49 protein-coding genes and 1 pseudogene (1 of these 50 running past the window's edge) are annotated in these 57,671 nt (G+C 69.0%); 29 read left to right on the plus strand and 21 right to left on the minus strand.

The window, feature by feature from the left end; genetic code table 11:
* The first annotated feature begins 612 nt into the window (after positions 1-612).
* Positions 613-1,062: a nucleoside-diphosphate kinase gene (gene ndk / locus CKO31_RS08170; RefSeq protein WP_200235794.1), complete on the plus strand. Its 450-nt coding sequence runs from the start codon at positions 613-615 to the stop codon at positions 1,060-1,062.
* A 93-nt stretch (positions 1,063-1,155) separates the two neighbouring features.
* On the opposite strand, the gene CKO31_RS08175 is transcribed toward ndk, so the two are convergent.
* The 3 genes from CKO31_RS08175 to CKO31_RS08185 all read right to left on the minus strand — a co-directional run bounded on the left by CKO31_RS08175 (position 1,156) and on the right by CKO31_RS08185 (position 5,286).
* Positions 1,156-2,955: a mechanosensitive ion channel family protein gene (locus CKO31_RS08175; protein ID WP_200235796.1), complete on the minus strand. Its 1,800-nt coding sequence runs from the start codon at positions 2,953-2,955 to the stop codon at positions 1,156-1,158.
* Between the two features lie 229 nt (positions 2,956-3,184).
* Entirely contained in the window at positions 3,185-4,438 is a 1,254-nt protein-coding gene (msrA, locus tag CKO31_RS08180; RefSeq protein WP_200235798.1) for a peptide-methionine (S)-S-oxide reductase MsrA, read from the minus strand.
* A gap of 260 nt (positions 4,439-4,698) precedes the next feature.
* Positions 4,699-5,286, minus strand: a complete 588-nt coding sequence (locus tag CKO31_RS08185; RefSeq protein WP_200235800.1) for a MarR family winged helix-turn-helix transcriptional regulator — start codon at positions 5,284-5,286, stop codon at positions 4,699-4,701.
* A 397-nt stretch (positions 5,287-5,683) separates the two neighbouring features.
* Between CKO31_RS08185 and CKO31_RS08190 the strand changes: the two genes are divergently transcribed.
* Both CKO31_RS08190 and CKO31_RS08195 read left to right on the plus strand, forming a co-directional pair.
* Complete coding sequence (locus CKO31_RS08190; RefSeq protein ID WP_200235802.1) at positions 5,684-6,508, plus strand: glycine/sarcosine N-methyltransferase; 825 nt, start codon at positions 5,684-5,686, stop codon at positions 6,506-6,508.
* Between the two features lies 1 nt (position 6,509).
* Positions 6,510-7,376 (plus strand): SAM-dependent methyltransferase, encoded by an 867-nt coding sequence (locus CKO31_RS08195; RefSeq protein WP_200235804.1) that lies wholly within the window; start codon positions 6,510-6,512, stop codon positions 7,374-7,376.
* Between the two features lie 278 nt (positions 7,377-7,654).
* Here CKO31_RS08195 and CKO31_RS08200 read toward each other — a convergent pair whose 3' ends face one another.
* The 9 genes from CKO31_RS08200 to CKO31_RS08240 form a co-directional block, all read right to left on the minus strand.
* Positions 7,655-8,293: a hypothetical protein gene (locus tag CKO31_RS08200; protein ID WP_200235806.1), complete on the minus strand. Its 639-nt coding sequence runs from the start codon at positions 8,291-8,293 to the stop codon at positions 7,655-7,657.
* A gap of 33 nt (positions 8,294-8,326) precedes the next feature.
* Positions 8,327-10,138 (minus strand): BatD family protein, encoded by a 1,812-nt coding sequence (locus tag CKO31_RS08205; RefSeq protein WP_200235808.1) that lies wholly within the window; start codon positions 10,136-10,138, stop codon positions 8,327-8,329.
* A 329-nt stretch (positions 10,139-10,467) separates the two neighbouring features.
* On the minus strand, positions 10,468-12,021 hold the full coding sequence (locus tag CKO31_RS08210; protein ID WP_200235810.1) for a tetratricopeptide repeat protein: 1,554 nt from the start codon (positions 12,019-12,021) through the stop codon (positions 10,468-10,470).
* Positions 12,018-13,103 carry a vWA domain-containing protein gene (locus tag CKO31_RS08215; RefSeq protein ID WP_200235812.1) on the minus strand — a complete coding sequence of 362 codons (1,086 nt, stop codon included), beginning with the start codon at positions 13,101-13,103 and terminating at the stop codon, positions 12,018-12,020. Before CKO31_RS08215 ends, CKO31_RS08210 begins: the two co-directional genes overlap by 4 nt.
* Before the next feature lie 105 nt (positions 13,104-13,208).
* Entirely contained in the window at positions 13,209-14,264 is a 1,056-nt protein-coding gene (locus tag CKO31_RS08220) for a VWA domain-containing protein (protein ID WP_200235938.1), read from the minus strand.
* A 25-nt stretch (positions 14,265-14,289) separates the two neighbouring features.
* On the minus strand, positions 14,290-14,934 hold the full coding sequence (locus tag CKO31_RS08225; RefSeq protein ID WP_200235814.1) for a DUF4381 domain-containing protein: 645 nt from the start codon (positions 14,932-14,934) through the stop codon (positions 14,290-14,292).
* A gap of 279 nt (positions 14,935-15,213) precedes the next feature.
* Positions 15,214-16,131: a DUF58 domain-containing protein gene (locus tag CKO31_RS08230; RefSeq protein ID WP_200235816.1), complete on the minus strand. Its 918-nt coding sequence runs from the start codon at positions 16,129-16,131 to the stop codon at positions 15,214-15,216.
* A 244-nt stretch (positions 16,132-16,375) separates the two neighbouring features.
* Positions 16,376-17,332: an AAA family ATPase gene (locus CKO31_RS08235; RefSeq protein ID WP_200235818.1), complete on the minus strand. Its 957-nt coding sequence runs from the start codon at positions 17,330-17,332 to the stop codon at positions 16,376-16,378.
* Between the two features lie 473 nt (positions 17,333-17,805).
* The gene (locus tag CKO31_RS08240) at positions 17,806-18,141 is read right to left on the minus strand and encodes a hypothetical protein (protein WP_200235820.1); all 336 of its coding nucleotides are present in this window, start codon (positions 18,139-18,141) and stop codon (positions 17,806-17,808) included.
* A 446-nt stretch (positions 18,142-18,587) separates the two neighbouring features.
* Between CKO31_RS08240 and CKO31_RS08245 the strand changes: the two genes are divergently transcribed.
* Positions 18,588-19,616, plus strand: coding sequence for an Acg family FMN-binding oxidoreductase (locus tag CKO31_RS08245; protein WP_200235822.1), 1,029 nt, complete (start codon positions 18,588-18,590; stop codon positions 19,614-19,616).
* 160 nt (positions 19,617-19,776) lie between these two features.
* Here CKO31_RS08245 and CKO31_RS08250 read toward each other — a convergent pair whose 3' ends face one another.
* Positions 19,777-20,976, minus strand: coding sequence for a DUF1570 domain-containing protein (locus CKO31_RS08250; RefSeq protein WP_200235824.1), 1,200 nt, complete (start codon positions 20,974-20,976; stop codon positions 19,777-19,779).
* 284 nt (positions 20,977-21,260) lie between these two features.
* Between CKO31_RS08250 and CKO31_RS08255 the strand changes: the two genes are divergently transcribed.
* On the plus strand, positions 21,261-21,536 hold the full coding sequence (locus CKO31_RS08255; protein WP_200235825.1) for a hypothetical protein: 276 nt from the start codon (positions 21,261-21,263) through the stop codon (positions 21,534-21,536).
* 88 nt (positions 21,537-21,624) lie between these two features.
* Here the strand turns inward: CKO31_RS08255 and CKO31_RS08260 are convergent, their stop codons facing one another.
* Positions 21,625-22,266 carry a BCCT family transporter gene (locus CKO31_RS08260; protein ID WP_200235827.1) on the minus strand — a complete coding sequence of 214 codons (642 nt, stop codon included), beginning with the start codon at positions 22,264-22,266 and terminating at the stop codon, positions 21,625-21,627.
* Positions 22,263-22,526, minus strand: coding sequence for a BCCT family transporter (locus tag CKO31_RS08265; RefSeq protein ID WP_200235829.1), 264 nt, complete (start codon positions 22,524-22,526; stop codon positions 22,263-22,265). The genes CKO31_RS08260 and CKO31_RS08265 overlap by 4 nt, the downstream gene beginning before the upstream one ends.
* Before the next feature lie 381 nt (positions 22,527-22,907).
* On the opposite strand from CKO31_RS08265, the gene CKO31_RS08270 reads away from it, so the two are divergent.
* Both CKO31_RS08270 and CKO31_RS08275 read left to right on the plus strand, forming a co-directional pair.
* Positions 22,908-24,488 (plus strand): peptide chain release factor 3, encoded by a 1,581-nt coding sequence (locus CKO31_RS08270; RefSeq protein ID WP_207147978.1) that lies wholly within the window; start codon positions 22,908-22,910, stop codon positions 24,486-24,488.
* A gap of 237 nt (positions 24,489-24,725) precedes the next feature.
* The gene (locus CKO31_RS08275) at positions 24,726-25,760 is read left to right on the plus strand and encodes a phosphoglycerate mutase (RefSeq protein ID WP_200235831.1); all 1,035 of its coding nucleotides are present in this window, start codon (positions 24,726-24,728) and stop codon (positions 25,758-25,760) included.
* A gap of 345 nt (positions 25,761-26,105) precedes the next feature.
* On the opposite strand, the gene CKO31_RS08280 is transcribed toward CKO31_RS08275, so the two are convergent.
* A complete protein-coding gene (locus tag CKO31_RS08280) occupies positions 26,106-26,663 on the minus strand; it encodes a DUF427 domain-containing protein (protein WP_200235833.1) in 558 nt (185 codons plus the stop codon).
* A gap of 43 nt (positions 26,664-26,706) precedes the next feature.
* Positions 26,707-27,309 (minus strand): DUF938 domain-containing protein, encoded by a 603-nt coding sequence (locus tag CKO31_RS08285; RefSeq protein ID WP_200235835.1) that lies wholly within the window; start codon positions 27,307-27,309, stop codon positions 26,707-26,709.
* A gap of 240 nt (positions 27,310-27,549) precedes the next feature.
* Here CKO31_RS08285 and CKO31_RS08290 point away from each other — a divergent pair, with 240 nt between their 5' ends.
* Positions 27,550-28,941: a hypothetical protein gene (locus tag CKO31_RS08290; RefSeq protein WP_200235836.1), complete on the plus strand. Its 1,392-nt coding sequence runs from the start codon at positions 27,550-27,552 to the stop codon at positions 28,939-28,941.
* A 16-nt stretch (positions 28,942-28,957) separates the two neighbouring features.
* On the plus strand, positions 28,958-29,548 hold the full coding sequence (locus tag CKO31_RS08295) for a hypothetical protein (protein ID WP_200235838.1): 591 nt from the start codon (positions 28,958-28,960) through the stop codon (positions 29,546-29,548).
* Between the two features lie 2 nt (positions 29,549-29,550).
* Here CKO31_RS08295 and CKO31_RS08300 read toward each other — a convergent pair whose 3' ends face one another.
* From CKO31_RS08300 to map, 3 genes are all read right to left on the minus strand, one after another.
* Positions 29,551-30,090, minus strand: a complete 540-nt coding sequence (locus CKO31_RS08300) for a hypothetical protein (RefSeq protein WP_200235840.1) — start codon at positions 30,088-30,090, stop codon at positions 29,551-29,553.
* 249 nt (positions 30,091-30,339) lie between these two features.
* On the minus strand, positions 30,340-33,009 hold the full coding sequence (gene glnD, locus CKO31_RS08305; RefSeq protein ID WP_200235842.1) for a [protein-PII] uridylyltransferase: 2,670 nt from the start codon (positions 33,007-33,009) through the stop codon (positions 30,340-30,342).
* A gap of 239 nt (positions 33,010-33,248) precedes the next feature.
* A complete protein-coding gene (gene map / locus CKO31_RS08310) occupies positions 33,249-34,028 on the minus strand; it encodes a type I methionyl aminopeptidase (RefSeq protein WP_200235844.1) in 780 nt (259 codons plus the stop codon).
* Positions 34,029-34,495: 467 nt separating this feature from the next.
* Here map and rpsB point away from each other — a divergent pair, with 467 nt between their 5' ends.
* The 15 genes from rpsB to rnhB all read left to right on the plus strand — a co-directional run bounded on the left by rpsB (position 34,496) and on the right by rnhB (position 49,498).
* Positions 34,496-35,323, plus strand: a complete 828-nt coding sequence (gene rpsB, locus CKO31_RS08315; protein WP_200235846.1) for a 30S ribosomal protein S2 — start codon at positions 34,496-34,498, stop codon at positions 35,321-35,323.
* A gap of 72 nt (positions 35,324-35,395) precedes the next feature.
* The gene (tsf, locus tag CKO31_RS08320; RefSeq protein WP_200235848.1) at positions 35,396-36,286 is read left to right on the plus strand and encodes a translation elongation factor Ts; all 891 of its coding nucleotides are present in this window, start codon (positions 35,396-35,398) and stop codon (positions 36,284-36,286) included.
* A gap of 238 nt (positions 36,287-36,524) precedes the next feature.
* A complete protein-coding gene (gene pyrH / locus CKO31_RS08325) occupies positions 36,525-37,259 on the plus strand; it encodes a UMP kinase (RefSeq protein WP_200235850.1) in 735 nt (244 codons plus the stop codon).
* Positions 37,256-37,813, plus strand: a complete 558-nt coding sequence (gene frr, locus CKO31_RS08330) for a ribosome recycling factor (RefSeq protein ID WP_200235852.1) — start codon at positions 37,256-37,258, stop codon at positions 37,811-37,813. Before pyrH ends, frr begins: the two co-directional genes overlap by 4 nt.
* Before the next feature lie 51 nt (positions 37,814-37,864).
* Positions 37,865-38,623, plus strand: a complete 759-nt coding sequence (gene uppS, locus CKO31_RS08335) for a polyprenyl diphosphate synthase (RefSeq protein WP_369075124.1) — start codon at positions 37,865-37,867, stop codon at positions 38,621-38,623.
* A 7-nt stretch (positions 38,624-38,630) separates the two neighbouring features.
* The gene (locus CKO31_RS08340; protein ID WP_200235854.1) at positions 38,631-39,455 is read left to right on the plus strand and encodes a phosphatidate cytidylyltransferase; all 825 of its coding nucleotides are present in this window, start codon (positions 38,631-38,633) and stop codon (positions 39,453-39,455) included.
* Positions 39,452-40,639 carry a 1-deoxy-D-xylulose-5-phosphate reductoisomerase gene (gene ispC, locus CKO31_RS08345; protein ID WP_200235855.1) on the plus strand — a complete coding sequence of 396 codons (1,188 nt, stop codon included), beginning with the start codon at positions 39,452-39,454 and terminating at the stop codon, positions 40,637-40,639. The genes CKO31_RS08340 and ispC overlap by 4 nt, the downstream gene beginning before the upstream one ends.
* Positions 40,640-40,642: 3 nt before the next feature.
* Positions 40,643-42,010, plus strand: a complete 1,368-nt coding sequence (gene rseP, locus CKO31_RS08350) for an RIP metalloprotease RseP (protein WP_200235857.1) — start codon at positions 40,643-40,645, stop codon at positions 42,008-42,010.
* Between the two features lie 333 nt (positions 42,011-42,343).
* Positions 42,344-44,605, plus strand: coding sequence for an outer membrane protein assembly factor BamA (bamA, locus tag CKO31_RS08355; protein WP_242475242.1), 2,262 nt, complete (start codon positions 42,344-42,346; stop codon positions 44,603-44,605).
* A gap of 20 nt (positions 44,606-44,625) precedes the next feature.
* The gene (locus CKO31_RS08360) at positions 44,626-45,135 is read left to right on the plus strand and encodes an OmpH/Skp family outer membrane protein (RefSeq protein ID WP_200235859.1); all 510 of its coding nucleotides are present in this window, start codon (positions 44,626-44,628) and stop codon (positions 45,133-45,135) included.
* 35 nt (positions 45,136-45,170) lie between these two features.
* On the plus strand, positions 45,171-46,217 hold the full coding sequence (lpxD, locus tag CKO31_RS08365; protein WP_200235861.1) for a UDP-3-O-(3-hydroxymyristoyl)glucosamine N-acyltransferase: 1,047 nt from the start codon (positions 45,171-45,173) through the stop codon (positions 46,215-46,217).
* Positions 46,218-46,470: 253 nt separating this feature from the next.
* Positions 46,471-46,905, plus strand: coding sequence for a 3-hydroxyacyl-ACP dehydratase FabZ (gene fabZ / locus CKO31_RS08370; protein ID WP_200235863.1), 435 nt, complete (start codon positions 46,471-46,473; stop codon positions 46,903-46,905).
* A 3-nt stretch (positions 46,906-46,908) separates the two neighbouring features.
* Positions 46,909-47,691 carry an acyl-ACP--UDP-N-acetylglucosamine O-acyltransferase gene (gene lpxA, locus CKO31_RS08375; RefSeq protein ID WP_200235865.1) on the plus strand — a complete coding sequence of 261 codons (783 nt, stop codon included), beginning with the start codon at positions 46,909-46,911 and terminating at the stop codon, positions 47,689-47,691.
* Positions 47,688-48,848 carry a lipid-A-disaccharide synthase gene (lpxB, locus tag CKO31_RS08380; protein ID WP_200235867.1) on the plus strand — a complete coding sequence of 387 codons (1,161 nt, stop codon included), beginning with the start codon at positions 47,688-47,690 and terminating at the stop codon, positions 48,846-48,848. Before lpxA ends, lpxB begins: the two co-directional genes overlap by 4 nt.
* Positions 48,845-49,498 carry a ribonuclease HII gene (rnhB, locus tag CKO31_RS26755; protein WP_322789114.1) on the plus strand — a complete coding sequence of 218 codons (654 nt, stop codon included), beginning with the start codon at positions 48,845-48,847 and terminating at the stop codon, positions 49,496-49,498. Before lpxB ends, rnhB begins: the two co-directional genes overlap by 4 nt.
* Before the next feature lie 415 nt (positions 49,499-49,913).
* On the opposite strand, the pseudogene CKO31_RS26760 reads toward rnhB, so the two are convergent.
* Positions 49,914-50,807 (minus strand): annotated as a pseudogene (locus CKO31_RS26760) (YihY/virulence factor BrkB family protein); the annotation flags it as partial.
* Between the two features lie 83 nt (positions 50,808-50,890).
* Here CKO31_RS26760 and CKO31_RS08390 point away from each other — a divergent pair.
* From CKO31_RS08390 to CKO31_RS08410, 5 genes are all read left to right on the plus strand, one after another.
* A complete protein-coding gene (locus CKO31_RS08390) occupies positions 50,891-51,439 on the plus strand; it encodes a peroxiredoxin family protein (protein WP_322789115.1) in 549 nt (182 codons plus the stop codon).
* Positions 51,440-51,544: 105 nt separating this feature from the next.
* Positions 51,545-51,709 (plus strand): hypothetical protein, encoded by a 165-nt coding sequence (locus tag CKO31_RS08395; RefSeq protein ID WP_200235871.1) that lies wholly within the window; start codon positions 51,545-51,547, stop codon positions 51,707-51,709.
* Between the two features lie 237 nt (positions 51,710-51,946).
* A complete protein-coding gene (locus tag CKO31_RS08400; protein ID WP_200235873.1) occupies positions 51,947-53,965 on the plus strand; it encodes an alkaline phosphatase D family protein in 2,019 nt (672 codons plus the stop codon).
* A gap of 96 nt (positions 53,966-54,061) precedes the next feature.
* Entirely contained in the window at positions 54,062-55,408 is a 1,347-nt protein-coding gene (locus tag CKO31_RS08405; RefSeq protein ID WP_200235875.1) for a DUF2252 family protein, read from the plus strand.
* A 314-nt stretch (positions 55,409-55,722) separates the two neighbouring features.
* Positions 55,723-57,671 carry the 5' portion of a tetratricopeptide repeat protein gene (locus CKO31_RS08410; protein WP_200235878.1) on the plus strand. Its footprint extends 634 nt past the window's final position, so the window shows 1,949 of its 2,583 coding nt (coding positions 1-1,949); it begins with the start codon at positions 55,723-55,725; the stop codon falls past the right edge of the window.

Here is a 57,671-nt window from a genome sequence, read left to right on the forward strand (position 1 = left end):
GCGAGCCACGCGAGTGGCGCCGGGTCGAGCCGCCGGTGTGGACGGAGCGGATGTTGGCGGCCCTGGCAACGGGGTCCACGCGACGCCTGCGGGCGTCCCCTGCGCTGGCCCGGAGTCGATCACCCGAAATGCTGCTCCTGCCGGCGAGCCAATCCCGATGAGGAAACAACCGACTGGAGAGCCGTGTGCGGGAGAACTGCACGCACGGTTCGGAGGGAGGGGAGGCGCAAGCCTTCCCTACCCCTATCGGGCGGCAATTGAGCTGTGGGAGCGGCATCCTTGCCGCGACGGATTGGTGCCGGCGCGCTGGAAGACGTCGCGGCCAGAGGCCGCTCCCACGGGCGGCAGTTGAGCTGCGGGAGCGGCATCCCTGCCGCGACGGATTGGTGCCGGCGCGCTGGAAGTCGTCGCGGCCAGAGGCCGCTCCCACGGGCGGCAGTTGAGCTGTGGGAGCGGCATCCTTGCCGCGATGGACGGCTTCCACCGCGACAGCCTGCGCCGGGGCGGCTATCATCCGCGCCGCCCGCGGTCGCATCCGCACCGCACCGCACCGCACCGCATTCGCGTCCCTGCCTGTCCGCCCGACAGGCCCATTCCACACAGGAGCCATTCATGGAACAGACCTTCGTCATGGTGAAGCCCGACGGCGTCCAGCGCGGCCTCGTCGGCGAGATTGTCGCCCGCCTGGAGCGCCGCGGCCTGAAGCTCGTCGGTGCCAAGTTCATGCAAGTCTCGCAGGAGCTCGCCGCCGAGCACTACGCCGAGCTCAAGGACAAGCCCTTCTACCCCGGCCTGATCGACTACATCACCAGCGCCCCGGTGCTGGCCATGGCGTGGGAGGGCAAGAACGCGGTCGGCGCCGTGCGCCAGACCCTCGGCGCCACCAAGCCGTCCGAGGCCGCCCCCGGCAGCATCCGTCACGACTACGGCATGGACGTGGGCCGCAATCTGGCCCACGGCTCCGACTCCCCGGAGAACGGCGCCCGCGAGGTCGCGCTGTGGTTCCAGCCGGAAGAGCTGGTGAGCTGGGAGCGGGCGACGGACGCCTGGATCTTCGAGTAACGCCGGGGGCGCCATTGCCGGCGATGGCCAAGAGCGGTTGCATGCGGCCGGTGCCATCGTCAGGCAGCGCGTCGGCTCGCGCGCGGGTCGGCGTCAGCGCTCTTCGGTAGGCGGCGTGAACAGGCCGAGTCCCCGCGGCCTTGCGGCGCTGCCGCCGGCGCCGAAGCTCTTCGCCACCGCGGCGAGCTCTTCGTCGGCGGGTGGGTCCACGGCGGTTGGTGGATGACCCGGGAGGCGCTCCACTTCGAGGGTCTGCGTCGGGAAGGCGAGCTCCAAGCCGAGCTTGCGCGCGAGTCGCAACACCTCGATGAGCACACGCTGGCGTTCCACCAACTCCACCGACCAGTCCGGCACGTCGAGGAAGAAATACAGCATGACGCTGAGGCTGTGGGGGCCGTAGTCGTTGAGCACGACGTGAAAGTAGTCCTTTCGCGTTGCCGGATTCGCGCGGATGATCGCTTTACAGCCCTCGAGAAAGGCTTCGATCTGCGCCGGCGGCGTGTCGTAGCGCAGGTTGAGCCGGGTATAGACGCGGCGAAATTGGCGCTGCCCCATGTTGTCGATTGCCGCGTTCACGGTGGTGGCGTTGGGGATGGAAAGCAGAGAATCGTAGAAGGTCCGGATGCGGGTACTGCGGAAGCCGATGTCTTCCACGGTGCCTTCGTCGTCGCCGATGCGGATCCAGTCGCCGATGCGAAACGGCCGATCCAGCATGATCGCCAGTGAGCCCAGTAGGTTCGCGATTGTCTCTCGCGCTGCCAGCGCCACCGCCAACCCGCCCACGCCCAAGCCCGTGATCACCGAATAGGCTGGCAGGCCAAGCTTGTCCGCACCGTCGATGATGAGCGCCGCGATCGTGATCAACGCCAGAAGCTTGAAGCCCAGCCGCAGCAGCTGACTGTCGACTCCGCGTGGACGAAGCCGTCGGGAGCGGATAATGACCTCCGGGATCTGCGTCAGCAGCAGGACGGCGACCCAGCCCACTAGCGCGTAGGTCAGAATCACGAACAGTCTTGAGCTCAGCACCAGCATGCCGCCGGTGAAGTTCACGACATCGTCGATGACGGTCTCGACACCGATCGCCACCGCAAGCGCAAACACCAGCGCCAGAATGGTGCCGCGCCGGCTGGGCTGGTCTCCGCTCTGAGACTTGCTGCCGCGGCGCTTGTCGGCGCGGCGGCCCAAGCGGTAGAGGCCAACGCCGAGCAGCAGCCCCAGCAACAGCGCGCCGAGGCCCGCCAACCATTGCCAGAGCGTTTGACCCAGCAGGTCGCGACCGAGCCAGCGCGGCAGGCTCTCTGCCCAGTACAGGCTGAGGCCGGCGCCCGGGGTCATGCTGTAGGCAGCGAAGATTCGGGGTGTCGCTCCGGGGCGGTAGGGCAGGTGTACGACTCGCTCGAAAAAGCCCTGCGCCTGGTCCACCGTGGCCGGTGTGAAAAGCCACTCGCCGGTCCGCGGCCCGCTATCGACCTTCGCGATCACGATCTCCGTGTTCGGCAGCCGCCACTTGACCAGCTCATCATCGTCCACGATTTGCCGGTCCGGGACAGTGGCTAAAGGCGGCACGCCGACTCGGTCGATGATCTCCTTCAGGTAGAGGGCGGCTTCCATGCCGATATCCTCCGCCAGGGTTCGCGGCGCATCACTCAGGTCGAGGGTGCGCACCGCCCGGCGCAGCAGCAGCCGGGTCTCTCGCTCAGGCCACTTGCTCTCCTGCGCCTCGGCATAGGCCCGCTCCATGTTGTCGATGAGACTCTCGAGCGTCGCCCGCGGGCTCGAGGTATCCGGCGGGCGCAGCGGATTCTGCTCCGGCGGGATGGCGGGGAGGGTGCCGGCCCCCGCCAGTGTGCAGTGCAGGCAGAGGGCCAAATAAACGGCGAGCCAGACCAGCATTCGCGTCTTCGGCGCGCGTGCGCTTGGGCGCGTGACGTACAAAATGGTGGGCTGAGCGGCTGCCGGGGCAACGCCGGGCACCTGCATGCAGCGTGTTGTCTTCGGCACCTCTGTCTAGCTCCGCCCCTGCTTCAAGGCCGCGGAGGTTAGTGATCGAGTCGCGCCCGGTCAATGTGCCCGTCGAGCCGCGCCGCGCAGGCCGCGCGCGGCGGCGTGGCGGTTGACGCCGCTAATCCGGCACGAACGCCAGCACATTGCCGTTGATGCAGTAGCGCTTGCCGGTGGGCGCCGGGCCGTCGTTGAAGACATGGCCGAGGTGGATACCGGAGCTGGCGCTGCGGACCTCGATGCGGCGCATGCCGTGGGCATTGTCCTCGTGCAGGGTGATGGCACCCTCCACGGGCTGGAAGAAGCTGGGCCAGCCGGTGCCGCTCTTGAACTTGGCATCGGTGCGAAACAGCGGCGCGCCGGTGATGGGGTCCACGAAAACGCCGGGGCGCGTCTCATCCAGATGGGAGCCGGTAAAGGGGCGCTCGGTGCCCTGTTCGAAGGCGATGCGTCGCTGCTCCGGGGTCAGCAGCCGCTGCCCGAGCCACTTCCAGAACCGTGCTTTGTCGCCCTTGTAGCCGGTGTAGCGCGAGACCTCCCGGCCGTCCTCGAAGAGCACCATGGTGGGCGTCGCGAACAGGGCCTTACCCAACTCCCACCCAGCGGGCGCCTCAGTGGCTTCGGTGGTCGCCACCGGTACCTCGGACGACCAGTCGTCAAGCACTTCGGCACGGAAGCGCTCGCAGAAGGGGCAGTCCTTGGCCTCGAAGACGATGAGCTGGCGCTCGCGGCTCAGGTCGGCCGCGCTCAGCACCGCCGGCTTGGGGCGTTGGGGCTCGCCGGGGTAGGCGACATCGGTGCTGCCGAGCCCGCAATAGCCGTTCGGGTTCTTCACCAGGTAGTCTTGGTGATAGCGCTCGGCACGGTTGTAGTGCTTGAGCGGGGCGATCTCGGTGGTGATGGGCCCATAGCCGGCCGCCGTCAGCGCCTCCTGATAGGCATCGCGGGTGGCGATGGCGACGGCGCGCTGCTCCGAGGCATTGGTGTAGACGGCGCTGCGGTAATTGCTGCCGACGTCGTTGCCTTGGCGGTCGCCCTGGGTGGGGTCGTGGCTCTCCCAAAAGGCGATGAGGACTTCTTTCAGCGACACCTCGCCGGGGTCGAACGTCACCTTCACCACCTCGGCGTGGTTGCGCTGGTCGCTGCGCCCGCGCTGAATGGCGCGCTCCAGGCTCAGCACGTCGCGGTAGCCGACCCGTTTCGCATCGCCGCCGGCATAGCCGGATTCCACGTCGACGACGCCTGGCACTTCGGCCATGCGCTTCTCGGCGCCCCAGAAGCAGCCCATACCGAGAACGATGGACTCCGTCCCGGCCATGGCCGCCAAGGGGGCTGTTAGGAGCAAACCGAGCAACAGGCTCGTGATCTTGTACATGCGGCACCTGTGTATCGTGTTACGGCGAATGTCAGTGAGACCCTGCACAGGCGGAATGGGTTTCCGCGGTAGAGGCAAGACGGTAACGCCAAGATATGGGGACGGTTTTCGCGTGCTTTGTGCCTAACTGCTCTTGTTAGGCTCATTGGCTCGCCGGCGGCCGGCGCGTCGGCTGCGCGGCGTGTGCTGACGACCTTGCGAGGGGCGGTACCGGGGGATGGGCGCGGAGACGGCGCCGATGAGCCCCGTCTAAGGGTGGCTCACAGGGTTCCCGGCTCATCCTCGGCGCCATCGGTGCCCGCAGGGGCTTCCGCTGCTTCTTCGACGGTGCCGGCGGCGAGGACGGGTGCGGCCTCCAGGCGCTCGGCGTCCATCAGCGCGGCGATGCGCTGAAGGGAGGCCAAGAGCAGGGTCTGCTCCCAGTCCGCCAGCTTGGCGAAGCGCGCGGCGAAGGCGTCTTGCAGCAGTGGAGGTGCGCGCTTGAGGGTCTGCGAGGCCTCCGGGGTAGCGCGCACCAGCACCCGCCGGCGGTCTGTTTCGCTGCGGGCGCGAACCACCAGGCCTCGTCGCTCCAGGCGGTTGACGATGTCCGTGATGGTGGCGTGGCTCAGGTTGACGCGCTGGGCGACGCCGCCCACCGGCAGCTCGCCGGCGGCGGCGATCTCCTTCAGCACCAGCGCCTGGGGCGCCGTGAGACCGTGGCTGCGCACCAGTGCACGCGAGTGCAGGTCCACAGCGCGGATGACGCGCCGCAGCGCCACGAGCACTTCGTCGGTGCGGTCGGTGTTGCTTTTGCGCCCGTCACCGCCCGGCGGCGGCTCCTGCTGAGATCGTAATCTTTCGCTCACAAAATAATCCCGGTTGTTGGGTCTACGGCGAAAATCCGCACAAGCATTTGATCAAAATACAAAAACTCTGAAAACATCAGGCTTTTTTGCGGGGCTGATGCCGGTTTTGGGCTTGCACTCATTCGGGTTCTAAGTAGTATGCTAGAGATTCTCAACCCGGCGGCGGCCATGCATTGGATGCGCTGTACGCCGCACACCCCCGGGCATAGCCCGTCTTGCACCGCACGCTGAGCGCACCGAGAAACCGGTGCGATGGACGCCATGCCGCCAGCGGCCGGACGCACTTTCCAGTGTCCCGAGCCAGCGGTGAGCCACGCGGCTCGGCGCCAGCGCCTGCGCCGGCAGCAAAGTCACGACGCCCGGCTACCCGCCAACCGACACCGAGAGGACGAGCCTCATGCAACCGCCACTGCGGACCGAGATCCCCAAACACCAGGACTACGGCGAAGATCCCCTCGCCGTGCGCGAGTCCGAAAAGTATCAGGAAGAGTATGTCGAGTCCTTCGTCGACAAGTGGGACGAGCTCATCGACTGGGACGGCCGCTCCGCCGCCGAAGGCCAGTTCTTCATCCAGCAGCTGCGTGAGCGCGGGGCCAAGAAGGTGCTCGATGTCGCCACCGGTACCGGCTATCACTCCGTGCAGCTGCTCAAGGCCGGCTTCGAGGTCACCAGCGCCGACGGCAGCCCCGTCATGCTGGCCAAGGCCTTCGAGAACGCCCGCCGCCAAGGTCATATCCTGCGTACCATCCATGCCGACTGGCGCTGGCTGAACCGCAGTGTGCACGACCTCTACGACGCCGTGATCTGCCTCGGCAACTCCTTTACGCACCTGCACGACGACAACGACCGCCGCAAGGCGCTCGCCGAGTTCTACGCCACGCTCAAGCACGACGGCGTGCTGATCCTGGACCAGCGCAACTACGACGCGCTGCTGGATCACCAGGTGCAGCCGACGCACAACTTCTACTACTGCGGCGACAACGTCCGCGCCGAGCCGGAGCATGTCGACGACAGCCTGGCGCGGTTCAAGTACAGCTTCAACGACGGCTCCGAGTTCCATCTGAACATGTTCCCGCTGCGCAAGCGCTACATGCAGGGCCTGATGCGCGAGGTGGGCTTCCAGCGCGTTGACACCTACGGCGACTTCCAGGAGACCTACCGCGAGGCGGAGCCGGACTTCTTCATTCACGTTGCCGAGAAGGAATACCGGGAGGTGTCTTGATATGAGTGCCCAGACGAGCCAAGCGCAGGCAGACTACTCAGACGTCGTCCAGACCGCCCGCGATTACTACAACAGCGAGGACGCGGACAACTTCTATTACCACGTCTGGGGCGGTGAGGACATCCATATCGGTCTCTACCAGGGGCCCGAGGATGCCATCAAGGATGCCTCCGAGCGCACGGTGGCCTTCATGGCCGAGCGCATCCAGGACAAGGCGTCCGCGCCCGGTGCGCGGGTGGTGGACCTCGGCGCCGGCTACGGCGGCGCCGCGCGCTGGCTGGCCAAGCAGTACGGCTGCCACGTGCTGGCTCTGAACCTGAGCGAGGCGGAGAACGAGCGCGACCGCCAGATGAACCGGGAGCAGGGCGTCGACAACCTCATCGAAGTGGTCGACGGCAGCTTCGAGCAGGTGCCCGCCGAGAACAGCAGCTTCGACGCCGCCTGGTCCCAGGACGCCATCCTGCATTCCGGTCACCGGGACAAGGTCATGGACGAGGTGGACCGGGTGCTGAAGCCCGGCGGCGAATTCGTCTTCACCGACCCGATGCAGGCGGACGACTGCCCCGAGGGCGTGCTGCAGCCGGTGCTGGACCGCATCCATCTCTCCAGCCTCGGCTCCTTCGCCTTCTACCGCGAGCAGGCCCGGCGCCTGGGCTGGGAAGAGGTCGAGATCGTCGACATGACCGAGCAGCTGGTGAACCACTACGGCCGCGTCGCCGCCGTGCTGCGCGCCGAGCGTGAGTCCCTGACCGGCAAGGTCTCCGACGCCTACATCGACCGCATGCTCCAAGGCCTTCAGCACTGGGTGGACGCCGGCAGCAACGGCTACCTCTCCTGGGGCGTGATGCACTTCCGCAAGCCTGCCTGAGGCTCACCCCCCAACGGAATCCGGCGCCCGCATCAGGGCTGAGCCCAATACGATGCCGGCGCGCCCTTTGCGCGCCCTGTGCGCGCCGCAGTGCGCCACGCAGACGGCGCCGCTTGCTTGCGCAGGCGGCGCCGTTTTTTGTTGGCAGCTTACGTAACACCTGCCGCGTGCTCGGCTGGGCCGCGGTCTATCGGACCAGCACGGGCAGAGGCTGCGCGCGTCGCGGGGTCGGTGGTCGCGCCCGGGAGTCGGCGATTCCCGGGTGTCTGACCCAGGCGTCAGCGTGCGGCTCCCGCGCGCACGGCCTCGATGTCCCAGGCCTTGAGCAGGTCGGCGGCGACGTCCGGTGAGTCGAGGTTGTCGCCTTTCACCTGCATCATGATCCGGCCGTCGAGCATCAGTGTCGCTTCGGCGCTGGCATTGTCCGGCTCCCATTTGAGCATGCCGGTCTCTCGGCCCACGCGCAGGCGCTCGGTGTTCGGCTGGGCCGACATCAGCATGGGATTGTTCAGGAGCGCGGCCATGCCTTGGACCATCGGGTTGTCGATCATCAGCGCGGCCGTGAGCGTTCCTGCTCCGTCTTCCTGGCTGTAGGTACGCTCGAGCATGGTTCCCATCGCCCCGCCGAACATGGCGGCGGCGCCGGCCGCCTCTGACGAGGACGCCGCAGCGTCGGCGGTCCACCCGGCGGGCGGCTCTGGGAAGGTGTCGGCCAAACGCCCGGACATGGCTTTGCGAATGTCGCTGATTGCGAATTCCAGCTCCGTGATCGCCGCGCCGAGCTCGCCGGTTTGGTAGAGCTCCAGTCCCTGGCGAATCTGCTCCTCTACGGAGTCGCCGGCAGCGGGCGCGGACGCGGCGAGCACCAGTAACGAGGCCGTGGCCAGTCCGGCGAGCTTGGGTGAGGTCTGAGGCATGATGGCTCCTGGCAGGTCTGTTTGCGGCGGTGTTTAGCCAGCCGGGCGCGGGTTCAGCGCCGGCAGTCGGGCGCGGTGGACGCGACCGGGCAGCAGGCTGCCCAGGGTGCCGACACCCGGGCGCAGCGCGCGACGGAAGTGTCGCTTCCAGCGCCGGAAGTCGATGTGGCCCTGGTGGTAGAGGGCGCGGTCCAGCTCCTGCATCAGGGCCTCGACGCGCGCCCGGTCGGCGCCCGGTCGCAGCGCCGTGATGCGGTCCGCCATGCGCGGCAGGGGCTCCCGGGCCTCGGCGGCGAGGCGCCGGCAGGCCTGCTGCTGGAAGGCCTGGCACCAGGCCGCCGGGTCCTGCGCTGCGTCGGCGGCCTTGGCGCATTGATAGACGCGCGTACTCGGCGGGGCGAGGGCGGCGACGGCAGCCCGCAGCCGCCGCAGCAGCGGCCTGGGGCTCAGGGCGCGGCCGGCGGCGGCGAGTCCGCGCCCGGTGAGCCCGATGCCCGCTGTCGCCAGGCGCTTCATCCGCGGCCAAACGGGTCCGCGCTCGCCGGCGGGCACGCGCCCACGCAGCCAGACGCCGCCCCAGTAGCCGATGAGCAGCAGCGCCAGGCCGGCCACGGGCAGCCAGTATTTCTGCCAGTCCTCGCCGGCGCGGCTGTCGGCGGCGGCGGAAAAGCCGAAGGGGCCGGACTTGCCGGCGACGTCGAAGACACGGATGGGCACCGATGAGGCCTCGCGGCTGGCGGTCTCGACATTCCACCAGGCTAAGCGCAGCTCCGGCAGCTGCATGCGCCCGCCGGATTGGGGCACCAGTGTATAGACCTCGATGCGCTTGCCCACGAGGTTGCGGCCGCTGTCGGCGAGGCGGGTGTCGGTGACCGTCTGCTCGCGGTAGACGCGGAAATCCTCGGAGCGGAGCATCGCCTCCGGCGAGGGCAGTTGGTCGCCTGCGGCGCCCTCGGCCTCCAGCTCCACCGTGAGCGTCGCCGGGCGGCCGCGGGCCATGGCATCGGCCTCGGTCAGCTCGGCGTCGATGCGCAGGCTGCGCAGCGGCAGCCACGGGCGCACGGACGGCATGGGCGGGCGTACATCCAGCGCGATGGGCTGGCGGGCCACCGCCTCGAAGGGCACGCCGCCGGCCAGGGTGCCGCTGACCTTGAGCGGGCCGATCTCCACGGGGCCGGCGCGCAGCGGGGTCATGGCGAGCACGTACTCGTTGACGATTTCCTGATTGCCGGCGGCGCCGCGGGTGCTGGTGATGGGGCCGTCCAGCTGCTTGAACAGGGCGTCCTCGATGCCGGCGAGGTCCGGCGAGGCGGTGGCGAGGTTGCCGGCGCTCACCACTCGCAGGCGCACCAGCACGTTCTGCTGCACATAGGGCTCGCGCTCGCTCACCTGTACTTCGAGCTGCGGGCGCCCGGGGGTCAGGCCGCCGCGGGGTCCGTACCAGCCGCCGCCCCGCGACGGTTGTGCCGGCTGATAGGACCGCCCTTGATAGGGGCTCGCGGACGGCTGTTGGCTTGGCGGCCGGCCGAAGGCCGGACCCTGCTGATAGGGCATCCCGCCCGGCGGTGCTTGACCCTGGCGCGGTGGGGCGCCTGGCGGGTAGCCCGGCCAGGCAGGCCGCCCATAGGCCGAGCCCGCGCCGGGGCCTTGGGCTTGGCTGCCCGGCTGGCCTTGGGGCTGCCCCGAGGGCTGCATGCCGGGTCGGGGCGGCACGCCGCGGGCGTTGCTCGGCTCCGTGGGGCGGAACTGCCAGGTTTGGTAGGGCGGTTGCGCCACCGCGATGTTTGCGCACACGAGGAGCACGACGACGCCAAGGAACAGCCGCACCCAGCTGGTCTGTGCCAAAGGTGTCTGCCTGCGTTCGGTATCGGCGGTGGGGTCTTGTTCAGCGCTTCGGCCGTATCGAGACAATGGCCCCGGGAGACAGAGCGTCCGTCTTTGCGCCGACGTCCGAGAGACTGGGCAAGAATCTGCCGTAGGTCGGACTGAGGCACGAAGTCCGACGCGGCGTTTACTGTCGCCGCCGGATTGTCGGGCCTCCAGGCGTCGGCCCGACCTACGCCGAAGCACCTGCGAGGGGCCGGTAAGCAATGCTTCCTCGGCCTCGGGAGCCTGGCAGCCAGGGCCGTGCCGATGGTTGCACTGACGAACAGCGCCGACGGTGCGTAGGGCCCCTACCATGGTCGACTCTCCTGCACGCGGCCGTCGGTCTCGCGGATCAGGCGCATGTCCTCCAGGATGAATTGATTGCGCAGCAGCATAGAGGGGTCGCCCTCCACCTGCTCCAGGCGCTGCTCCATGATGGCCATGCCCGGGCCGAGCATCTGTTCGCCGCCGAGGGCCGGGGACTGGCTGCTGTCTGCGTCGGGCCCGAGGCCGGCCCAGGGCTGTTCAGCCAGCTGGTCGAAGCGCTCCACGGCCTGGCGGTCGCCGGTCAGGTCATCCATGTCGGGCGGGCTTGGGTCGTCTGCGCCGTCGCCGCCGGCGCGTGGGCGATCCCGTCCGCGCTCGTCGGCGCCGGTGCCCGCCTCTTCGCTGTCGGGGCGGACCTCGTCACCGGGGCGCTCGGGCTCGGACGGCTCCTCGCCGCCGCCGCTTTCATCGCCCGGCTCGGGCGGCTCTTCGTCGCCGGCGGCGGGCATCAGGCTGTCCTCGTACTCGCCGGCGGCGCGGCCTTCTTCGTCGCCGCCTTCGGTGCCGCCGCGCTCGGCCTCGCCCTCGGTGCGGTCCTGGTCCATGGCGCCGTCGGCGTCATCGCGCAGCTCACGGTCGCCGCCCTCGGCATCGTCGTCTTCGGTCTCGTCGCCGCCGTCTGCAGGGGTCTCCTCGCGCTCGCCGTCCTCGCGGTCGGTGTCCTCGTCGCCGCCGGTCTGGCCTTCGGCTTCGTCGCCCTCGGCGCCGCGGCGCTCGTCGGTCTCTTTGCCAGCGCTGCCGGCCTCGTCCTGCCCCTCGCCGCCGCCGGCGTCGCTGTCGGACTGCTGCTGACCCGCCTGCTGCTCGTCCTGTTGCTCCCCGCCCGCCTGTTGCTGCTCCTGTTGCTCGCCGCCCTGTTGCTGCTGTTCCTGCTGCTCTCCGCCCTCCTGTTCCTGTTCCTGTTCCTGTTCCTGCTCTGGCTCGCCCTGCTGTTCCTGTTGTTCCTCGCCCTGCTGCTGCTCGGAGGCTTGCTGCTCTTGTTGCTGCTCCGATTCCTGTTCCTCGGACTGGCTCTGCTGTTGGTCCTGTTCCTGATCCTGCTGTGGCTCCTGCTCGGATGCCTCTTGCTCCTCTTCCGGCTCCGATTCGGGCTCGGGCTCCGGCTCCTCCGGCTCGGCCTCCTCCTGGAAGGCCTGCTGCTCCAGCTTCGCGAGCAGGGCGCGGGCGAGGGTGAGGTTGAAATGGGCGTCGGCGTGGCCGGGATCTTCGGCGAGGACGTCTTCGTAGGCGTCGATGGCGCCGGTGTAGTCGCCCTGCTTGAAGCGGGCATTGCCGAGGTTGTAGCGCGCGGTGGTGCGCACGGCGTCGCGGTCGGCGTCGGCGAAGGCCACCTCGGCGGCTCGATACTCGCCGGCGCGATACAGGGCCACGCCGCGGCGGTAGGCGTCGTCGAAGCCCTCGGCGGCGGCCGTGTAGTCACCGCTGCGGAAGCGCTCCATGGCGGCCTGCTCGGTGTTGCGGAACAGGCCCGCCTGACTCATGCCGGCACCCAGCAGCGCCAGCGCCAGGAGCAACAGAGCGCTGCGTGCACTCATGCCTTCTTCTCCTGGCGCGGTGCGGCTGCGCTCCGCTGTGGCGTTGCCGGCGCCTGCGCAGGCGGCGGCAATTGGGACCGGGCGCGGCCCTTGAAGCGCGGCAGCAACAGGAGCAGCAGCAGCGCGACGGGCAAGTAGAAGCGCTCGTGCCAGACGCGGGTGCGCTCGTCGGTTGCCTGGGGCGGCAGCTTGCTGCGGGCGGCGGCGTCCAGGATGTCCAGGGTGTCGCTGTCGCGGTAGTCGGCCTCCCGGTAGAGGCCGCCGCCGGCGGCCGCCAGGGCCTGGAGCCGGTCTTCGTCCAGCGCGGAGCGCACCGGCTCGCCGTCGGGGCCCACCAGCGGCGAGCCGCGGGGCCCGGGCACCTCGCCGCCGCCCTCGGTGCCCATGCCGAGCACATGCACGGCGACGCCGGTGTCGGCGAGTGCAGCGACGCGCTCGGTGAGGCCGGTCTCGTCGAAGTCGCCGTCGCTGATCAACAGCAGGGAGCGGGCGCTTTCCGCCGGCAGGGAATCCAGCAGGATCTCCGCGCGGTCCAGCGCCGCGTGCAGGCGGCTGCCCTGGAGGCGGGCCAGGTCCGTAGCCAGCGCCGGCAGTGCCAGCAGGATGGTCCGGCTGTCCTCGGTGACCGGTGCCACCACGTGCGGCGAGGAGGCAAAGGCGACGAGGCCAAGCCGAAGGCGCCGGTTCTGCATGATCAGGTCCTGGATCTCCTGGCGGGCGCGGCCGAGGCGGCTGGGGGCGACGTCGTCGGTCGCCATGGAACGGGAGATATCGAGCAGGATTAACAGGTTGTCGCCGGGCTGAAAGAGGCGGACATCGGTGTAGTCCCACCGCGGGCCGGCCATGGCCGTGAGCAGCAGCAGCCAGAGGGCCGCCCAGGCGAAAAAGCGCCCCCAGCGCTCCGTACCCGCCAGCGCTCGGCTGCCCGCCAGGTGCGGCAGCAGCTGCGGGTCCGCATAGCGATGCACTGGTGCCTTGGCGGCGCGGGCGGCGCTGCGCCAGAGCCACCAGGCGACGGCGGGCAGCACCAGGACCCCCCAGAGCCAGGCGGGCTGGGCAAAATGGAAGCCGGTTTCGTTCATGCTCCTCGTGTCAGCGGATACTGCGTGCTGTCTTGTGCTGCCGGCTAGCGTCTTGCTCGGCTCCGGTCTCGGCTCCGGTCTCGACGCTGGGGCTCGACTCCGGGCTCAGCTGCTGGCCTGGCGGACGATGAAGCGCCGGCGGCCCTCCGGGAACAAGCCGAGCCCCAGCAGCGCCGCCAGCGACAGCCCCAGCGGCCAGCGGTACAGCGGCTCCGGCAGATAGGCCGTGCGGGTCTCGCTCTCGGTCTTTTCCAGCTCGGCGATACGCCGGCTGATCTCCTCCAGCGCGCGGGTGTCGGTAGCGCGGAAGTAGGCGCCGCCGGTGACTTCCGCGAGGCGCTGCAGGGTGTCTTCGTCCATGGTCAGGTCGTCCCAGTATTCGATCTGGCCCTCGTGCAGGATCGGGATGCGCTCCTGGTTGCTGCCGACGCCGATGACATAGATGCGCACGCCGGCCATGCGCGCCAGCTGGGCCGATTCCAAAGGCTGGAAGTTGCCGGCGGTGTTGTCGCCGTCGGCGACCAGGATCATCACCCGTGAGCCCGGCGGGCGGTCGCGCAGCTTCTTCACCCCCAGCGCCACCGCGTCACCCAGGGCCGTGCTGCCGCCGGCGATGCTCGGCACCACGCGCTCCAGCAGCATGTGCACTGCGGCGCGGTCGATGGTGAGCGGCGAGAGCACGTAGGCGCCGCTGCCGAAGATGATGAGCCCGATGCGATCGCCGGCGCGCTCGTCGATGAAACGCCCCATCACGCCCTTGACCACCTGCATGCGGCTCACCTGCTGTCCCTGATCGGTGAAGTCCAGGGCATCCATGGAATGGGAGGCGTCCACGGCGAGCATCAGGTCATAGCCCGGTGCCGAGACTTCGGTGTGCGGCACCAGCCATTGCGGGCGCATCAAAGCCAGCACCAGGCCGATCCACACTAGGTGCAAAAGGGCCCGGTAGAGCCAGCCCGCCAGCTGCCGGCGCGGGCGCCGGGCCTGATAGGCCGTGCGCAGCTGCTCGATGTGCGGATGCAGCAGGGTGATGCGCTCGCCTTCCAGCTGTTCCTCGCGCGGGGTATCCCCCGTTTGCGGCGGGCGCTCACGCCAGAGCAGCGGCAACAGCAGCGGCAGCGGCAGCAGCAGTGCGAGCCAGGGCCATTGGAATTCGAACAGCATCATCGTGCGCCTGGGTCTTGCATCAAGCCGCATCCTCCGCCTGCGCTGGGACCTGACCCGGGACCTGATCGGTTGTCGGCCGGCGCCGCCGCAGTCGCTGGCGAGCCCCGTCGACGGGGCGCCGCAGCCAGCCGGGCAATGGGCGGCGGTGGCGGCGCCGCTCGGGCTTGGGGTCCGGGGCCGCGACCCATTCCATGGCCGCCTCCAACAGGCGGCGGACGGCCTCGCGCTGGGTGTTGGCCGCCGCCGGCTGGGCATAGGGTGCCGTGAGCAGGGCCTGGCCGTCTCGGCGCCAGTCGAAGCCGCGGGGGTCGTTGGCGGTGAGCCAGGCGAGCCAGTCCGCACCGTGGAGGCCGGCGCAGGCGGCCCGGCCGTGGCGGGCCATGGCGATGCGCCGCAGCAGCTCCGAGAGCTCGGCGGCGACGGGCTTCACCGGCTCCTGTGCCAGGCGCCTGCGCAGCGCCCGCAGCCCCTGCGCCGCCTCCCAGCGCCAGGTGCCGAGGCTGATCACCGGCAGCGGCACATAGAGCCGCCAGCGCGGGTCGTAGCGCCAAAGCAGCAGCCCCAGCAGGACAAGCGCGCCCGCGAGCATCCACCAGCCGGGGGCCGGCGGCCACCAGGGATGGCCCATTTGGACGTGGATGTCGCGGAGTTGGGTGGGGTCCATGGGGGTTTAGTGCGCTGTGCGGAGTGCGCGGTGCGGGACCTCGTGCACAGTGCGCGGTGCCGAGCGGCTTGCTCCGAGCGTCCGGCGTGCGGTGCGTTTCGTTGCTTGGTCGATGCGCTTGCCGGGATGGGGTCTACCGCGGCTCGTACGGCAAGGGGAGCCTTTCAGGCGGGCGGCCGGCTCCCCGCACTGCGCACCGCGCACTTCGCACTGCGGGCTTGGGAAGCTTCGCGTCTTGCGCCTTGACGCTCGCATGACTTTGCCGATCCGCTGTGCCATCTACACGCTCCGAGCGCGCGCCCGCTGCTCCAGGCTGTGAATCAGGCTCAAATGAATCTCCTGGTCGGTGCGAATGGGCATCAGGATGACGTTGAGGCGGGTGGCCATGGCCTTGAGGGTGTCGCGGCGCTGCTGCCAGGCGTCGCGATAGGCGCTGGCGGCGGCGTCGTCGTCGGTGTCGATCTCCACCAGGGTGCCGTCGGTGGCGGTGAAGGTGACGCTGCCCATCGCCGGAATCTCCCAGTCCGCCGGGTCGTCCACCGGCAACACCACCACGGAGCTGCGCTGCACCAGGTTGCCGAGCACGCCCTCGAGGTCGCGCACCTCCCGGTTCAGGTCGGCGATGACGAACACCAGCGAGCCCGTCGGTAGCCCGCGGGTGGCCCGGCGCAGGGCGCCGGCGAGGCAGTCGATGGATGCTGCCTGCTCCGCCGCCGGCTGGGTGAGGGTGCGCAGCAGCTGCCAGAGGGCGCGGCGGCCGCGTGCAGGGCGGAAGTGCTGCAGACCCGCCTCGGGGTCGCCGAAGGCCATGCCGCCGACGCGGTCGTTGAGCCGGCTCGCGGCCCAGCCGATGAGCGCCGCCGCCCGCGCCGCCTGCACGGACTTGAAGGTGCCGCGGGTGCCGAAGCCCATGTGCGGCCCGCGGTCCACGCAGAGCACGACGCTGCGCTCGCGCTCTTCGCGGAAGACCTTGAGATGCGGCTCGTTGAAGCGGGCGGTGACCTTCCAGTCCATGTGGCGGATGTCATCGCCCTCGCGGTACTCGCGCACCTCCTCGAAGTTGATGCCGGCGCCGCGGAAGACGGATGCATAGAGCCCGGCGAAGGTGGAATTCACCAGGTGATGCGAAGGCACCCCCAGGGTGTGCGCCTGGTGCCGCAGCTCCAGGAGATCGTCGAGGCGGGGGTAGAGGCTCATCGGGCGGCGACGGCTTGGCTTGACGCGATGACGGGCAGGGCGGGCGAGTGCGCGTCTGAGTGAAGCGTACGAAGTACGAAGTGCGCGGTACGGGGGTGCCCGTTCGCCGGCTTGAGCGAGCCCCCGAGCGCAGCGCGCTTCGGCGCCGCCCTCAGCAAGTGCGGACGTCGGGCCAGCCTTGCGGTTGGTGCATCCGTGGAAAGCAGGCCGCCGTACTCCGTGCGCCGCACTTCGTACTCTCCTCTCAAGGAATCGCCACCAAATTCAACAACCGATTCACGAACTCGTCCGTGGTGATGCCCTCGGCCTCGGCCTCGAAGGTGAGCAGCAGCCGGTGGCGCAGGATCTCCGGCGCCACCAGCTGGATATGATGGGGCGCGACGAACTCGTCGCCGTCCAGCCAGGCGCGGGCGCGGGCGCAGCGGGCCAGGGCGATGCTGGCGCGGGGCGAGGCGCCGAAGCGGCACCAGCGTGCGAGGTCGGCGTCGTAGAGCTTCGGGTGGCGCGTGGCCTGGACCAGGTCGACGATGTAGCTGTGCAGCTTCGGGTCCAGGTAGAGCTCGGCCACGTTGCGGCGCATCTCAAAGAGCTGCTCCTGGCTCAGGGGCTTGGCGGGCTCGGGGTCGGGCTCGGTCTGTTGGCGGCTGTCGAGTGCCAGGATCTCCAGCTCTTCTTCGCGCGTGGGGTAGGTCACCACCGCCTGCATCAGAAAGCGGTCCAGCTGTGCCTCCGGCAGGTGGTAGGTGCCCTCCTGCTCCACCGGGTTCTGCGTTGCCAGCACCATGAAAAGCTTGGGCAGCGGATAGGTGCGCTGGCCGACGGTGATCTGGTGCTCGGCCATGGCCTCAAGCAGCGCCGACTGCACCTTGGCGGGCGCCCGGTTGACCTCGTCGGCCAGCAGCACGTTATGGAACAGCGGCCCGGGGCGGAACTCGAACTCCCCCTGCTCGTGGCGGTAGATGTCCGTGCCGATCAAGTCCGACGGCAGCAGGTCCGGCGTGAACTGAATACGGTGGAAGTCGCCTTCGATGGCCTCCGCCAGGGCCTTCACGGCGGTGGTCTTGGCGAGCCCGGGCATCCCCTCAACCAGAAGGTGGCCGTCGCTCAGCAGGCACACCAGCATGCTGTCGATGAACTTGCGCTGGCCGATGATACGCGAGGCGATGTGCTCGCGAACGAAAGTGAGGTCTGCCGGGGTCATGCTGGGTACTGCTCGCTGGTCCTGGTGGTGAGGGCGTGCGGGCTGGGCTTATTTTGTGGCCGCCTTCGCGCGTATTCGGTCTTTGGCTCGGCTTGGGCGCCGGCGGCCGGCGGCGCCCAGCGGCACCGCATCGCCGAAGCCGGGTCCGGCGGGATGCGCCCGTCAGCGCCGATGTTTGGGACTGTCAATATTCAGCATTCCCAATTCCACCAATGCTGCGGCTTTTGGCGAATCGGCGCAAGCGCATTAAGGCTTTCGTGGATCTGAGGCGGGCTTTTACCAATATTTGAATATGCTGATGTTTAGTGTTGTCTCAGGGGCACGCCGATGATCGGCGTGCCCCGTGCGGGCCGGGCAACCCGGAGACGGCTCAGACCACCATGGTGGTGAGCTCCCCGGTGTCGCCGCGGCCGCACCGAAGAGCTCGATCATGGCTGTATCAGGTGATTTCGACTCGGTGACGCGTGTCGGCGTCAACACCCGTCGTCTTCGTACTCCACCGCGCCGGTGTCGGCATCGCGCTTCACCCCGCCGGATTCGTCCGTTTGTTTCGTGCGGATGAACATCATGCTCTCCACTCGATCGAACTCCTCGTTTAGTGCCCGCTGGACGTCGATATCGGTGAGGCCGTCGTAGATGTAGATTCGCCCGTCGGACTCGGCGGCGAGCTCCGCTTGCGTGGGGTCGAACAGCCGCCGCAGCTCGATGTCGGAGACGTCGGCGGCGCCAGCGTTGCCGAGGCTCGCCGACAGGCTCACCAGGGCGATGGGCAGGAGTCGCTGCGGCTTCGGAAGGTGCAGGCAGGTCATGGCTTGGTCCTCGCTGGAAGGCACTACGCGGCATCCCGAACGCCATGTTCGGGATTTTGGGCCGGTGCCGACCGTGGCCGACCCCGGGCTTGGGGCGGTGCTCGGCGCGAGGTGCCGGATGTCCCCTGGACTTCCGGGTCGCGTGCCGCGCATCGCCATGGTCTCAGGCTAGCCACAAAGCCGAGCGGGTTGCTGTGACTTTCGGACGCACGGCCTGTCAGAAAGGACCGACCGCTTCTGTAAGTTCCTGACATAGGGGGTTTTTCGAACACGGAGCGTCGCTGGCGCCGCCGCGCGCGACCATTGCCGACGCCTTGGGCTCTGCATTAGCCTGCTGCGCACGAGGCGAGGCCAGTGGCTGCGGGTGCGCCGGCATCTGCGCCGTCTGGAGCGGCGCAGGCCCGCGCGCTGGGCGCCGCTTCGCGTGGAGGAAGGCGGGGGAAGTGATGCTGAGCCCTTATGAGACGGCCGTGGCGGCACAGCGGCGGCCTGCCCTGGAGCACGCAGACGGGCCGCTGGATCTGCGCGAGCTGGTGCGGCTGGCCACGCTCGCGGCGTCCAGCCACAACACCCAGCCCTGGCGCTTTCGGCTCGGCGCTGCGGCCATCGCGGTGGTGCCGGACTTCGAGCGCCGCTGCCCGGTGGTGGACCCGGACGACGCGCATCTCTTCCGCAGCCTGGGCTGCGCCGCCGAGAATCTGGTGCAGGCCGCCGCCGCCCAGGGACACGCGGCAACGGTACACTTCGACGCGCCCGAGCAGTGCCTGACCGTGCGCTTCGAGCCGTCGGCGGGCCTCGGGCCAACGCCGCTGTCGCGCGCGCTGGTGCACCGCCAATGTACCCGCCGGCCCTTCGATGGCCGGCCCATCGCCGCAGACGCGGGCGCGCTGCTGGAGCAGGCGGGGACGGTGGGGCGGGCGCGCACGCGGCTCATCGACAGCCCGGCGCTGCGCGATACGATTATTGATTACGTGCGCGCCGGCGATGTGGCGCAGCTGACGGACTCGGCCTTCCGCCGCGAGCTCATCCATTGGCTCAGGCTCAACGACGCCGAGGCGCTCGCCACCGGTGACGGCCTCGCGGCCCGGACCTCCGGCCAGCCCTCTCTGCCCCGCTGGCTGGCGCGCCCGCTGCTGCGCTTCGTGCTGACGGGCCAGGGTCAGGCGGACACGGACACCGCCAACATCCGAAGCTCCCCGCTGCTCGCCGCCGTCCTCGCCGCCGACGACAGTCCTGCCGCCTGGGTGGATGCCGGGCGCGCCTACGAGCGCCTGGCACTCCAGGCGACGGCGCTCGGCATCCGCAGCGCCTTCATCAACCAGCCGGTAGAGGTGCCGTCACTGCGCGAGCCGCTGCGGCGGGCGCTGGGGCTGGCGGGCGAAACGGCACAGCTGCTGCTGCGTTTGGGGCATGGGCCGGTGGCGCCCTACAGCCTGCGTCGGCCGGTGGAGGCGGTGATCGAGGTGGATGCATGACGGCTCCCAGACGCCCAAAGCCGGTCGACGCGCTCGCCCTGGTGCTGACCTAATGGGGCCGTGACCGGCTGCTGCGGCCGCAGCGGGCAGTGACCACGGTGATTCCGTCGCCGCCGGTGGGAGACTCGCCGAAGCCCCTGTTCGACTCGCGTTTCCGGGCTCAAAAATGCAGCGGGCGTGCCTCCCCGGCCAGCCAGCGCCGCCAGTCCCGGTGCATGCCCGCGAGACCGCCGAAATAATCCTGCTCCACAAAGCCCACGTGGTCGAACGGACGGCAGCGATGCGACGCCAGCTGGCGCAGCAGGCCCGTGACGGTTCGCTGCCGGATCGGCTCCTGAAGCAGAAAATGCACCAGGGACCAGGCATAGGGATAGGCGGTGTCGTTGCCCCAGTCGTTCCAGTCCGAGCGATTGCTCGCAAGGAAGGTGCGCAGCCTCGGCAGACGGCCGGCGCGCTCCAGCCGCCGCACCCGGTCGAGCGTGCGCTTCGAGGCGTCGGCGACGGCGAAGCTCTGCTGGAAGCGCATGCGCTCCACCACCTCGGCGAGCCCCTCGTTCAGCCACAGGGGCGTGCGCCCGAGCCAGTTGCCGAGCGCCAGGTGGGCGATCTCGTGGCGGGCCACGGCACGGGTGCGGGCATCGCCCATCCAGCGCACCACGGCGAGGTTGTCCCTGTGGGTGTAGAAGCCGCTGGTGGTATCGAGCCCCGTGGCGCCGGCGAGCCGGGCGAAGCGCGGGCGGCCGTCGACGATGCGCAGGCGCAGGTGCACCGGCTCCACGCCGGTGAGACGGAGGTCGTCGGCAAGGAAATGGAAGACCCCGTCGAGATCGATCTCCAACTGGTGTTGGAAGCCGAGCGGCGGGGTCAGGCCGTCGAAGTCGTACTCCGCCGAGAAGCGGCCGACGCCGGTGTCCCCGGTGAGGTCCAGTACTTGGGCATTTGTGCCTGTCGGCGCGCGGTCCGAGAACACCGGGCGGCCGTTGGCATCCCGGTAGCGGTGCACCCGGGTGGGTGCGCGCGCGCGGCTCGGGTTGCGGGCCGCGCCGGCGGCACAAGGGTCACCGCCGTGGCCGATGGTCGGGCGGGCCCTGGCCGCAGCACTGGTGCGGGGTGTCGGCGGTCGCGGCGTCGCGCCCGGCCCGGGCGCGGCGACGTAGCGCTGAACGGGTGGCAGCGGCTCCAAGAGCACCAGTCGGAAACCTGGCCCCACCAGCGTCAGCCCGGTGAGTGCCGCCTGCTCCAGGGAGTCAGCGACGCCGAAGGCCACCAGCAGCCGCCGGCGCTGGTCGTCGGTGGAGAACTGCCAGGCGGCGATGACCACCAGCAGCACCAGGGCCGTGATCCGCAGCAGGGCCGGCATGGTCCCGTCGCTCCTCCCGTCGCTTGGTTGTGGTCGGGCTCGGGGTATCGGCCGAGCTGTTGCGCTCTATGCTGGATCATCGGCACCGGCAAGCCGCGCGTCAACGGCCGGTACCCCGGACTGCGGGCCTCGTCAATGTGTTGCCCTCGTGTCGTCCCTGTGTCGCCCCTGTGCCGCCCAGGCTTCGCCCAGGCTTCGCCCTGCCGTCGCCCGCCTGCGGCTTTTGGGGTAGGCTCGCGTCGGTGCAGATGACGAAAAAATGACAACACCGGAGGAGGGTTGGCTTGTACATCAAACGACAACGAGGGCACACCTATCTCTATCAGGTGGACTACGGGGAGGAGGCGTCCGTGGCGCGCATCATCGTGCGCAGCGATGCCGCGAGTACCGAAGGGCTCTTCCTGGTGAAGCAGGACGGCTCGCTGGAGCCCGCCGACGACCGACCGGGCTTCGGCAGCAACAGCCTGCGACACGACGGCCTCTGGCCGAGCCCGCCCCGGGAGGCGGTCCGGGACGCCGTGGTCATCGCCCGTCAGAAGGCGCACACCGCCGACGGCTGAGTCCTGCCGGGCTGCGGGGCCGTCGGCGGCGGGCGCGCCGGCCGGGGTCCAGGCCCATGCGCCTGCCCAGGCCGATGGCTGCCGGGGCTCAGCCCCGTTTTTCGCCGGCCAGGTCGCCGGGCTCCGGTGCCGCACCGCGCTGGCCGGGCGCGCCCGGGGAGTGCTGGCTCAGGGCGCGGTGGAAGCTCCAGATCAGCAACAGCAGCAGGACCGCAAACGGCAGGCCCGTGGCGAAGGTGATGATGATCAGCGTCGCCAACACGCCGGAGAGGGTCGCCAGGGTGGCAACGGTGCCGCCGGTGAAGGTCGCCCCCGGCAGGGTGTCGAGGAAGACGAACAGCGACGTGGTCAGGTTCTCTTGGGCTGCGGTGGCGATACCGCCGTCCTTGAACAGCTCGAAGTACATGGCCGCGTCGCCGAAGATCGACAGCCACAGGAAGGTCAGCAGGGTCGGCACCAGCAGCACGCCCGCCACGAACTGGCGGATGGTGCGCCCGCGCGACACCCGCGCGATGAACATGCCGACGAAGGGCGACCAGGCGATCCACCAGCCCCAGTAGAACACGGTCCAGGCGTTCTGCCAGTCGCCGGCGGAATAGGTCTCGTTCCAGAGCGCCAGGTAGAAGAAGTCGTTGAGATAGAGCCCGAGGTTCTCCACGAATCCGTTGAGAATGAACAGCGTCGGGCCGACGGCGACCACGAAGAGCAGCAGCACGGCGGCGCCGATCATGTTGGCCTCCGACCGAAGCGCGAGAAGCCGAGATAGATCACGTAGATCAGAATGACATTGATCGCCAGCACGAAGAACCAGCCGGTGGTGTTGGCGATCCAGGCCTGGACCGCGTTGAACACCTCTTCCATGACATCCAGCCACACGAAGCTGCCGGCGACGAAGGCGAGGATGATGATCGATGAGCCGACGAAGACGAAGGGATTGAGATCGAGGATGGTCTTGCCGTTGATGCGGTAGGACCAATTCTTGACGCTCATGGGTAGTGCTCCTTGTCGGGGATTGTGACGGGATGTCGCCCGTGAAAGCGTTTGCAGCAATGCCGGCACCGCAGGGCACGCGTCGGCGGCATTCACGCCGCCGCCGTGGGAGCGGCGTCCCCGCCGCGACTGGCCCCGATCACGCCGAGGACGGCGCTCCCACAGCGGTGGACGGACTTACGAACTTGATCTCTGGCGTCAGCCGTGCGTCGACCTCTTTGAGCTCTTTCTGGAGCGGTAGCTCGGTCGCGCGCACCTACCCTTGCTGGGCGAGGTCGCAGATCTTCGGGAAGCGTGCAACCGCCGGACTGCCTGGTTGCCGCGGACCCGGACAGCTACAATGTCCGGTTTCCTCGAGGCCTTGCACCACGCCCCATTTTTATGTCTCAACTGCACGACCAGGTCGCGCGACGGCGCACCTTCGCGATCATCTCCCACCCCGACGCCGGCAAGACGACGCTGACGGAGAAGCTCCTGCTGTTCGGCGGCGCCATCCAGATGGCGGGCACCGTCAAGGGCCGCAAGGCGGCGCGGCATGCGACGTCCGACTGGATGGAGCTTGAAAAGCAGCGCGGCATCTCCGTGACCTCGTCCGTCATGCAGTTCCCCTACGGCGAGTCCATCGTCAATCTGCTGGACACCCCCGGCCACGCGGACTTCTCCGAGGACACCTACCGTACGCTGACGGCCGTGGACTCGGCGCTGATGGTCATCGACGCCGCCAAGGGCGTCGAGGAGCGCACCATCAAGCTCATGGACGTGTGCCGGCTGCGCACCACGCCCATCCTCACCTTCGTCAACAAGCTGGACCGCGAGGGGCGGGACGCCGTCGAGATCCTGGACGAGATCGAAGAAGTCCTGAAGATCCGGTGTGCACCGGTGACCTGGCCCATCGGCATGGGCAAGCGCTTCAAGGGCGTCTACGACCTGCGCCACGACTGCACGCACCTGTTCAGCGCCACCCACGGCGGCAGGATCCAGACCGGCGAGGTCATCGAGGGGCTGAATAACCCGCGCATGGACGAGCTGCTGGGCGACCAAGCCGCCGAGTTGCGCGAGGAGCTGGAGCTGGTGCAGGGCGCAAGCCACCCCTTGGACCTGGACGCCTACCGCGCGGGCAAGCAGACGCCGGTGTTCTTCGGCTCCGCCATCAACAACTTCGGCGTCAAGGAGCTGCTGGACGCCTTCGCCGAGTACGCCCCGCCGCCGCGCCCGCGGGAGGCCGGCAGCCGCAGCGTGGACCCGGAGGAGGGCAAGTTCTCGGGCTTCGTGTTCAAGATCCAGGCGAACATGGACCCGGCCCACCGCGACCGTGTCGCCTTCCTGCGCGTGTGCTCCGGCAGCTACAAGCAGGGCATGAAGATGCGCCATGCGCGCATTGGCAAGACTGTCCAGGTGGCCAACGCCATCACCTTCCAGGCGGAAGAGCGCAAGCGCCTGGACGAGGCCTGGCCCGGAGACATCATCGGTCTGCACAACCACGGCACCATCCAGATCGGCGACACCTTCACCGAGGGCGAAGACCTCAAGTACGGCGGCATCCCGTACTTCGCCCCGGAGCTGTTTCGCCGCGTGGTGCTGAAGGACCCGCTCAAGACCAAGGCCCTGCACAAGGGCGTGCTCCAGCTTTGCGAGGAGGGCGCCACCCAGGTGTTCCGCCCGCTTAAGAACAACGACATGATCCTGGGGGCCGTCGGTGTGCTGCAATTCGACGTGGCGGCCTACCGGCTCAAGGACGAATACGGCGTGGAGGCCGTGGTGGAGCCCGTGCAGGTCCAGACCGCCCGCTGGGTCAACTGCGACGACCCCAAGCTCCTGGAGCAGTTCAAGACCAAGGCCCACGACAACCTGGCCCTGGACGGCGACGACCAGCTGGTCTACCTGGCGCCGACGCGGGTGAATCTTCAGCTCACCGAAGAGCGGTGGCCTGATATCCGGTTTTCTGCGACGCGGGAGTTGTGAGGGGGGAGTACGGGGTGCGCAGTGCGTAGTGCGCGGTGCGGGGTGCGTAGTGCGGGGGGTGCCGCCAGGTCGAAAGGCCGTCGAGTATCCAGAGGCGTACTTCGTACTTCGTACTCCGTACTCCTTGAGTAGGCCGCAGAGAGGTCGGAGTGTGTCTCGGCACCGACGCGACCCCGCACTGCGCACCGCGCACTACTCACTTCCCAACCCCGCACTTCCCACTCCCCACGCCAGCCGATGCCCAACACCCTCGACCTGATCATCCCCGGCCTGCTCGGCCCCGTACCGCAACCGCCCGAGCCGCCCCGGACGCCGACGCTGGACCTGCTGCTGGACCGGGCCCGGAAGGACGCGGACAGCGCCTGGGCCGACCTGCCCTCGGTGCTGGTGGCCCGGTTCGGGGCCGAGGTCGCCGCGCCCTATGCGCTGGCCGCCGATGATCCGGATTGGGACCGCCAGGGCTGGTGGCTGCACGCCGATCCGGTGCACCTGCGCCCGGACCGGGACCTGCTGCGGCTCTTCGACGCCCGCCATCTGGGCATCAGCTGCGCCGAGGCGGACGGGCTGGTGGCGGCGCTGAACGCGCATTTCGCCGACGATGGGCTGCAATGGCACGCGCCGGCGGCGGACCGCTGGTACCTGCGCTGCGAGAAGCCGCCGGCGATACAGACCACGCCCTTGGCGCAGGTCGCGGGCCAGCATATCGACCGCTACCTGCCTACGGGCGCCGATGCCTCGCGCTGGGGCGCCTTGATGAGCGAGGCGCAGATGCTGCTGTTCCAACACCCGCTGAGCCAGGCGCGCGAGGCCGCCGGGCGCCCGGCGGTGAACGGGCTGTGGTGCTGGGGCGGCGGGACCTGGCAGCCGCCGGCGACGCCGCCGGACCTGGCCGCGGGCCCCGGGCCCTTGCTGCAGGGCCTCGCCGCGGCGGCGGGCTTGCCTTGTCAGTCGCATCCCGGGGGCGATGCCGCCGAGCTCCTCGCCGGAGCCGGCGCCGGCGGTCGGTTGCTCGTGCTCTGGGATGCCTTGGACGAGGCCCTGGCGGACCGCGACTTGGACGCCTGGGCCGCCGCGGCCCGCGACCTGGAGCAGTGGCTCGCGCCGGTGCCCGGCTTGCTGCGCAACGCCAGCCTGGCCGAGCTCAGAATCTTTTCCTGCGACGGGACCTGCCACGCCCTCCGCGGCCAGGATCTACGCTGGTACCGCCGCCGGCCCCGCTGGCTGCTCGGGCACCGCCGGCCAACGCTGGTGCAGCGCGCGGCGGTAGACTGAGCCGCGGAGACTCCGGCAGCCGCGACCTCTCCCAGCGGCCATCCGCCTCGCCCCCGCCGGCGGTGGCCACATCGTCCATGCCGGACCCTGGTGACGCATGTTCCGGCAGCACGTGCCGTCGTGGGAGCGGCATCCCTGCCGCGACAAGCGCCGGCGTCGTCTTCCATGATCAGCGTCTTGACGACGGCATGCTCGTCGACGCCGAGCAGGGCGGCGAACTCCCCCGTCCCGCCTTGTTGGTAGGCGTAGGGGTGGCCGGTGAAGGCGACGCGCGCCGCCCGCAGCACCCGCACCGCCGGGGTCACCGGCTCCTTTCTGGCCATGCCGCGAAAGGCTCGGGCGGTGTTACCAGTGGCCGGTGCCGGGCTCCCCCTTGAAGGGGCCCACCAGCTCGTCGGTGATCCAGCCCCCGTAGTAGCCGCCCGCTTGGGCGCGCACGGCTTCGCCGTCCACGAAGCAGCGCAGCTGGGACGGGTAGCAGGCGAACCAGCCGGCGATGGGCGCGGCGTCGTCGAAGGCGTCGGGGTAGCGCCACAGGGCGTTGTCGATGCGGCGGCCGCTGCTGTCGGTGACGTGGAAGTATTCGGCTCGGCCCTTCCATTCGCAGAAGGTACGCCGGTCGGAGGGGGTGAGCTGCGCCATGTCCACCGACTCCGGCGGCAGGTAGAAGGTGGGCGGACTGCCGGTCTCCAGCACGCGCATGGCGCAGTGGGTGTCGGCCAGCAGTGTGTCGCCGGCGTAGACGCTCACGTGGCGGCTGTCCGGGACATAGGCCGGCGGGCGCGGATAGTCCCAGACGGATTCCTGGCCCGGGCCCGGGGTGACGGCGAAATCGGGGCGCTGCTGGCCGCGCCAGCGCCAGGCGGCACGGGCGCGATCCAGGTCGTTGCGGTTGCTGCTCATGGGGCGGCTCTCCATCCTCGGGAAGGTGCTCCGGCGAGCGGGCTCAGCGCTTGCGCCAGACGAGGGTGCGGTTGTTGACGGGCATGGCGATGTCGTCTTCCAGCGCGAGGCCGGCGGCCTCGGCGACGGGTATCAGGTCGTCCAGATCGCGCACGCCGGAGAACGGGTCACGGGCGCGCAGCATGCGGTCGAAGTCCGCGTTGCTCTGGCTGGTGTGCCGGCCGCCGTTGCTGAAGGGGCCGTAGAGCGCGAAGGGCGCCCCCGCCGGCAGCAGGGCGCCGACGCCCGCGAGCATGCGCTCCACCTGAGTCCAGGCCATGATGTGTGCCGTATTGGCGCTGTAGACGGCGTCGATGGGCGCCGCCGGGTCCGGCTCGGGCCAGGGGCCGTCCACGTCCAGCTCGATGGCCGGGGGCAGGTTCGGCAGATCGGCCTCGGCGAGCCAGCGCCCGATACCGGGCAGGTGCGCGGCGACGTCGCTGGCCTGCCAGGTGAGGTGCGCCAGCGCCGGCGCGAAGTGCACCGCGTGCTGGCCGGTGCCGGCGCCGATCTCCAGCACATGGCGGCGGTCCGCGAACAGCGGCGTCAGCACCGCCAGGATGGGGGCTTTATTCTCGTCGCAGGCAGGGGAGTAGGGCTTGTCCATGGATCTCGGCGGTCGGGGTCTGGGGAGGCGGGCAGCAGCGGCGCCAGGGCGCGCGGATCGGTGCCGCGGCGCCGCGCACGGCGGCGATGCGCCCGTCGGTCGCGAGGTTGCGCGTGGGCGGCGGTTTTCAATCCCCGGCGGCGGTGCTGAGGCGAACGCGATTCCGCTATCATCGGCAACGCCTGCAACCCGCCGTCGTGCGCTCGGCGCGCCGGCCGCTCCCGTCACGCAGTTGTCGCCATGTCCCGATCCGTCATTGTCCTGTTGCCCGCCGCCGTGCTGCTGCTCGGCGCCTGCGCGCAGCCGCCCGGCGGTGTGGGCAATGAGCGAGCAGCTGCGGGGGCGCCTGCCGCCGCGGATGCAGCACCGACCACGGTGCCGGCGGCCACCGACATGCCTGGCGCGCGGGTGGATCCCGGTAAGCCGCCGCGCTGGCGCCCGGCCGAGGAGCTGGTGAGCGGGCTCCCGGCCGCCGGTGGCGACAACGCCTTCGGGGATGGTGCAGCCAAGCTGCCGGCGGGCGATCCGGCGCTGCGCCGGGCGGTCGCCGGGCGCTGTGGCAGCCGCCCGGCGAGCGTCACCGAGTCCTCACTGCTGCGCTCGCTGGTGGCAGAGCTGCAAACGGGGGGCGTGGCCCCGGCGCTGGCGGCGGACGCGCTCATCATCGGCCGTTGTGGTGATCTCGCCGAGATCGTCTCCGAAGTGGTGGCTCGGTACGGGGCCGAGGCGGCCGTACCCGTCATCGAGCGCGCCGTGGCGCTGAGCGGCGAGGCGACGGCGCTGGTCATCGAGCGGGCCGCCGCCGAGGGCCTGCTGCGCGCCGGCTCCGGGCGCGCGGGCGATGGCGGCGGACCGCCGCCGCTGGCGGGCGCTGGCGACGACTCTGCGATGCTCTATTTCCCGTTGGGCGCCCGCACCCGGACGCCCGCCGAGCGCGATGCCGACGACCTGGGGCAGCTGCTCGGCAGCGCCGATCCGGGCTATGGCATCTACACCTATATCCTCGCCGGCGAGGCCGACGCTGGGGGCGCGGATGAGCACCTGGCCACCTACCGCGAGCTGCTGCGGGTCATCGAGACCTATGTGCTGGCGGCAGGTCCGGACGGCGGCCGCCCCGACCCCGCCGCGCACACCTTTCTGGTGCCGGTGCATGCGCGGCGCAATACCTCCCCGCTGGCGGAGCGCAGCGGTCCCGCGCTGTCCGCTGCCATGCGCCGGACGCTCGCGGACTACCTGCGCCGCGCCGGGGAGTCCGCGCTGGCGGCGCGCCTGGCGACGGCGCCCGGGCCCTTCCTGGTCTCCAGCCTGGAGCCGTGGCTGGTGCCGGGCAAGGCGCCCGGGCAGACGCAGGGCCCGCGCTTGCTCGTGGACCTGAGCCGCGTCGGCCCTGAATACATGTACAGTGTCGTCGACGCCTACGACCGGGAGATTGCGCCGGCGGCCGCCGGCCGGGTGGAGAGCCTGCTGGCGGTGCGCGGGCGGCTCATCGACATGTTCCCGGACCCGAGCATCGACGCGGCGGCAGCAGGACCGGCGGGCGAGTGGCTGTTCGTGCTCGGCGAGCCCGACGCTGGGCAGGCGGCAGTCTGGAGCGCACCCTTGTGGGTGTCGGCCGTCCAACAGGGCCGCTGAGCGGCAGGAGTACGGCATGCTGGGACCGCGTATCGGCGGTGTCTTCAAGTTCCTGATCGGTATCCTGCTGCTGCAGGTGGCCACCGCACTGCTCACCTATACGGCGCTGATGACGGACCTGCAACAGACCGCCTGGCTGTTCGCCGCCCTGGCGGCCACGCTGGGGCTGCTGGTGGCGCTGTGGTTCGACTCCGTCATCGGCAGCGTCAAGGAGCAGGCGGTGGCGCGCCAGCACAAGCGCCACGCCCGCGAGCGCGAGAAGCTGCGCATCCGCGCCGAAAAGGACAAGGCCAAGCTCGCCAAACAGCGCAAGCGCAGCTCCGGCGGCGCCACGCTTAAGACCGGCCTGGCCGTGGGCGGCACCGTGGGGGTCGGCGTGGCGCTGATGTTCGCGCAGCTGATGACTCTGGGTCTGCTCACCATCTCCGCCGCTGGCGGCGCTGCGCTCGGCTATGGCGTGCGCTCTCGGCAGGAGAAGATGATCCGCGCCCGGGAGCAGAAGCAGGCGGAGCGGCTGGTCTACGCCGAGTCGGATTTGCCGGTGCTCACCTCTGCGTCGCCGCCGAAGTCCAGCAACCCGCGCGAGCCAAAACAGCCGGGGCAGTAGGGCTACCAGCCGCGGAAATACCAGCCGTTGTCCCACTCCGGCGGGTCGTCGGCAGACGGCACGCGCTCGGCGTCGTCGACGAAATCCGGCGGCGGCTCGAAGGGGGCCGGGCCCGCTGGCGGTGCGACGCCGGGCGGCGTTGACAGCGGTGAGAGCCAAGGCCCGAAGTTCAGGAACAGCCAGCGCTCTTGGGCGATCATGTCCCGCCTCTCTTGGCGCCGGCGTTGGAACTTTTCTTCCATGGCCTCTTGGCGCGCCGTGCCCACCGGATCCAACGCTCGGCGCCGCGCCTGGTGCTGCGCCCGGCGGCGTTCCTGAAGCGCACGACGCTGGGCGCGCACCGCCTCCAGCCAGCGGGGCACCATATCGTCCGGGGCGGGGCTGCCCTGAGGCGCCGGTTGGCTGTCGCTACCCGTCCGGGCCGCCGTGGCCGTGGCTGGGGGCGCCTGAGCATAGGCGTCGGCCGCGCTCCCCGCCGGCTGCGCTGTGGCGGCGGCTGCGCTCAGTAGCAGCACGGCGGTAAGGGTCCCCGGCATGCTCACAAGCGCGCACCGGGGTGTGGGTGTACCTGTCGCCGCGGGGACCGCGCGGGGGTCCGCACCGACAGCGGCTGACGACATCTTCCGGACATTGCGGGCCATGGCGGCCGTGCGGCTCCATATCAGAGACTGCTGATAGTCGGTTTTAGGACAGACAGCAATCGTCGTCAATGTTCCAGGCCAAGGCCATCCTGGTGAAGAAGGTGGTCGGGAGCCGTGGCGACGCCGCGATTCGCGCCCGCCGGTCGCCCATCAGGACCGCCCGTCGGCGTTACCCTCCAGTTGGTCGTGGATGTGCTGGCGCAGGCAGGTCAGCGTCTGCTCGGAAGTGATGGGCGCGCCGTCCTGGGTGGAGATGAAAAAGACGTCGTCCACCTCGGCACCGACGGTGGCGATCTTGGCGCTTTGCAGGCGGATGTCGCAGGCTTCGAACACGGCGCCGATCTCCGCCAGCAGTCCGGGGCGGTCCAGGGTGGTGAGCCGCATCATGGTGCGCCGGTTACGCGGGTCTTCGGCGAAGCTGACGCGGGTCTCCACCGAAAAGTGCCGGTGCTGCCGCGGCAGGCGGCGATTGACCAATGGGCGCTCGGCGTCCGAGCGCCGCAGCGCCGCCAGCAAAAGCTCGCGGAGCTCGTCGGTGTCGGTGCCCTGATCGATGGGGCGATGGTCGGGGCCAAGTACCTGGAAGGCGTTGACGGCGTAGCCATCGTCGGTGGTGGTGATGCGGGCATCCATGATGTTGAGCGCGCGTTGATCCAAGAGCGCGGTGATGCGTACGAAGAGGTTCTTCTCGTCGCGAGAGAACAGGAACACCTCTGTGCAGCCGCGCGAAGCCAGAGGGCGGATCACCACCAGCGGTAGCTCCGTCGGGTCTGTGGCCAGGATGCGCTGGGTCTGCCAGGCGATCTCTTCCGGCGAGCTCGGCGTGAAAAAGTCCAGGCCGAAGCGGCTCCAGAGGTCGCGGCAGGCGTCCGCGTCGATACCCTCGTAGGCGAGCAGGCGCATGGCCTCGCGCTGCTTCTGCTCGATGAGATCGTCCTGCGCTTGCGGGTTGTCGAGGCCCCGCAGCAGGGCCCGGCGAGTGGCCTGGTAGAGGTCCCGCAGCAGGGCGTTCTTCCAGGAATTCCAGCGCTTGGGGTTGGTGGCCCGGGAATCGGCGATGGTGAGCAGGTAGAGGTAATCCAGGCGATTTGCATCGGTGACCTGCTCGGCGAAGGTCTGGACGACCAGGGGGTCGGAGATGTCTTTGCGCTGGGCGGTCATGGACATGAGCAGGTGATGCTCCACCAGCCAGGCCACCAGGCGGCTGTCGTACTCGCTGAGATAGTGCAGCTGGCAGAAGTCCCAGGCCTCGCGCGCGCCGAGCACGGAGTGGTCGCCGCCGCGGCCCTTGGCGATGTCGTGGAAGAGCCCGGCGAGGTACAAGAGCTCCAGCTTCGGGATGCGCTGGGCGATGGCGGAGCACAGCGGGAACTCGCCGTTGTGCTCCGGGATGGTGAAGCGGCGCAGATTGCGCAACAGCCGCAGCGTGTGCTCGTCCACGGTGTAGACGTGGAAGAGGTCGTATTGCATGCGCCCGACGATGTTCGCGAAGGCCGGGACGTAAGCGGCCAGCACGCCGTAGCTGTTCATGCGCCGCAGCGCCGCGGTCACCCCCTGGGGCTGGCGCAGGATCTCCATGAACAGGCTGCGGGCGCGCACGTCCTCGCGAAAGTCGTCGTCGATGCGATGGCGATGCTCGCGGATGAGCCGGATGGTGCTGGCGCGCACACCCTGAAGGTCGGGGTGCTGCTGGAGCACGAGGAAGATCTCCAATAGCGCAAAGGGCGAGCGCGCGAACACCTGCGGGTGGGTCACCTCCAGGTAGCCGCTGCGCACCTGGAAGCGTTTGTTGATGGGCTCCGGCGGGCCGATCTGATCATGCAGTAGGATGGCTTCCTGGAACAGCTGCATGAGCATTTCGTTGAGCCTGTTCAGCTCCATCACGGCGCGGTAGTACTGCTGCATGAACTGCTCCACCGCCAGGTTGTCACCCAAATCCGTGAAGCCGAGCTCATCGGCGAGCGTGCGCTGGTAGTCGAACAGCAGGCGGTCTTCGCGCCGCCCGGTGAGGCGGTGCAGCGCGAAGCGGATGCGCCAGAGCAGGGCCTGGCCTTCGCGCAGGGCCAAGTACTCGCTCTCCGTGAGGAAGCCCTCATCCACCAGCTGGTGCAGACTCTCGGCACCGAAATGGCGCTTGGCCACCCAGGCGATCATCTGGATGTCGCGCAGGCCGCCCGGGTTTTCCTTGATGTTCGGCTCCAGGTTGTAGGCGGTGTCGCCGTACTTGTGGCGGCGTTTGCGCTGCTCCGCGCGCTTGGCGGCAAAGAAGGCCTCGCTCGGCCAGATACTGTCGGGGCCGACGGCGTGGCGCATGCGCTCGAACAGCACGGCGTCGCCGTCGATGAGTCGGGCCTCCAAGAGGTTGGTCACCACCGTGATGTCGTCGGCGGCCTCAAAGCGGCAGTCGTCCACCGTGCGCACCGAGTGGCCGATCTCCAGGCCGATATCCCAAAGGAAGATCACCAGACTGCCGATCACTTCGGCGAGGCGCTCGGCGGCGTCATCCCCCACCAAAATCAGCAGGTCGATGTCGGAGCTCGGGTGCAGCTCGCTGCGGCCGTAGCCACCGACGGCCACCACGGCCGCGGCCTCGGACTCCGGTAGGAAGCGCTGCCACGCGGCGGCGACGAGGCGGTCGATCTCGCGGCTCCAGCGCCCGACCAGCTCGGCGACGGGCTCGCCCCGCTCGTAGCGAGCGAACAGCGCCGCGCGCGCCTCGGCCAGCTCGCTTTTGTAGGCGGCGATGACATTGGCCTCGCCGGCGGCACCGGCCGGGGCCTGCGCGGCGGCTTGTGGAAGGCTCGTATGCACCTGGGCCATGACGTCGGCTCCGGGGAATTCGTTGCGGTTTGCACCAGCATGCGCCGCGTGCGTGCCGCCGTCGAGTGCGGCCGCCCCTGCTCGCTCGTGCCCTGGCTGGTGTGCGGTTGGCGCGGCGGATGGCGTGGCCTGCACCGGCGTCCTGCGCCGGACACTGATGCCGGGTCCCTATGTCGGGGCCGCGCTGCTGGACGCCCGGCGCTGGGCGCCCGTCTCTGGAGCTGCGGTGCGGGCTGTTTTCAGGCCGCGGCCGCGGCGCGCTCCTCGTCGCGCAGAGTGAGGATCTCGTAGCCTTCCGGCGTCACCAGGATGCTGTGCTCCCATTGCGCCGAGAGACTGCGGTCCTTGGTGACAACGGTCCAGCCGTCTTGCAGCAGCTTTACTTGGCGCTTACCGGCGTTGACCATGGGCTCGATGGTGAAGCACATGCCGGGCTGTAGCGTCAGGCCGTCCGCCGGGCTGCCGTAATGGAGCACCTGGGGGTCTTCATGGAACTCGCGGCCGATGCCATGCCCACAGTACTCGCGCACCACGGAGTAATTGTGGCCTTCGACGAAGGTCTGGATGGCGTGGCCGATGTCGCCGAGCGTCGCGCCCGGGCGCACCGCTGCGATGCCGGTGTACATGGCCTGCTGGGTGATGCTCACCAAGCGCCTCGCCAGCACCGACGGCTCGCCGACGAAGAACATCTTGCTGGTGTCGCCGTGGTAGCCGTCCTTGATGACCGTGATGTCGATGTTGACGATGTCGCCCTTCTTGAGCCGCTTGTTACCGGGGATGCCGTGGCAGACCTGGTTGTTGACCGAGGTGCAGATAGAGCGCGGGAAGCCGCGGTAGTTGAGCGGCGCCGGCACGGCCCCTTGGACGTCGACGATGTATTCGTGGCAGATGTGGTCGAGCTCGCCGGTGGTGACGCCCGGCACGACATGCTCGCCGATCATCTCCAGCACCGCCGCCGCCAGCCGGCCGGCGACGCGCATCTTCTCGATCTCGGCGTCGGTTTTGATGCTGACCGCCATGTTGTTCCGAGAGGCATCCACAATTCGTTTCCATTTGCAGCGCCAGCGCTGCTACCTAAAGTTGATTTGAGCCAAGGGTCAGGCGGAGGTGGGATCGCCGCAGCAATCAACCAAGCCGGCCATTGGTTTGCCGAGCGCTGGTTTGCTCGAAAAAGGCCCTGCATGGTATAAAACTGGGCGGAGCTGGGCAAACAGCCTGTATCCCGCTTCCGTCGTGGCGGCGGCACCTCGCCGCGTGGCCTTCATCCTAAGGCGACGCAGGCTCTCTTCGGAGCTTGGCAGGTAGCTGGCGCCACCTGATCGATCCCCAATCGGTCCCGAACGGCAAAGCCGCTGGGCCGCAACCCCTGCGGTTGCGCCGCGGCTGCCGCAATGCCACACACGTGCCGACACATGGTGCTGGGTGCCCGCATACCGGGTTGCAGCATGGGGCGCGTGGAGGTCCAACCCAAACAGAGGCACAACTCATGAGCGACGTTTCCATGCGGCAGATGCTGCAGGCCGGTGTCCACTTCGGCCATCAGACGCGTTACTGGAACCCGAAGATGGCCGCGTACATTTTTGGGCAGCGCAACAAGATCCACATCGTCAACCTGGAAAAGACCCTGCCCCTCTACCAGGAGGCGATGAGCTATGTCGGCAAGCTCGCGGCCAATGGCGGGCGCATCCTGTTCGTCGGCACCAAGCGTGCCGCGCAGGAGGCTATCCGGGAGCATGCCAGCCGCTGCGGCATGCCTTTCGTCAACCACCGCTGGCTCGGCGGCATGCTGACCAACTTCAAGACCGTGCGCCAGTCCATCCAACGGCTCAAGGATCTGGAGGCCATGTTCGAAGACGGCAGCATCGAGCGTTTTGCCAAGAAGGAGGCGCTGACGCTGAGCCGCGAGCGCGACAAGCTCGAGCGCAGCCTAGGCGGCATCAAGAACATGGACGGTCTGCCGGATGCCATGTTCGTCGTCGACGTGGGCCACGAGAAAATCGCCGTCTCCGAGGCCAACAAGCTCGGCATCCCGGTGGTGGGCGTGGTCGATACCAACAACGACCCGAGCCGCATCGACTATGTCATCCCCGGTAACGACGATGCCATCCGCGCCGTACGGCTCTACATCGAAGGCGCCGCGGATGCCGTCCTCGACGGCCGGCAGACCGCCGCTGCGATGGCCGGCCGTCGTGGGGACGCGCCGGCGCCCGAGGCGCAAGCGGAGCCCCATCCGGAGTCCCAGCCAGAGCCCCAGCCGGAGCCCGCCGCAGCAACGGCGCCCGAAGCCGAAGCCGAAGCGCCAGCGGCGTCCTGAGCTGCCGCGGCGAGCTCGACCAGCCCTTTCAGACCCTCATCTTTCCAGATTCTGCAGCACTTGGAGTAGGCAATGGCAATCTCTGCCAGTTTGGTAAAGGAGCTTCGCGAGCGTACGGGCGCCGGCATGATGGAATGCAAGCGTGCGCTTCAGGAGACCGACGGCGACATCGAAGCCGCCATCGAGGCCATGCGCAAGTCCGGCCAGGCGAAGGCCGCCAAGAAGGCCGGGCGAACTGCAGCCGACGGCGTCGTGGAGCTCCGCCTCGCTGACGACGGCTCCCGCGGTGTCATGGTCGAGATCAACAGCGAGACCGACTTTGTCGCCAAGGACGCGAATTTCGTCGGCTTCGCCGAGGCCGTCGGCGAGACGGCCCTGGGCAGCACGGCGGCAGACGTCGACGCCCTGGCGGAGCAGCCCTTGGCTGGCGGCGACGGCGCCACCGTCAACACCGCTCGCGAGGCGCTGGTGGCCAAGGTCGGCGAGAACGTCCAGCTGCGTAGGCTGGTGCGCTTCGATGCGCCGGCGGGTCGGTTGTACAGCTATCGTCATGGTGTGCGCATCGGCGTCATCGTGGACCTGGTCGGCGGCGACGAGACCCTCGGGCGCGACATCGCCATGCACATCGCGGCCACCAATCCCATGTGTATCAGTGCCGATGACGTGCCTGCCGAGGCCATGGATCGCGAGCGCGAGATCTTCCGGGCGCAGGCGTTGGAGAGCGGCAAGCCGCCGGAGATCGTCGACAAGATCATTGGCGGGCGCATGCGCAAGTTCACCGAGGAGGTGACGCTGCTGGGTCAGGCCTTCGTCAAGGACCCGGATATCAGCGTGGAGAAGCTGCTGAAGCAGGCCGGTGCCAGCGTGGCCGCCTTCGCGCGGCTGGAAGTGGGCGAGGGTATCGAGAAGAAGGCGGAGAACTTCGCCGAAGAGGTCGAGGCGCAGGCCAAGCAGGCCGAGTGACCCGCGTGCTTGCCCCCGGCGGCCGCAGCCGCGGACCGGCTCCGGCCGCGCGCCGGGTCTCGGTGCGCCGGCCGCGGCTCGCGTTTGCTGGCCGGCGTCGTGCGGCGGCCCCGATTGGGCGCACCCCAACAACGCTGCTCGGGTATCATGCCCATCGCAGCCGCCTTTCGAGTCAGGCCTTCGCCGCCGAGCCCATGCCCAGCTTCGTCACCAGCTTCGTCAACAGTCCGCCCCGCTCATGACCGAAGCATCGCCCCGACCGCGCCGGATTCTCGTCAAGCTGAGCGGCGAGGCCCTGCTTGGTAATGCCGAGTGCGGCATCGACCCCGACGTCCTCGCGCGCCTTGCGCAGGACATCGCCGACTGCGCACGCGCCGGCACCGAGACGGCCGTCGTGCTCGGGGGCGGGAATATCTTCCGCGGCGCCGGTCTCGCCAGTCGCGGCATGGACCGAGTCACCGGCGATCACATGGGTATGCTGGCGACGGTCATGAACGCGCTGGCCATGCAGGATGCGCTGGAGCGCCTCGGCGTGCCGACACGGGTGATGTCCGCGCTCAAGATCAACCAGGTCTGCGAGGACTACATCCGCCGGCGCGCGGTTCGCCACCTGGAGAAGGGCCGCGTGGTGCTCTTCGCCGCTGGCACCGGCAATCCCTTCTTTACCACCGACTCCGCCGCCAGTCTGCGGGCCGTCGAGATCAACGCCGACTTGATGGTCAAGGCGACCATGGTGGACGGGATCTATTCCGCGGACCCGAAACGGGATCCGGAGGCGCGCTTTTACCCGCGCATCACCTATGACCAAGCGCTGCGCGAGCGCCTGGGAGTCATGGATCTCACCGCCGTCGTGCTGTGCCGGGACAATGGCATCCCGTTGCGGGTCATGAGTATTTTCGAGCCCGGTGCGCTCCAGCGCGTCGCTGCCGGGGAGGATATCGGCTCGCTGGTCGAGCCTGGACACGAAGCATGATCGACGACATCAAGAAAGACGCCGCAGAGCGCATGGCCAAGAGTGCCGAGGCGCTCAGCCATGAGCTGGCCAAGATCCGCACCGGACGGGCCCACCCGTCGCTGCTGGACCATATCCGTGTGTCCTACTATGGCAGCGACGTGCCCATCAGTCAGGCGGCGAGCGTCGCCGTGGAAGACGCCCGCACCCTGACCGTCACGCCCTGGGACCGCAACATGGTGCCCGTGGTGGAGAAGGCGATCATCCAGTCGGATCTCGGCATCAACCCGAACACCGCTGGCACCGTGATCCGCGTGCCCATGCCGCCGCTGACCGAAGAGCGCCGACGCGACTTGCAGAAGATCGCCCGTGCCGAGGCCGAGCAGGCACGGGTCGCGGTGCGCAATATCCGCCGCGATGCGAATCAACAGCTCAAGGAGCTGGCCAAGGAGAAGCTCATTTCCTCCGACGACGAGCACCGCGGCGAAGAGATCGTCCAGAAGCTGACCGATCAGTTCGTCAAAGAAGTGGACCGGATTCTGGAGGAGAAGGAAGCGGACCTGATGTCCATCTGAACGCCCTCGCGCGCGCCAGACGCATTGCAAGTGACTAGCGAGATCACGGCCATCGATCAAGGCGACAGGCCCCGGCGTGTGCCGGAGCACGTCGCCATCATCATGGATGGCAACGGCCGCTGGGCCAACCAGCGCGGCCTGCCGCGCACCGCCGGTCACCGCGCGGGCGCCAAGGCCGTGCGCGCCGTCGTCGAGGAGAGCGTGCGCCACGGCGTCGGCGCCCTGACGCTGTTCGCCTTCAGCAGCGAGAACTGGCGCCGCCCGCCCGGCGAGGTCATGGTGCTGATGGAGCTTTTCATGAGCACCCTGCAGGTGGAGGTGCAGCGGCTGGTGGAGCATGACGTGCAGCTGCGCGTCATCGGTGATCTTTCCGCCTTCTCCGAGCGGCTGCGGGCCCAGTTCGAGGACGCCGAGGCCGCCACGCGCCAGAATCGGCGTCTCATCTTGCAGGTGGCCGCGAACTACGGCGGCCGCTGGGACATCACGCAGGCGGTCCGAGCGATCGCCTGCGACGTCGCCGCCGGTCGGCTGGGGCCGGAGGCCATCGACGAGGCCGCCGTCGCCGAGCGCCTGTCGTTTCCGGACTTGCCGGACCCGGATCTGTTCATCCGCACCGGCGGCGAGAAGCGCATCAGCAACTTTCTGCTTTGGCAGTCGGCCTACGCGGAGCTCTACTTTTCCGACTTGATGTGGCCAGAGTTCGACGCAGACGCCTTTGCAGCGGCGCTGAACGATTTCGCGCGCCGGCAGCGACGCTTCGGACTCACCAGCGAGCAGATCGCGGCCAGCGCGAAGGCCGCCGGCGGCTGACGCACCCGTGGCAGGCGATGCGCTGCGTGCCCGACTCCGCACTTCGGCATGGCTTGTGCCGGGGTTCGTCGCTGCGGTCCTGCTGCTGCCGACGGCGCTGTTCGCGGTCTTCCTCGCCATGATCGTGCTGCTCGCGGCCTGGGAATGGGGCGCGCTGGCCGGTGTCGACGGGACGCTCGCGCGCGCTGGGACCGTCGCCGCCTTGGGGCTGACATTGCTGCTGCTTTGGCGCCTCGGCGCGCCGACCCTCGCGCTGGTGCCGGCATTGTTGTGGTGGCTCGGCTTTGCTGCGATGCTGCCGCGCCTGCAGGTGCAGCCCGCGGCGGCCGGCGTGGACTGGGGGCTGTTGGCACTGGGGCTGTTGCTGCTGGCGGCCCCCTGGTTGGCCTTGGTGCGTCTGCACGGCGATCTCAACGGCGGCGGGCTGGTGGTGCTTGGGCTCGTGGCCATGATCGTGCTGGCCGACTCGGCTGCCTATTTCGTCGGGCGGCGCTTCGGTCGGCGCAAGCTCATACCCAGGCTCAGTCCAGGCAAGACCTGGGAGGGGCTCGCCGGCGCGCTGGGGGCGGCCGGGCTCGCGCTGCTGCTCACCGGGTGGATGCTGGGGCTCGACATGGCCGGCAGCGCGGCCTTGGTGCTGCTCGGCGTCGTCACTGTGGCCTTGTCCGTGGTGGGCGATCTGTTCGAGAGCTGGCTCAAGCGCCGGCGCGGGGTCAAGGACTCGGGTGCGCTGCTGCCGGGACACGGCGGCGTGCTGGACCGCATCGATAGCATGACCGCGGCGGCGCCGGTGTTCGCCTTGGGTTTGATCTGGTTGGGGTTGGCGCAATGAAAGGCATCACGATCCTCGGCTCCACGGGCTCCATCGGTGTCAGTACGCTGGATGTCATCGCCCGGCACCCGGAGCGCTTCCGCGTTGTCGCGTTGACGGCGCATCGCAACGCCGAACGGCTCGCAGAGCAATGCCGTCGCTTCCGTCCTGCCTATGCCGTGATGGTCGACCCGGACGCCGCGGACACGCTCGCCACCTTGTTGGCTGACATGCCGGAGCCGCCGCAGGTGCTGCGCGGTGCCGAGGCCCTGACCGAAGTGGCGGCGCTCGATGACGTGGACTATGTCATGGCCGCCATCGTCGGCGCCGCTGGCCTGATGTCGAGCCTGGCCGCGGCCCGCGCCGGCAAACGCTTGATGCTGGCCAACAAGGAAGCGCTGGTGGTCGCCGGGGCGCTGTTGATGGACGCCGCCCGGGAGAACGACGCGACGCTGTTGCCCATCGACAGCGAGCACAACGCGATTTTCCAATGCCTGCCGCCGGCCCAGGGCCGCGGGCTGCCGGAGTCCGGCGTCGAGCGCATCCTGCTCACCGCCTCCGGCGGGCCTTTCCGCGACGCGGACCCCGAAACGCTGGTGGCGGTGACGCCGGAGCAGGCCGTCGCGCATCCCAACTGGAGCATGGGGCGCAAGATCTCGGTGGATTCCGCCACCATGATGAACAAGGGACTGGAGATCATCGAGGCCTGCTGGCTGTTTGCCACCAGCCCGGAGCGCATCCAAGTGGTGGTGCATCGCCAGAGCGTCATCCACTCCATGGTGCAGTACGCCGACGGCTCGGTGCTGGCGCAGTTGGGTAACCCGGACATGCGCACCCCCATCGCCCATGCCCTCGGCTGGCCCGAGCGCATCGACGCCGGGGTCGAGCCCCTGGACTTGTTCGAGATCGCCCGGCTCGACTTCGAGCCCCCGGCCCCGGAGCGCTTCCCCTGCCTGCGCCTGGCTTACCGCGCCGCCCGCGACGGCGGCACCGCGCCCGTGGTGCTGAATGCCGCCAACGAGGTCGCCGTCGCGGCCTTTCTCGAGCGGCGCATCGGCTTCACCGACATCGCCCGGGTGGTGGAGCAGACCATGGATCGGCTGCCGCCGGAGCGCGTGGACCTGAGCGGACTGGAGCATGTGCTGGGCGTGGACGCCGCGGCCCGGCGCGCAGCGGAACAACGCGTCGCTGCGCTGGTCGCATAGCCCATGCTCGCCGTCCTCATCAACATCGCCGCCTTCCTGGTGGCCATCCTGCTGCTCGTGACCATCCACGAGCTCGGCCACTTTTGGGTCGCGCGCAAGCTCGGCGTCAAGGTGGTGCGTTTCTCTGTCGGCTTCGGCAAGGCCCTCTACACTTGGCGACGCCCCGGCGACGACACGGAATACGTCATCGCTGCACTGCCGCTGGGCGGCTATGTGAAGATGGTCGACGAGCGCGAGGAAGACGTCCCGCCTGAGGACTTGCCGTATGCCTTCAACACCCAGCCTGTATGGAAGCGCAGCCTGATCGCAGTGGCCGGTCCCGCGGCCAACTTCCTGCTCGCCATCATGCTCTACTGGGGCCTGCTGATGGCCGGCGAGAGCGGTATCCGCCCGGAGGTGGGTGCGGTCACGCCCGAGTCCGTCGCCGCCGAGGCCGAGCTCGCGCCCGGGGACGTCATCCAGAGCGTCGACGGGCGGGGCGTGGCCACCTGGGGCGGTTTTTGGCGTGTGCTGCTGTCGGCATCCCTAGGCGGCGGCGACGTCGATGTTGCCGTCATCACCGCCGACGGCGAGCGCGCGGTACGCACCTTGCCCGCCGCCGAGCTGGAGACCTTGGGCGTGGGTCAAGGTTTCCTGGCCCAGCTCGGGCTGGAGCGTTATACCCCGCCGATTCCGCCGGTCCTGGCCGAGGTGGTGGCGGAGCAGCCGGCCGCCGAGGCCGGCCTGGAGCCCGGGGATCGCATCGTTGCGGTGGACGGCAGCCCCATCGATGGCTGGATGGACTTCGTTGAGGTCGTGCAGGCCCGTCCGGGCGAGACCCTCTCGGTCCAGGTGCTGCGCGACGGCGCTGAGCGGGTGGTGGAGCTGACGCCGCGCTCGGTCGCGCGCGACGATGGCAGTGAGATCGGGCGCATCGGCGCCGGGCCGAAGGTCCCGGAGGACCTGTTCGCGGACCTCCAAGTGCTGGTCCGGCATGGACCGGTGGACGCCTTCGGCGAGGCTTTGCGGCGGGTGGGCGACCTGTCGGTGATGACGCTGCGCCTGGTCGGTCGCATGCTCGTGGGCACTGCCTCGGTCGAGAATCTAAGCGGCCCCATTGGTATCGCCGGCGCCGCCGGGAAGACGGCCAGCTTCGGTGTCCAGCCCTATTTGGAATTCCTGGCGCTGCTGAGTGTCAGCCTCGGCCTGCTGAACCTGCTGCCGATCCCGGTGCTCGACGGCGGTCAGCTGCTCTATTTCGCGGTGGAGGCCGTGCGCGGGCGGCCGCTCTCCGAGGAGGTCCAGGCCTATGGCCAACGCCTGGGTCTGTTGTTGATACTTTGCTTGATGACCTTGGCGTTCTACGTGGATATTGCTCGAATCTTTGGCTAGGAGGGCTGCTTGCCCTATACTGAGCTGGTCTGGGGACCGGGCGACCATTCGCTACCCCTGGCGAGACTCCAAAGGACAGCGAAGACGCGGTTTCCATCGTCCGCCGCAGCCGAGCAGCATCGCAGCCGCCTAAGAAGCAAGCGCGCGAGTAACCTCGAACGCCAGCGCACAGCGGATGCCACGCGCATGCGTCCTCTCGCCCTGGGCACGATGGCAATGGCCGCGGGTCGTTTGCAGCCGGTCAACGCGTCCGGGGGAAGTGTGTCACAGCCCAAAGCCCAAGCCGCCGGCGCACGCCGGTCCGCTCTGTCCATTCTGCTGGCCCTGCTGCTCATGGCAGGGGCGGCGGCCGCCGAGGTCTTCCAGATCGCCGACATCCGGGTCGAAGGCTTGCAGCGCATTGCCGCCGGCACGGTGTTCAACTACTTGCCCGTCCAGGTGGGCGAGACCGTCAGCGACGACATCACCGCGCAGATCATCCGCACCCTCTACGGCACGGGCTTCTTCGAGGACGTCTCCGTGGAGCGCGACGGCAATGTCCTGGTCATCGCTGTGCGCGAGCGCCCGGCCGTCGCCGAGATCGAGATTACCGGCAACAAGTCGCTCAACACCGATGTGCTGAAAGAGGGCTTGGTGGAGGTGGGACTCGCCGAGGGGCGGGTGTTCGACCCCTCCGTGCTGGACCGCATCGAGCAGGAGCTCCAGCGCCAGTACTTCGCCTCCGGCAAGTACGGTGTGGGCATCGAATCGACGGTGTCGCCGCTGGAGCGCAACCGCGTCGCCGTGCGCATCGAGATCGACGAAGGCCTCACGGCGCGTCTGAAGCAGATCAACATCGTCGGCAACGAGGCCTTCACCGACAAAGAGCTGCTGAAAGAGTTCAAGCTCGGCACCACCAACTGGCTGTCCTTCTACACCAAGAACGACCGCTACTCCAAACAGCAGCTGGCCGGCGACCTGGAGTCGCTGCGCTCGTTCTATCTCGACCGCGGCTACATCGAGCTGGAGATCACCTCCACGCAGGTGTCCATCAGCCCCGACAAGAAGGACATCTACCTCACCATTGCCCTGGATGAAGGCGATGTCTATCGGGTGAGCGACATCCAGCTCGCCGGTGAGCCCTCGGTGCCGGCCGAGCAGCTGTTCCCGCTGATCCATATGCGCCGCGGCGAGGTCTACTCGCGCAAGATGTCGACGGAAAGCGCCGATCGCATCTCCAAGCTCCTGGGGGACGAGGGCTATGCGTTTGCCAATGTCAACGCTGTGCCCGAAGTGAACGAGGACGCCAAGACCGTCACCGTCACCTTCTTCGTGGACCCGGGCAAGCGCGTCTACGTCCGCCGGATCAACATGCAGGGCAACACTCGCACCCGCGACGAGGTCCTGCGCCGCGAGATGCGCCAGCTAGAGACCGCTTGGTTCTCCACCGAGCTGGTCAAGCGCTCCCGCGAGCGCCTGCAGCGCCTGGGCTATTTCGAAGAGGTCAATATCGAGACCCCGGCGGTGCCGGGCACCGCGGACCAGGTGGACGTCAATGTCACTGTCAAGGAGCGCCCCTCCGGCAACCTGATGGCCGGCATCGGCTTCTCCCAGTCCGAGGGCATCATTTTCAACACCAGTGTGTCGCAGTCGAACTTCCTCGGCACCGGTAAGCGCGTGGCCTTCGCGTTCAACACCAGCCGTACCGCCCAGCTCTATCGACTGGCCTACACCAATCCTTACTACACCATCGACGGCATCAGCCGCGGCTTCGACATCAGCTATCGGTCCACGGACTTCGACCAGCTCATCGGCGCCGATTTCTCCACGGATATCGGCCGGGCGGCCATCAATTTCGGTCTGCCCATCTCCGATACCGCGCGCGCGGGTATCGGGGGCTATTACCAGTACACCAAGTTCTTCGCCGGCCGCTCCCTGCTCGCGCAGGACTTCGTCGCCGAGAACGGTGATGTCTTCAACGACTTCTTTCTCACCGCGAGCTATACCAACGACTCCCGCGACTCTGCCATCTTCCCGAGCGAAGGCTCCCTGCAGAGCGTCTCCGGCGAGATCGCGATCCCGGGCAGTGATTTACAATATTTCCGGCTCACCGCCCGCGGGCGCAAATATGTCCCGCTCGGCCGCCAGCTGACCCTCGCCCTGAAGGGCGACCTGGGCTATGGCGACGGCTACGGCAGCACCGAGTCGCTGCCCTTCTTCGAGAATTTCTTCGCCGGTGGTCCGCGCAGTGTGCGCGGCTTCACGGCCAACACCCTGGGCCCGCGCGAGACCACCTTGGACGAAGACCCGGTGGGCGGTAACCTCGAGCTCACCGGCGGCATCGAGCTCTACGCGCCGCCGCCGCTGGGCGAGAACCTCCAGAACACCGTCCGCGTGGGTGCCTTCCTGGATTTCGGCAACGTGTGGTGGACGGAAGACACGGACTTGGTCGAGCCCACGGGCCTAGAGCTGGGCGACCTGCGCTACTCCACCGGGCTGTCTTTTGCCTGGCTGTCGCCGGTGGGCGCCCTGAGCCTGAGCCTCGCCTACCCGCTCAATAAGCAGGACCAGGACGAAGAGCAAGTCTTCCAGTTCACCTTCGGCCAGACCTTCTGATGTTGCCCTGTCCCTTTGGCATGCTGCGGATCGTGCTGCTGCCCAGCGCGCTGCTGTTGGCGGCGTCCGCCGGCGCCGCGCAGGATCTCAAAATTGCGGTCATCGACCCCAACCGGATCGTCGAGGAATCGCCTCAGTACGAGGAGGCGCGGCAGACGCTGAGCACCGAGGTTGCCGAGCGCGAAGCGGATCTGCTCGATCAGCAAGAGGCCGTCGATCGCCTCGAAGAGAAGCTCGAGCGCGACGGCGCGCTGATGAGCGAAGAGGAGGTCAAGCGGCTGCAGAACGACATCCGCGCCCGCAAGCGACGCCTGCGCTACGCCAAAGCCGAGTTCCAGGAAGATTTCGCACTGCGCCAGAGCGAGCTGCGTACCAAGCTCGTCAAGCAGGTGGAAGAGGTGGTGCAGCAGATTGCCAAGGAGCAGGACATCGACCTGATCATGAGCGAGGGCGTCGTCTATTTCAGCGAGCGTATCGACATTTCCGCGGACGTGGTCGAGCGCCTGACCGAAGAGTTCCGGAGTCGCTGATGCCCGATGGCAGCCTAGGGTGGATGGCCTGAGCGGTGGCGATTGCAGCCAGCGAGCTCGCGGCCGATCTTGGCCTGTCGTTACAGGGTGGCGATGTGACGCTCTCGCGCGTGGCGCCGCTGGATACGGCGGACCCGGGCAGCCTCAGCTATCTCGCGGACAAGCGCTATCGCGCCCACCTGGGCGAGACCCGAGCCGGCGCGGTGATCATCCGCAGCGCCGATGCCGACGCTGCCCCCTGCGCGGTGCTGCTCGCGGACAATCCGGAATTGGCCTTCGCCCACGCCGCGGCACGCCTGCACCCCCGTCGGCGGCAGGTGTCGGGCGTGCACCCGAGCGCCGTCGTGGACCCGAGCGCCGACATCCATCCCACGGCCGCCATCGGCCCCCTGTGCGTCATCGACGCCGACGTCCACATCGCCGCCGATGTCGAGCTTGGGCCGCACTGTAGCATCGGCGCCGGGGCCTGCATCGGCGCCGGCTCCCGGCTGGTCGCGCGCGTCACCCTGTGCCCCGGTGCTCGCATCGGGGCCAGAAACCTGCTCCATCCGGGCGCCGTCATCGGCCGGGAAGGCTTCGGCTTTGCCAAAGACGGCGAGCGCTGGGTGCGCATTCCCCAAGTGGGCGGTGTCCGCCTCGGCGACGACGTGGAGATCGGCGCCAATAGCACCGTGGATCGCGGCGCCATGGAGGACACGCTCATCGCCGACGGCGTCAAGATCGATAACCTCGTACAGATCGGCCACAACGTCGTTATCGGCGAGCACACGGCCATGGCGGCGTGCTCGGGCATCTCCGGGTCCACGCAGATCGGCGCCCGGTGTACCGTCGCCGGGGCCGTGGGCATGGCCGGTCATCTGCACATCGCTGATGATGTGCATTTCACCGGCATGGCCATGGTCACCCGCTCACAGGCTGCTGCTGGCGTTTACAGCAGCGGCATCCCCGCCATGCCGAACGCCGAATGGCGTCGGATCATCGCCCGTTTGCGCCGGCTGGATGTGCTGCACGCGCGTGTTCAGCAGTTGGAGCAAGCCCTGACGGAAGCCGGACAGAACGGACCAGCGCCGCCTAGCGAGTAACAATCCCGTAACCTACTCAGCGGCGCGCACCAGCCCCCGGCGGGCGGGCGCCATGCGCTAGCGCGCCGTCGCCGCGCGCGCCGCCGCCACCGATTCAATAACAACGTCGACCAACGGACCATGCTGCAAGACCCGCACCGCTTAGTCAGCCGCTCGGCGCCGTTCGAGCCACGCCGCTGCGGCGGCGTGTGCACCGCGGCGGTCCGCCTTGCAGCAGCATCCCGTCCGGGTCCTGGAGGCAGCATTGACAACGATGGATATTCACAAGGTGTTGCGTCTCCTGCCGCACCGCTATCCGTTTCTACTCATCGACAAAGTCCTGGAGTTCGAGCCCAACGAGCGCCTGCTTGGGCTGAAGAACGTCAGTATCAACGAGCCCTTCTTCACCGGCCACTTCCCGGTGCGCCCGGTGATGCCCGGCGTGCTGATCGTCGAGGCCATGGCGCAGGCGACCGGACTTCTGGCGATGGAATCACGGCCGGACGAGGTGGGTGAAAAAGCCCTTTACTACTTTGTCGGCATCGACAAGGCGCGCTTCAAACAGCCGGTGGAGCCCGGCGATCAGCTCTTCCTCGACGTGCGCGTGATGAACGTGAAGCGCGGTATATGGAAGTTCGCCGGCGAGGCCCGCGTGGACGACAGAGCGGTCGCCACCGCCGAGATCATGTGCACCGCCCGGGATTTCTGAGTCTTGAGCCCACAGCGTATCCACCCCAGCGCCATCGTCGATCCGTCTGCGGTCGTCGCCGACGAGGTCGAGATCGGGCCCTATGCCATCATCGGCGCCGGGGTCGAGCTTGCGCCCAGCTGCGTCATCGGGCCGCATGCGGTGCTGCGCGGACCAACGCGCATCGGCGCGGGCACCCGGGTGTTCCAATTCGCCTCTGTCGGCGAGGACCCCCAGGATAAGAAATACGCCGGCGAGCCAACGTCCCTGGTCATCGGGGCGCGCAATGTCATCCGCGAGTGCGCGACCATTCATCGCGGTACGGTCCAGGACAAGCGCGAGACACGCATCGGCGATGACAACCTGTTCATGGCCTATACGCATGTGGCCCACGACTGTGTCATCGGCAACAACGTCATCATGGCCAATGCGGCCTCCCTGGGCGGCCATGTGGAGGTCCAGGACTGGGCCATCCTCGGCGGCTTCAGCATCGTGCACCAGTTCTGCCGCATCGGGGCACACAGCTTCAGCGCCATGGGCACCGTGATCGCCAAGGACGTGCCGCCCTATCTCACCATCGGCGGACACCCGGCCCAGCCGCGCGGCATCAATGCCGAGGGATTGCGGCGCCGGGCCTTCTCGGCGGAGGCCATTGCTGCGCTGCGCCGCGCCTATCGGCTGCTCTACCTTGCCAACCTCAAGCTCGCGGACGCCGTCGGGCAGATCCGAGAGCTCGCCAAGGCGCAGCCGGAGCTGGCGCCGCTGGCGGACTTCGTCGCCGACAGCACGCGTAGCATCGTGCGGTGAGCACGCGGCTCGGCATCGTCGCCAACGAGCCCTCCGGCGATCTCCTGGGCGCTGCGCTGGTGCAGGCGCTGCAAGAGCTGCTGCCGGACGCCGAGCTGGTGGGTGTCGCCGGCCCCCGCATGCAGGCGCGGGGCTGCGTGAGCCTGATGCCGCAGGAGCGCCTGTCGGTGATGGGGCTTGTGGAGGTGCTCGCCGTGCTGCCGGACCTGCTGCGCGCCCGCGCCGAATTGGTGGCGCATTTCACCCGGACACCGCCGGCGGCCTTCGTCGGCGTCGATGCGCCGGATTTCAATCTCGGGCTCGAGCGGCGGCTGCGTCGGCACGGCATTCCCACGGTGCACTTGGTCAGCCCGACGGTCTGGGCCTGGCGGCGGGGTCGGGTGCGGGCCATCCGCCGCGCCGTGGACCTGATGCTCTGCATCTTCCCCTTCGAAGAAGATTTCCTGCGCGCCCACGGCGTCGATGCCCATTACATCGGGCATCCGCTCGCCGACGAGATCCCGCCCGAGGATCAGGGCGCCGCGGCCCGCGCCGAGCTCGGCATTGCCGCGGCGGACACCGTCGTTGCGCTGCTCCCCGGCAGCCGTCGCAGCGAGGTCTCGCGGCTCGCGGCGCCCATGCTGGAGACGGCGCGCTGGTGCTGCGCACGCAAGCCCGGGCTGCGCTTCGTCGCGCCCATGGTCTCGGACGGCCTGCGGGCGCTGTTCGAGGCGGAGCGCACGCGCGTGGCTCCGGCGCTGGACGTCCAGCTCCTCGCCGGCGGCAGCCGCACCGCCATTGCCGCCGCCGACGCGGTGCTCACCGCCTCCGGCACTGCGACCCTGGAGACCCTGCTGCTGCATCGCCCGATGCTGGTGGCCTATCGGCTCAATGCCCTGACCTTCGCCCTGGTCAAGGCGCTGCGGCTCATCAAGGTCCCCTATGCGGCCATGGCGAACCTGCTCGCCGGCGAGGCCCTGGCGCCCGAGTTCATCCAAGGCCGCTGTCGTGCCCCGCTCATGGGCCCGGCTCTGCTCGCCATGCTGGACGACGCGCCGCGCCGGGCCGAGATCCGCCAACGCTACGCCGAGATCCACGCCCTGCTGCGGCGTGACGCCGCGCGCAGCGGCGCGCGGCGTATCCTGGAGCTGCTGGCGGCGCGGGAGCGGGCGGCGTGAACACGTGGCCGCACCCGGACGCGCCGGCTTTGGTGGCGGGCGTGGACGAGGCCGGCCGCGGCCCGCTGGCGGGACCGGTCTACGCGGCGGCGGTGATCCTGCAGCCGGCGCGTATTCCAGACGGACTCGATGACAGCAAGCGCCTCACGCAAGCGCTGCGCGAGACCCTGGTGCCGCGCATCGAGGCCGCCGCCGATGCCTGGGCCGTGGCCTGGGCCAGCCACCTGGAGATCGACCGGCTCAATGTGCTTCAGGCCTCCATGCTGGCCATGCGGCGCGCGGTGCTGGCGCTGCGGCTCACGCCGACCTTGGCGCTGGTGGACGGCAATCGCTGCCCCGACGCTTTGCCTTGCGTCGCCCGCGCCGTGGTGGGCGGCGACGGCTTGGAGCCCGCCATCAGCGCCGCGTCCATCCTGGCCAAAGTCGCCCGGGACCGCGAGATGCAGCGCCTCGATGGCGAGCATCCGCAGTACGGCTTCGCGCGTCACAAAGGCTATGCCACGGCGGAGCATCTGGCGGCGCTCAAGCGCCATGGCCCCTGTGTGATCCACCGGCGCTCCTTCGCACCTGTGCGGGCGCTGCTGGCGGATGCCCCGGGCGCAGGCCGATCCGACCCCCGGGCGCCTCGGTGTCGGCCGCCAGCTCCTTGAGGCTCATGTCACCGAACGCCTCGTCGATGGCTTGCTGCAGGCGCTCCTCCACGGCGGCGACAGGGGTGCCGGCCGGCAGCGCCGGCGTCGTTGCCGGGGCCTCGCCATAGCGGCGGACCTGGCGCAGCAGTTGGCGCAGCTGCAACTGCTCTGGAGCCTGCGCCGGCACATAGCAGGGCGGATCGCTGGCCGTCGGCACCAGATAGCCGCCCTCGCTCAGCATGCCGAGCAGTGTGCGCACATTCGTGAGCGGCATGCCGAGGCCGTGGGCCAGCTCCTCTTCCCCCGCGGCATCCGCGCCGCTGTAATGGCGGCGCACCACCGCCTGCATCAGCAGCAGTGCGAGCCGCTCGCGGAGCCTGTTGCTGAGCCTCAGGTCGCGGTTGCGGCTCGCCAGGTACTCGGGATACTGGACATAGAAGGCGATGTTGGCGCCGATCAGCACGATGAGCCAGGCGATGTAGAGCCAGATCATGAACAGAATCAGGATCGCCAGACCGGAATAGATGGCCGCATAGCGTGTCGAGCCGGCCATGAACTGCGCGAACAGATTGCCCGCCATCAGCCACAGCACGCCCGCCACCAGCGCCCCCACCAGGGCCGGCACCAGACGCACCCGGGTGTTCGGAACGAAGTTGTAGACGAAGGCGAAAGCCAGCGTGATCAGCACGAAGGGCACCAGGCTCTCGGCGACCTGGAGCAGCCAGCCAAGGGGCTGGATGTCCGTGAGCGTTTGCACCACGACGTTGCTCCTCAGGGAGGCCGAGGCCGCCACCGCCGAGAAGAGCAGGACCGGGCCCACCAGCAGCACGCTCAGATAGCGGCTGAAGCGCTCCGCCAGCGGCCGCTGGCGCTCGACGTGCCAGGTTATGTTGAACACCTGCTCGATCTTCGAGATCAGCGACAACACCGACCACAGCAGGACCGCCAGGCCCACCGCGCCGAGCACGCGCACATTGGTATTGTCGACATAGTCGATGATCCGCTCGGCCACTTCCTGTGCGCCGTCACCGAGTGGCTGGAGCGCCTGCAACAGCATGGGCTCCAGCTGGTTGTGCACGCCGAAGCCCTGAAGCACCGAAAAGCTCACCGCCAGCAGTGGCACCAGGCTCAGCAGCGTGGTGTACACCAGGCTCATGGCCTCCAGGGTCAGGCGGCCCTTGCTCAGGTCCCGACCGATGGCGTACGCCATGCGCAGGGGCAGGCGCAGGCGCTGCTGCCAGCCCGGGAGCGCGGCGGCATCGCCCCAAAGCAGGCGGTCCCAAGTGCCCGCGACATCGTCAGTGGAAAAGTGTGGAACAACGCTCATGGTAACCTCGCCGGCGCAGACAGACCCGCGAGCCGCCGTGCGACCGGCATGCACGCGGCAACATCTCAGGAGGAATCACCCACGTGAAGCACTCTATCACTTCGACCCTGCTCGCTGCGCTCGCCGCGGCTTGCATGCTCGCGCCGGTGCAGGCAGCGGCGGACACGCCCGGCGAGCCCGCGGCGGCCGCCGAATTATTGGACCCCCTGCCCGAGAAGCCCGCTGCGCCCGTTTTCGAGCTCCAGGGGCCGGGCGGCGACACCTACAGCCTGGCGGACATGCAAGGCAAGCCCGTGATCGTCAATTTCTGGGCCACCTGGTGCCCGCCCTGCCGCGCGGAGATGCCGGCCATGCAACGCGCCTGGGAGACGCTGCGAGACCAGGGCGTCATGCTCTTGGGCGTCAATGTCGGCGAGAGCGAGGCAGACGTCGCGGCCTTTGCCGAGCAGCTCGACCTGGACTTCCCGCTGCCCATGGACACCGACATGAGCGTCTCCCAGCAATGGCCCATGAAGGGGCTGCCGACCACCTTCGTCGTCGACCCGCAAGGGCGCATCGTCTACCGCGCCCAAGGCGAGCGGGAATGGGACGACGCGGCATTGCTGGACCTGGTGCGCGCGCTTCGCCGGTGACGGAGCGCCCGGCGGTGTTGACCGCCCTCGCGTCGGCACCATCTCCTTCGCAACCGCAACTTCCCGGACGGTGCGCAGGCCGCGTTACACCTGAGTGATCTCGGCATGCTCATGGTCACGACCTGGGAGGAGGGCACCCCCGTCTACCAGGTCTTCACAGAAGACGGCGAAGAGATCACCGCCGACGACGGACCTCTGTCGGCGGGGGCCTGTGCCGAGTGCCACACGGACCCCAGCTGCGTCGCCGGGCAATGCGGGCGGATCGAATAGCCTCAGCAAGTTAGAATGGGGGCGACGGATCATCCTAGAAACGGTAGTTGAACGGCCCTCACCCGGGAGGTGGCCTTGAAATCGGTGCGGATTCTCAAATTGCGCAAACACTCTTAGCTGCGACGAAGCGGTCAACTGCCGTTTCTAGGATCATGCCCCCGCGCCGCTGAGAAAACGCCGATTGCTTGGCCAGGATGGCCAAGCAATCGGCGTCTCCGCAAAGCCTGCTTCGGACTATTGCAAACCACCGCACCCGCTGCCGTCCTGCCCCCGATCATCGCCGGCCCCATCGCCCGCCGGGTCACCTCGAGCCGGCTCGTGCTCTGGCTGGCGCTGAGCGCACCGCTGGACCTGCGCCTCTACCTTTACCGCGCCGGTGAGGCGGCGCCGCTGCTGACGGCGGACTTTCCCTCTGCGACGGCAGAGCAGGTGCGCCTCGGCGAGCATGCCTTCGTGCGGCTGATCGACTTGCAGCCGGCCGAGCCGCTGCCGGTCGACGAGCTGCTGGAATACGACCTGCGTGTGACCCCGGCCGGCGACGCGGGCAGCCCCGGCGAATTGCTGACCAAGCTGCTGCCCGACCTCTGCTACCCGGGCCAGGCCCGCCCGACGCTGGTGATTCGCTCGCAGCTGACGGACCTCGTCCATGGCTCCTGCCGCAAGCCTCACTTCGACGGGCCCGACGCCCTGCTGCGCCTCGACGACCTGATCGGCGCCGCGCCTGCTGATCCCATGAGCCGGCCCGCGCTGCTGGTGATGAGCGGCGATCAAATCTACTGCGACGACGTCGCCGGCCCCATGCTCGCCGCCATCCACCAGGTCATCGAGCGCCTCGGGCTCTATCCGGAGCGGCTCGCCGGCGCCACCGTCGCCGACAGCACCGAGCTGATGGCCACGGACGCCGGCTACTACCGCCGCGAGGAGCTGCTGCCCCACAGCAGCGCCAACCGCGCCTTGCAGGACATCTTCTTCGGCGGTGCGAAAAAGCCCATCTTCACCACCGCCTCGGCGCACAACCACCTGATCACCCTGGCCGAGGTAGCGGCCATGTACCTGCTGGTGTGGTCGCCGGCGCTGTGGCCGATGATCCACCTGGACCGCCATCGCCCGCCACGGCCGCTGCCGGCAAAGCTCGCGGCCCGCTACGCCGCCGAGTGTCCGGTGATCGAGCGCTTCGGCGACGGGCTCGCGCGGGTGCGCCGGGCGCTCGCGCATCTGCCCGTCTACATGATCTTCGACGATCACGACATCACCGACGACTGGAATCTCACCCGCGGCTGGGAGGAGGCCGCCTACGGCCATCCCTTCTCCCGGCGCATCATCGGCAATGCGCTGATCGGCTATTGGCTCTTCCAGGGCTGGGGCAACGACCCGGCGCGCTGCGGCGAGCTGCTGGAGGCCGCCCGCCGCTGTCTGCCGCCGGAAGGTAGCGAGCGGCCCGCCGCGAGCACCGAGCCGGCGCCCGCGGCCGACCCGACGCCGGTGCCGCCGCTGGCCACCGAGCCCGACAACGGCTCGCATCTCCATGACCAGCTCATCGACCGGCTGCTGGACTTCGAGCACTGGCACTACAGCCTGCCCACCTCCCCGAAGCTGGTGGTGCTGGACACCCGCACCCACCGCTGGTGGTCCGAGTCGAGCCTCGCCAAGCCCTCTGGACTCATGGACTGGGAGGAGCTCTCGGAGCTGCAGCAGACGCTGATGCACCAGGAGGCCGTGGTCATGATCTCCGCGGCGCCGGTACTGGGCGTGAAGCTCATCGAGAACGCCCAGCGGGTGTTCACCTGGCTCGGCCTGGCGCTGCTGGTGGACGCCGAGAACTGGATGGCCCACCCGGGCTCCGCCAATGTCATGCTCAACATCTTTCGTCACCGGCGCACGCCGCGGCATTTCGTGATCCTCTCCGGCGACGTCCACTACAGCTTCGTCTACGACGCGGTACTGCGCTTTCGCACCCACACGCCGCTGATTTGGCAGATCACCTCGAGCGGCCTCAAGAACGAGTTCCCGCACGCCCTGCTGCGCTGGTTCGACCGGCTCAACCTCTGGCTCTACGGCACCAGCTCTCCGCTCAACTGGCTCACCCGCCGTCGGCGCCTGCGCCTGCGCGCCCGCCGTCCGGACGGCAACCGTCGTCGGCGGCTCTACAACGGCAGCGCCCTGGGCCGGGTGCGCCTGGATGCCAGCGGCACGCCGGTGGACATCCGGCTGCTGACCGCCGACGGCGGCGAGGTGGCGTTTCCAAAGCCGCCCTGACCGCGCCGCCAGCCTCGCTGACGCTGGCCGCCGCAACAGGCCGCCGAGCGCACAGCCTGATCCTCCAAGCGATACCTCCTACACCGAGCCGACGCGATGACCGATCCAGACGGCACAGCACGCCAGAACCTGATCCGCGCCGAGCTCCGGCGCGTGGACGGCGCCGACCCCGGCGCCTGGGCGCCTTCGCCCAAGCATCGCAAGATGGCCGCGAGTCCGCTGCGCTTCCTGCGCGGCTCCGCGCAGCTCTATTACGCGGACCTGGCCAACGGCACCTTGCAGCTGCCGCAGGCGCTGCTCGCGCGGGTGCCGACCACCGCGGTCATGGGCGACTGCCATGTGTCCAACTTCGGCTTCCTCACCGAAGAGGGCTCCCACGGCGACACCGTGGTCTTCTGCCCCAACGACTACGACGACGCCTGCATGGGCCACGCCCACTGGGACCTCGCCCGCTACATCGCGAGCCTGGTGCTGGCGGCCGACTTCTGCCGCGGGGTGCTGGACGGCCGCTATGCCTCGGACGAGGTGGACGACCCTGCCGACCTGACGGCAGCCACCGACGAGGATGCCCGCGAGGCCGGCCGCGCCTTCCTCGACGCCTATATCCGGACCTGCCGAGAGGGCGTCGACGACCCAAGCCGGCGCGACAGTGCGTTGACCAAATTCCCCAAGGGCCATGTGCTGCGCAAGCCCTGGAAGAAGGCCAAGCGGCGCCGGGCCGGCGGTCGCGACTTCACCGCCAAGAGCACGCTCGCGAAGGAGGTGGAGATCCGCGACGGCCGCCCGCGCTTTCGCGACCGCCCGGGTCGCTTCGCGGCCCTGGAGCCCGCCCGCGCCCGGCAGGTGCACGCGGCCTTCCGGCCCTATGTGGACGACGCCGTGCTGGACCTGGTGCTGCGCCTCGGCGCCGGCACCGGCTCGGTGGACCTGGAGCGCTTCTACCTGCTGGTGGGCCCGGAGCACTTCGCCGGCGACGCCGATCTGCCGCTCTGCCACGTGGTGGAGGTCAAGCAGCAACGCCCGGCCAGCCCCTTGCACCACTTCCCGGACCTGCGCCCGGAGAACCGCCTCGACCCGGCACACCTCACCGTGGACTGCCAGCGCCTGATGCAGCGCAGCCCGGATATGGTGCTGGACGAGGCGGTCTGGGAGGACAAGCACTGGCTGGTGCGCTCGCGCCACCACGCCCGCGTCGGCATCGACCCCGAGGACGTCGCGTTGGCGAAGAAGAAGCCCGGCAAAAGGCTCGCCGCCTATGCCGGCGCCTGCGGCGAGGCCCTGGCACTGGCCCATGCCCGCGGCGACCGCCGCTCGACCCGGTTCGAGGCGGCCATGGCCCGCGTGCTGGCCGAGGAGACCGATGCACTGCTGGACGCCGCTGGCGGCTACGCGGCACGCCTCATCGCCGATCGGCAGCTGCTGAAGGCGGTTATGTCATGCTGAATCTGCCGCCCTCAGGGGAGCGGCGATGGCGGCATGAGCAGGGCGCCCAAAGCCAGCGCCGCCATGGCCGCAGCCCGCGGCCGGGGCGTGCAAGTCGGCTCAACGGGCGAAGCGGGGCAATTGCCCGCACGCAGTACGCCGCGCGGCTGCAGGATGCCAATCTCTTGACCACCTGCGAGCTGGCGCGTTTTGCATTAAGGTGTCGTCGTGCAGACGGGGGTCGCGCCGAGCAGCCTGGTGCCTGATGCGCCAGGGCCCGGCAAGTGTGTCCCCACCCAGACGCGCATCGAGACCAACCGGCCAACATCCTATCCATGTCGAAGAAGCAGAAGCGGCGCAAGCCGCGCGGCGGCGGTCAGCAGCACGAGCAAGCGACGCCGGCGCTGGAGCGCCGCGCCCGCGAGGCGCTGGCCGCCGAGCACTGGCGTGACGCCATCGCCGCCTACAAGGATCTCGTCAAACGCGAGGACCGCGCCGACTGGCGCCAGGGGCTCGCCGACGCCTACGCCGGTCGGGCCGGCGAGCTTACCGCCAAGGGCATGCTGAAAGAGGCCCTGGCCATTTGGGAGAACCGCGCCGCGCTGGGGCCGAAGCGCGCCATGGCGCCGGAGCACGCAGCGCTGTTGATACGCTTGGGCCGGCCGGCGGCGGTGGTCGACCTGCTGACCGGCGGCACCGCCGACGAGCTGCCCAAGGCGCAGCGCGAGGCGATCCGTGCCCAGCTCGCGGCGCGTGTGCTCGGCGGCGATGTCGGACTCTTGGAGCACTTGCCGGTGGACGAGCCGGTGCGTCGCCATGCCCAAGCTGCAACGGCGGCGCTGGCAGCCTATTGCGAGGGCGACGACGCCGCGCTGCAGGCGGCCCTGGCCGACATTCCCTTCCGCTCGCCCTACCGCGACTGGGTGCAGATTCTCAAGGCGCTGCTGCGGCATGTGCAGGCCCCCGCCGAGGCGCAGTCGCTCCTCCAGCGCGTCGACGACGATTCGGCGTTCGCGCCCATGAAGCGCGCCGCCACCCTGAGCCTGATGCCGGAGACGGCGTTTCTCGACGCCGCCGCCGACGCCGGCCCGACGCTGGTGCGCGTCGCCTGTGTGCTGCGGGGCTGGCCCCCGGCCCGCATTGCGCTGTGGGAGGAGCTGGCGCGGCTGGAAAACGATCCGAGCCCCACGGCACTGATCCGGCTGCTGCAACGTCACCGCCAGGTCCTCGGCGACGACTGGGTGCGACGCAAGTCCCTGAGTCTGGCCGTGCATGCGGACAGCGACGACCCGGAGCACTGGCTGTACCACGTTGGCGGGCCGGAGCCCGACGAGCTCGAGTCGGCGCTGCTGGAGGCCTGGACCATAAGTCCGCGGGACGATGCCTGGGATGCCTTGGACTCTTGGCACCGCTGTGCAGAGCTGCTGGAGCAGCGCTGGCGCACCAGCAAGGCGCCCGACCCGGAGCTGGCGCTGCACATCGCGCTGCTGCTGCGCCGGGGCGATGCCGAAGGCGACATACTGGCGCCGCAGGTGACGCCCAGCGGCGACCCTGACGACTTCGACAGCATCGCCGCCGAGCAGCTGGAGGCCAGCCTGTCATGGGATCCGGACGACAGGGCCACCTATCTGCGCCTGATCGGCTACTATCGCCGCGGCCGTTGGCTGAAGAACGCCCGCCGGCTGCTGGAGCAGGCGCAGTCGCGCTGGCCCCGGGACATGGCGCTGTTGGAGGCGGCGATGGACATCGCGCTGGACGCGGGCTCCTTCAAGAAGGCGGCTACCCTGGCCAGGCAGATCCTTGCCATCGATCCCATCAACAGCGCCGTGCGCGGGCGTTTGGTCAAGGCCCATTTGGCGCACGCCCGCAAGCAGGTGGCCAAGGCGCGCACGGACCTCGCCCGCAAGGAGCTTGCGACGGCCCATGGCTGGGCAGGAGACGAGCACACGCGTGAGCGCGTCGCGCTTGCCACCTCGCTGTTGGCCGTCAGCGACGCGGACGCGGCGGACACGCGTACCCTGCGCGAGCAGATCCAGGCACAGCTCAAGCAGGGGGCAGGGCTTGCCATGCGCTTGGAGCTGGCCATGGCCGCCGACGGGCTGGGTCTGTCGCTCGGCACCCTGAACCGTCGGCTGCAGCTCAAGAAGCCGACGCTGCGCGATCGCGACGACCTCGTCGCCTCCCTGGCGAGGCTGCGCGCCGCGCTGGACGAAGACCAAGAACCGAGCACCGAGACGGCACAGATGCTCGAGGGGGCCCTGCCGAAGGCGCCTTGGAGCGCCCT

The organism is Thiohalocapsa halophila, assembly GCF_016583825.1.
GTDB classification, from domain to species: Bacteria; Pseudomonadota; Gammaproteobacteria; order Chromatiales; family Chromatiaceae; genus Thiohalocapsa; species Thiohalocapsa halophila.

Coding starts and splice junctions, on each gene's coding strand:
- CKO31_RS08250 (WP_200235824.1), bottom strand. CDS start 20,976: ATGCCGGCCCTGCTGCGGATCACGGCCCTGGTGCTGCTGGTGGTCATC.
- CKO31_RS08285 (WP_200235835.1), bottom strand. CDS start 27,309: ATGGACAAGCCCTACTCCCCTGCCTGCGACGAGAATAAAGCCCCCATC.
- fabZ (WP_200235863.1), top strand. CDS start 46,471: ATGGATATTCACAAGGTGTTGCGTCTCCTGCCGCACCGCTATCCGTTT.
- CKO31_RS08230 (WP_200235816.1), bottom strand. CDS start 16,131: ATGAGCCTCTACCCCCGCCTCGACGATCTCCTGGAGCTGCGGCACCAG.
- CKO31_RS08260 (WP_200235827.1), bottom strand. CDS start 22,266: ATGATCGGCGCCGCCGTGCTGCTGCTCTTCGTGGTCGCCGTCGGCCCG.
- map (WP_200235844.1), bottom strand. CDS start 34,028: ATGGCGGTCAGCATCAAAACCGACGCCGAGATCGAGAAGATGCGCGTC.
- CKO31_RS08360 (WP_200235859.1), top strand. CDS start 44,626: ATGCTGCGGATCGTGCTGCTGCCCAGCGCGCTGCTGTTGGCGGCGTCC.
- rpsB (WP_200235846.1), top strand. CDS start 34,496: ATGAGCGACGTTTCCATGCGGCAGATGCTGCAGGCCGGTGTCCACTTC.
- CKO31_RS08210 (WP_200235810.1), bottom strand. CDS start 12,021: ATGAGTGCACGCAGCGCTCTGTTGCTCCTGGCGCTGGCGCTGCTGGGT.
- CKO31_RS08275 (WP_200235831.1), top strand. CDS start 24,726: ATGCCCAACACCCTCGACCTGATCATCCCCGGCCTGCTCGGCCCCGTA.
- CKO31_RS08290 (WP_200235836.1), top strand. CDS start 27,550: ATGTCCCGATCCGTCATTGTCCTGTTGCCCGCCGCCGTGCTGCTGCTC.
- CKO31_RS08240 (WP_200235820.1), bottom strand. CDS start 18,141: ATGACCTGCCTGCACCTTCCGAAGCCGCAGCGACTCCTGCCCATCGCC.
- CKO31_RS08190 (WP_200235802.1), top strand. CDS start 5,684: ATGCAACCGCCACTGCGGACCGAGATCCCCAAACACCAGGACTACGGC.
- ndk (WP_200235794.1), top strand. CDS start 613: ATGGAACAGACCTTCGTCATGGTGAAGCCCGACGGCGTCCAGCGCGGC.
- pyrH (WP_200235850.1), top strand. CDS start 36,525: ATGACCGAAGCATCGCCCCGACCGCGCCGGATTCTCGTCAAGCTGAGC.
- CKO31_RS08225 (WP_200235814.1), bottom strand. CDS start 14,934: ATGGACCCCACCCAACTCCGCGACATCCACGTCCAAATGGGCCATCCC.
- CKO31_RS08245 (WP_200235822.1), top strand. CDS start 18,588: ATGCTGAGCCCTTATGAGACGGCCGTGGCGGCACAGCGGCGGCCTGCC.
- rseP (WP_200235857.1), top strand. CDS start 40,643: ATGCTCGCCGTCCTCATCAACATCGCCGCCTTCCTGGTGGCCATCCTG.
- ispC (WP_200235855.1), top strand. CDS start 39,452: ATGAAAGGCATCACGATCCTCGGCTCCACGGGCTCCATCGGTGTCAGT.
- CKO31_RS08200 (WP_200235806.1), bottom strand. CDS start 8,293: ATGCCTCAGACCTCACCCAAGCTCGCCGGACTGGCCACGGCCTCGTTA.
- CKO31_RS08270 (WP_207147978.1), top strand. CDS start 22,908: ATGTCTCAACTGCACGACCAGGTCGCGCGACGGCGCACCTTCGCGATC.
- CKO31_RS08175 (WP_200235796.1), bottom strand. CDS start 2,955: ATGCTGGTCTGGCTCGCCGTTTATTTGGCCCTCTGCCTGCACTGCACA.
- CKO31_RS08195 (WP_200235804.1), top strand. CDS start 6,510: ATGAGTGCCCAGACGAGCCAAGCGCAGGCAGACTACTCAGACGTCGTC.
- msrA (WP_200235798.1), bottom strand. CDS start 4,438: ATGTACAAGATCACGAGCCTGTTGCTCGGTTTGCTCCTAACAGCCCCC.
- tsf (WP_200235848.1), top strand. CDS start 35,396: ATGGCAATCTCTGCCAGTTTGGTAAAGGAGCTTCGCGAGCGTACGGGC.
- CKO31_RS08215 (WP_200235812.1), bottom strand. CDS start 13,103: ATGAACGAAACCGGCTTCCATTTTGCCCAGCCCGCCTGGCTCTGGGGG.
- CKO31_RS08280 (WP_200235833.1), bottom strand. CDS start 26,663: ATGAGCAGCAACCGCAACGACCTGGATCGCGCCCGTGCCGCCTGGCGC.
- frr (WP_200235852.1), top strand. CDS start 37,256: ATGATCGACGACATCAAGAAAGACGCCGCAGAGCGCATGGCCAAGAGT.
- CKO31_RS08395 (WP_200235871.1), top strand. CDS start 51,545: ATGCTCATGGTCACGACCTGGGAGGAGGGCACCCCCGTCTACCAGGTC.
- CKO31_RS08235 (WP_200235818.1), bottom strand. CDS start 17,332: ATGACCCCGGCAGACCTCACTTTCGTTCGCGAGCACATCGCCTCGCGT.
- glnD (WP_200235842.1), bottom strand. CDS start 33,009: ATGGCCCAGGTGCATACGAGCCTTCCACAAGCCGCCGCGCAGGCCCCG.
- bamA (WP_242475242.1), top strand. CDS start 42,344: ATGGCAGGGGCGGCGGCCGCCGAGGTCTTCCAGATCGCCGACATCCGG.
- CKO31_RS08295 (WP_200235838.1), top strand. CDS start 28,958: ATGCTGGGACCGCGTATCGGCGGTGTCTTCAAGTTCCTGATCGGTATC.
- CKO31_RS08405 (WP_200235875.1), top strand. CDS start 54,062: ATGACCGATCCAGACGGCACAGCACGCCAGAACCTGATCCGCGCCGAG.
- CKO31_RS08265 (WP_200235829.1), bottom strand. CDS start 22,526: ATGAGCGTCAAGAATTGGTCCTACCGCATCAACGGCAAGACCATCCTC.